This window comes from Eubacterium sp. BIOML-A2 (genome assembly GCF_009680135.1).
In the GTDB taxonomy this organism is placed as follows: domain Bacteria; phylum Bacillota; class Clostridia; order Lachnospirales; family Lachnospiraceae; genus Faecalicatena; species Faecalicatena contortus_B.
The window spans coordinates 1-41,763 of the sequence record NZ_WKZK01000045.1 but is presented as its reverse complement, the minus strand read 5'-3'; the positions used below and the strand labels follow the sequence as shown (position 1 = coordinate 41,763).

Genomic DNA, 41,763 nt, shown 5'->3' with positions numbered 1-41,763 from the left:
GTCGATTCAAATATGAAAAATCAAGCGGAAATGACACCCGCTCTATTTGTCATGCCCTAATCGACTGTGAATAGTAACAGTAAAAAACATAGCACCGGAGGAAACAGTTGACGAAGAATTCATGCTGGAAGCCGTTCCTATGAAAAAACGCCGTTCTACCTACAGCCAGGTCATGGTATGGGTAGGGTTTGGCTATGTGGCAACAGGCCTGTTTGTCGGCGGTACGCTGGCAGGCTACGGCGGTGCTCCGGGACTGAACCCCGGGGAGGCAATTCTGGCGATAATCCTGGGGATGGGGGCATTATTCGTAATGACTTCCCTGCTGGGAGTAGCGGCACAGAGGACGGGACTCAATCTGGCGTTAATTTCCAGATACTCATATGGAAGCAAGGGATTTATCATACCAATGGCAATGATGGCACTTATGACATTCGGCTGGTTTTCCAGTATCGTAGGTATGGTAGCCGATATCTGGGGCGGCCTGATCGGCAATCCATCCGGCATTATTGTATTCAGCCCGGCGGCATGGGGATACCAAGCGGTACCGGATATTACGCTGGAAGTCCTGATTGCGGTTGTTGTATGGGGTGTTGTATTTACATACAGTGCGGTGAAAGGGATCAGTGCAATCGAAAAAGTTGCCAAATTTGCATGTCCGATTATTCTGGTAGTTGCCATTGTAGTAGGCGTGGGGATGATGAGAGAAGGCGGCGGCTTTGGAAGTTTTATGGATAAAGCAAACCATCTCGGAGGCCTGGGGCTTGGGACTGGTATCACGGCGGTTGTAGGAAGTTGGATTGCCGGCGCAGTTATGGGCGTGGATATGTTCCGTTTTAACAAGAGCGTTAAGGCGGTGTGGCTGTGTGCTGCATCCTGCTTTATTTTCACCAATCCGCTGCTTAACATTGTAGGTTATATCGGAAGTGTAAGCGTAGGACAGTATAACTATGTGGCATGGATGATGGGACTGAATGTGGTATTTGCATTTATCGGTGTATTCGCATGGACCACGTCTCTGTGGACAACTGATAACAGCGAGCTGTACTGTAACTCCCTTTATACAGGGCCGATCCTGGATGCTGTTGGCATTAAGGCAAACAGAAAAGTGCTGGTTGCGATCTGCGGTATCCTTGGAACCATATTAGGGGCAATCGGATTTTATCAGATATTCTTTGCGAACTTCATTAATACATTGGGAGCAATGACTCCGCCGCTGTGTGCACCGATCCTGGCTGACTACTATCTGATCGGGCATAAAAAGTATGACCACAAACTTCTCCATAAACAGCCGAAATGGCGCTGGGCAGGAATCGTTTCTTTTATCGTGGGCGCTGCACTGGGATATATCTTCCAGTACGTTACAACATTGCCGTACAACCTGCCGGCAGGTCTGTTTGCAATGATCGTATCGCTGTTTGTATACTATATCATCTATCGTTTTACACCGGATAAGAAGGAAGACGAGAAATTAATGGAGACTTTGTAGTATTGCTGCAAAAGCAAGGTATACCCAAAGGGCGCCCCGTAATGCATGCCCCGCGGGCGGTTTTTTAAGCAAGCTGAAAAAAATAAGGTATAATGGAATTAGCAGATCAAAAAAAGAAAGGGGTTTTACAATGAAAAAAGTATTTTTAAATGAATTCAGCGCTCTGGAGGTGCAGGAATTACTGAAAAATGCAGACCAGGTAACAGCGATCACCTGTTTCGGATCCTGCGAGAGCCACGGCTGGCACTGCTGTCTGGGACCGGATTATTTTGTCCCCACAGAGGTGGCAAAAAGAGTGGCGGAAAAGCTGGATAATGTCATTGTAGTTCCATGCGTTCCATTTGGAACATCCATCCATTACAACCAGTATCCAATGTCAGTCACCCTTCGTTATGATACAGAAATCGCAATCGCAGAGGACATATTTGAGAGTTTGATCAACAACGGAATCAAACATATCTATATCCTGAACGGGCATGACGGAAATATACCGGCGCTTGAGATTGCGGCGCATAACGTAAAGAACCGCCATAAAGACGCCAAATTCCTCTATCTGCCTGACTGGTGGACCAAGGTAGGCCCGATCATGGGAGACCGCTTCGAAGTATGGAACGGCCTGGGCCACGGCGGAGAGGGCGAGACATCCATCATGATGGCTGTACGTCCTGAACTGGTGAACCTGGAGCATGCCAAGAGCCAGGTACCGGAGAAGGTGATCGAGATCAACGAGACAACGGGCATCATCTGGGATATTAAAGAGATCACAGAGACCGGAGCTACGGGAGATCCGACCAAGGCAAGCATCGAAAAAGGGAATCAGATGCTGGATATCCTTGTTGGACTTGTGGCCGATGCGATTGAAGAAATGAATAAAAACGGGTGGACTTACTAGATCGAAGAAGCAGCATGAAAATAAGCACTGGAATGCAAGTCATTCCGGTGCTTATTTTATACTCCTAAGGCTTTCTGAAACTTACGAATTGAAAAATGATAGCAGGGACTGTTTACACTGCTACATGTTCCGGTATTCGTTCGGGGACAGACCGGTAGAATTTTTAAAGCTTCTGCTGAAATAATGCTGATCAGAGAACCCGAGCATTTCACTGATTTCCCGGATGGAGAGCTCGGGGTTCAACAAAAGTTCTTTTGCATCCTCGATTCTCAGCGAATTGATTAATTTCAAAGGGGACTGCCCCTTTTGCTTTTTAAATATTCTGGTCAGATAGGAGTGGTTAAAATGATATTTATCAGCCAGATCAGTTAGATTCAGATTTTCCCGGTAATGGAGGCGGATATATGCATCAAGTTCCTCTATCGTAACCTCTATATCAGTAGGAATCGCTGAGGTTAAGGCGATCCAGTGTGCAAGTTCTGAAGCGATCATTTCACCGGAAGCAAGCAGATCATTTTGTGTTTCCAATATATCAAAGACATGCAGGTACATCTTTTCATAGTCGTGATCCGAGATATATAAGTCCTGCTGCAGCATGTTTAATAACTGCATCAGTACCTTTTCCACCCAGGTCTGGGGATAGGGATGCTCCTTCCATTCTTCAAACAACTGCATCAGTGCGGTTTTGAAACCGGCAGTGTTATTGGATGAAATCATGGTATGCATGTAGCTGACAGAAACCTTTGAAAGAATTGCGGGGGGAAGGATAGGATCCTCTGCCGGCAAAGCTATTAAGGAAGACTTTCCAATTACAAGGGAAGAGAGCATACGGTTTCTCAATGACTGGAGAGACTGATTCAGCAGCGGGAATGTTACGTAATTCCTGTCATAGACAAGATTAACGGTGGACGTATGCAGGGATTGCTGTATATATTGGAAAATCAGCGGTGCAGTGCATTCCGGAGGCCCGGATTACTCCGCCGTAACCAGTAAGAATATATTCTTGTTTTCAAATGGAAATATCCAGTATCCCGAGCATGAAAATTCCGCATCATTGACCAGCGAATCCCAGGAAAAACGGGGCAGTGAATCCGGCATACCGGAACAGATGGCGGATTCAGAAAAGTGTTTGTGTTTCTGGCTGCGCAGATAGAGATTATCCAGGCAGACTAAAAATAAGGAAAAAGAAGTCTGACCGAGTGTCCTGCTTAACTTAACCAATTCGGGCGGGAATTCTTCGGCGTTCAGCTGGTGCCGCAAGGTGCGGTATATATCCGCCTTCTTTTTTCCCATAATAGCATCCCTGAGTGAAAACAAAATATTTTTCAGCTGCTCCGGCTGCAGCGGTTTTAAAAGATAATCCTTTACGCGATAGGTCAGCACTGTGCGGGCATACTCAAAATCATCGTAACCACTGACGATAACCGTTGAAATATCGGGATAATCTTCATACAGAATCCGGGCCAGTTCCAGGCCGTCCATAATGGGCATCCTGATGTCTGTAAAAACAATATCGGGGGGATTGTCCCGGATGATTTCCAGCGCTTCTTTTCCATTATAAGCCTCCCCAATAATCTGAAAATCGGGGGATACTGCGGATATTTTCTTCTGGATGTTTTTTAAAAGAAGGTTTTCATCCTCTACGACTAAAACCTTAATCGGATAATTTTTCATCATTCTTATCTCCTATGTTTTGTGTCAGGGGACCGCCGATGGTAACACACGCCCCGTTTCCGGGAAGGTTATCTAAACTGAAAATGAGGTCCTGCTTATATTTTAAAAAGAGCCTCATATAAAGGTTCAAAATCCCCATGCCATTTATGGAAAGCTCGGGAAGCGGCTTCTTCCAGTCGATTTCCAAAACCTTCTTATGAAAAGAATCCAGAAAATCGGGCGGAAAACCGGAACCGTTGTCCTTAACCTGTATGACCCAGCAGGAGTCCTTAATATATCCGGTTATATGTATCACCCAGGGAGGATCCACATTCAGTGCGTATTTGATACAATTTTCAACCAGCGGCTGAATGAGCAGCCGGGGAACCTTGATTGGTGAAAGGGAATCATCCATATTGATATGAAACTGGATTCTTTCACCATATTTTACCTTGATCAAATATATATAGGAACGAAGATGTTCCAGCTCCTGCCAGAGCGCCACGTCCATTGAAGAGTTGGATGACATATAGCGCAGAAGAACAGACAGTGAATCACACATTTTAACCGCCTGCTCATTTTCCCCATCTTCGGCCAGAATACTGATAGAAGCCAGAGTATTATATAGAAAATGCGGATTCATCTGTGACTGCAGTGCCAGCATCTTGGCGTCGGCAGCCATGGTATGGGCAGAAATGGCATCCTGCAGCGAGTCCTGCAGATTCTGCTGCATCTGTTCAAAGGAGCGGTACAGAGAATCCAGTTCCTTGAAGGTACTTTTATAATCCGGCAGTTCGTATGAGCTTAAGTTGTCAAAGGTAAGAGCATGCGCCGTTTGCTCCAGCTTCTTCAGCGGGATGGTCATCTTATTGGCAATCTGCCAGGTGATAAACAGGAGCAGGATTAATAATAGGAAGGATGCAGTAATCAAAAGCGTCCGGAATTGATAGAATGAAGCGAAAATCTTTGATTCTTCTGCAGTGACAAACACGGTCCAGTTCGTAAAGTCGGAAGCATGGCACGCGAACAGGGTGGAAGCGTTATCCCGGGTTTGGTAAATCGTGGACTGGGGGGCGGACTCCGGTGACCTTGCGAGCTCCAGCATACGTTTTTTCAGGTTCTGAGGGGGTCTGGCCTCATAAGGATATACCAGTGTCCCACCGCTGTCATAAACGTATATATGTTTGATTTCCTTTTGGTTGTGAAGCGCGTTCTTTATCTTTTTATCTAAATAAGAATACTCCAGCTGCAATTCCAGAACTGCAGTCTGATTCATGGTATCATCCGGGGAAAAAGCGCGGCAGAGAGATACGACCGGGGTCTCGGAGCTGTTAAGCTCGGGAATATGAGGCGGTAGGATCTTTTTCTTGCCATAAGCTAAAAGGGTTGGGTTAAACCAGGAGATCTCGTGAAAACTTTCCGGATCCCGGATGGAAAAAATACTGTTATTGCCTACATAGATATAATGTCCTTCGATGTCTGCAATGTTGAGGCTCATATGGTTGAAAGAAAGCTTAATAATATCAAAAAGCGTGGTGGAAAATGCCAGCTTATTATTATAGGAATCGATATCATGGGAATATAGATCCCGGACAAGATAGGAGTGGAGTGGATCAGAGCTGACAATACGTTTGGAAAGCTCATCAATCTGCTCCATCTGTGCATCCAGGAGTGTGGAGATATTATCACAGTCGGCCTGGAGCTCGCTGGTTGCATTCTTTTGGAGTGTGTTGCCCAAAATAATATAAAGAATAACCATAAAAATCACAATAATTGGGAAAATCAATGCAGCGTATCTAAAAAAAAGTTTAGAGTGTAGAGATTTCATTTATTGCACCTCGTTTCACAATTAGAGTACTCAAATATTACTTATAAAAATTATAGAGGAACTAATGAGAAAAATCAATAGAGCCGGAAAGCTGGTACAAAATGTGCACAACATCAGGTAGATTTTTTCTAAAGCTTTATTTGAGAAAGACGATATAATAGCATTATAAGGTTTACAGGAAAAAGGAGGAAGGATATGAGAAACAAAAAGTTAGTAAAAATGACAGCTATGGCGGCCACCGCGGCAATGATGATGACGCTTGCGGCAGGATGTGGGAATTCGGGTTCTGATACATCGGACAAGAAAGAAGACGCCACGGCATCAAAAGGCGGATCAACAATCACAATCGCGGCGTCCGCAGGATGGGTAAAGGACATTGATAAAGAACTGGCGGCAAAGTATGAGGAGGAATCAGGCAATACGATTGAGTGGCAGGTCAGCCCGGACGATCAGTATGAGAATGTACTGAACTCCAAATTATCGGTAGGGGAAGGCGCGGATATCTTTTACATACGTTCCGGAGTAACGATCAACAAATACCAGCCGGAGAAATACATGATGGATATGTCGGATCAGGAATGGGCGTCCCGTTACACCGACTGGGCAAAGGAAGGCGTATCGAACGACGGAAAAATAGTACAGTTCCAGACATGGAGCGTAGACGGCTGGGGAATCCTGTATAACAAGGACATTTTTAAAGAAGCCGGCATTACAGAAGTTCCAAAAGACTATGAGAGCTTTAAAGCGGCATGCGACAAAGTCCTGGCAGCAGGCAAAACTCCAATTTATGAGCCGGGCGCAGCACAGTGGCATCTGGGAACCTGGCTGGGCGGAATGACAACCCAGGAAGAGGCAGAGAACGAAGGATTTTATGCAGGCCTGAATGATAACAGTGAAGTCTTTGCAGGAAAAGAAGGACTGGCAAAATCACTGGATCAGATGGTTGAACTGGAAAAAGCCGGATACTTCGGCAAAGACTTTATGGCAAACACCTGGGAAGACATGGTAGCCAAGATGGCATCCGGCGACTATGCAATGGGCGTTGTATACACCACATTCCCGGCAGAGGTCGAGGCAGTGAATCCGGAAATGACACAGGATACCTGGGGCATGTTCCCGATTCCGTTGAATGACAACAAAGAATTCGGCGTATCCGCAGGCGGAATTGGACGTTGTGTAAATAAGGATACAAAAGTAGCGGACGCTGTTATGGACTATTTCGAATTCTTATCACAGCCGGAGAACCTGACCGCATATTATGATGCACGAAAAGACCTTGGACCATGTTCCTTCACCGATATCCCGGGTAATGTGCCGGCGGCATACGAAGACGTTATAAACAATGCATCAGGCACAGGATTTACGGCGGAAGACGGTGTTTTATACTGGGACAACGCACAGGTTGGAAACTTAATGCAGGGCATGTTCCTGGGCAACTCCAGTGCAGAGGATGTACTCAAAGGGATTGATGACCTCAGACAGCCGAGTTTTGGCAAATAGGGAATAAGTTATACCCAAAGGGCACCCCGTAACGCATGCCCTTCGGGCGGTTCTGCAGCAAAGCTGCAGAACAATGTATGGCTGGGAGAATGGCTTTTGTCGGCCATTCTCCTTTTTTATGACATAGGAATTCCTCCGGGAGGATGCACACGCCGCGATAAGATATATAGCCGCAAAGCGGCATCGCGGCGGCACCAAAGTGTGCAAGCCCCTCATGAGTGAGAGGGTGGGGCGTTGAGGTGGGCTTGCCCACTTTGTTATACAAAAAATACTTAAAAAGTTAGAGGCGAAATATGTATAAGAAAAAATTATATGGGATGAGGTTCATACTGCCTGCATTTATTTTATATACAGTTTTGTATATTATCCCAACCATTGCAGGAATGGTAATCTCAATGACAGACTGGAATGTAACACGTCCGGATATACAGTTTATCGGTCTGCAGAATTTTGTGGACATCTTTACATCAAAGGGCGGGAATTATCTGGCAAGCATAGGACACACGTTTGAGTTTACGGTAGTTACCGTCATTTTAAAAACACTTTTGGGCTTAGGCCTGGCGCTTTTGCTGAACAAGGGCCTGAAGAGCCGGAATCTGTTTCGGACGATATTCTTTCTGCCCTATGCGCTGGCTCCGCTGATTATAGGTATTACATTTGTATCAGTTCTCAAGCCCAACGGACCGCTGAACATTATTCTGGAATCCCTGGGGATGTCTGGGCTGACGCATTCCTGGCTGACGGAGAGCGCCACTGCCATGGGCTCCACGATGATGGTAGAGGTGTGGCGGATGGCAGGCTGGAATATGATGATTCTCCTGGCGGGCCTGCAGATGATACCGGAAGAGTATTACGAGGCAGCATCCATAGACGGCGCCGGGGCATGGAAAAAGTTTACAAAGATCACGCTGCCGTTTCTGCGTCCGTCATTGATGACAGTGACCGTATTAAATACAATCCACGGCCTGCGGGTATTTGACATCATCTACTCATTGACAGGCGGAGGACCGGGCGGCCTGACGGAGGTCATTAACACGCAGGTATTCAAAGAATTCGGCATGGGCCGTTATGGAATGGCGAATGCGCTGAATGTCGTCATATTCCTGATGACAGTCATCATAGCGGTAGGGCTCCAGAGAGCGCTGAGCGGAAAGGGGAAAAATGAATAAAAACAAAACATATAAAAACCTGAGAAAATTACTGAAGTTTCTGTTTATTGCCGCCAGCAGCTGCATCATACTTGTGCCGATCTATTTTATTGTGGTGAATTCCCTGAAAACAGTGGAAGAGTCCAGGATGCTGAGTTTCAGTCTGCCAGAAGTTTTCCAGTGGGGGAACTACCTCGAGGTAATCAAAGCAGGATCCCTGGTGCGGGCTTTTGGCAACAGCATGCTGATGGCAGGTGTGTCTACGGTGATCGCTGTTCTGGTCTCTTCTATGGCGGCCTATGCCTTGAGCCGACGGCGTTCAAAGGCGCATAACAGGGTTTATCTGTACTTCTTTATGGGGCTGATCGCACCCGTGAATTATGTTACCACACTGTTCACCTTAAAGTTTCTGCATCTGCAGAATACATATCTGGGGATTATCCTGGAATTTGCGACCCTGGGAATTCCATTCCTGGTGTTCCTGTACTATGGATTTTTCGATAATATCCCCCGGGAACTGGATGAAGCGGCTGTCATAGATGGATGTACCCCGTTTCAGTTATTTTTCAAGGTCATCTTTCCGCTGCTGAAGCCGGCAACCATAACGGGGATCGTTCTGAATTTTCTGGGTGCATGGAATGACTTTGTCACACCGCTGTATCTCCTCAGTGATAATAAAAAACTGGGAATGACAAACTCAATCTATAATTTCTTTGGCGAGCATTTCAATGACTGGAATATGGTATTTGCGGACATTATCCTGACAATCGCGCCGATCTTAATCATCTATATCTGCGGACAGAAGTACATTGTCAGCGGAACGGCCGGCGCGGTTAAGGGGTAAGCAAGCCCCAAAATAAAAATGCGGGGAGAAGACTATGAAACAGTGGGATTATATATTAGGCGGTATAACCTTGCGTTATATCCGGGAGGATTTGACAGGCCATATTTCCATGGTGCTGCTGCCAGAGGGGATGGATTCCTGCTTTGAAAAGAGAAGAACCGAAATGAGAATGCGGAATAACATCTGCAATGCATGGGATATAGGGGCGCTCTGCCATCTGTCTCTGCGCCATCATGCCCAGGGAAACGGTGCGGGCTGTACACTGAAATATGGAGAGAGTACAGAGAAGCTGCGGTATAAGAGCCAGGAAAAAACGAAAGAAGGAAATGTGGTCCGCATTATTACCTTATTAGAGGCCGAAGAGGGGTACTGCGTCAGGCATACGGTGACATATACCGAGGGGGAAAGCGGCATTGAAGTGGAAAATGAGTTTCAAAACCATTCGGAAAGACCCTTTACGTTAGATATGATGACCAGCTTTTCTTTGGATAATCTGAGTCCTTTTCAACCAGATGATGCGCCGTATCAGCTGAGGCTGCACCGATTCAGAGGCGGCTGGAGCCTGGAGGGAAAGCACCAGGCGGATACAGTGGAAGAACTGAACCTGGAAGGCACCTGGTTCCGGGCATTTCCAGAGAGTGAACGTTATGGCTGCCTGGGGGCCCATACGGTAAAGCGCTGGTTCCCGTTCGGATGCGTGGAAGACCGGGATGCGGGGGTATTCTGGGCGGTTCAGATGGAAGCGGCCTCCTCCTGGCAGATGGAATTTTCAAGGGACGGAGACTGCTATTCCTTATCCGGAGGCGTGGCGGACTGTGAGTTCGGCGGCTGGTGGAAAAAAATATCTCCAGGCGGGAGCTTTCTGGCCCCAAAGGCATATATAAGCGTAAGCTCCTGCGGACTGTGGGACGTGTGCCAGAATATCACGGACATGTTTCATAAATATGCGGATCTGCAGCCGGATTGTGAAAAGGAACTTCCGATTCTTTTTAATGAATGGTGTACAACCTGGGGGAAACCTACCGAAGAGGAAATACTCATTTTGGCAGAAAAATTAAAAGAAACGCCGGCAAAGTATCTGGTGATTGATGCCGGGTGGAGCAAAAAAGAGTGCGAAGACGGGGACCCTCAGGGCGGAAACGGGGAATGGGAACCTGATCAGGATAAATTTCCGCATGGCCTTAAGTATCTTTCACGGTGCCTTAAGGACGCAGGACTTCGAACAGGGATCTGGATGGAGTTCGAGGTGACGACAAAGGGGGCAAATGTGCACAGCGGCACATATGATTCTATGCATTTATACCGGAATGGGGAGGTGATACAGACAGGGGGAATCAGGCGCTTCTGGGACTTCAGGCAGACGGAAGTTACGCAGTATCTGAAAGAAAGGGTGCTGGATTTTCTGAGGGAGAACGGGATCCAATATCTAAAGGTGGACTACAACGGCTCCATCGGATACGGGTGCGACGGTGCGGAAAGCCCGGGTGAAGGGCTGCGGCAGCAGATGCAGGCGGTTCACCGATTCTTCGGTATGCTCCGCAGGGAATATCCGGAGCTGGTTATTGAAAACTGTGCGTCGGGAGGACACCGGCTGGAACCCTCCTTAGTAAAACTTACCGCCATGAGTTCCTTTTCCGATGCGCATGAGTGCCGGGAGATTCCGTATATAGCGGCAAACCTTCATCAGCTGGTGCTGCCCAGGCAGTGCCAGGTCTGGGCGGTGATCTCTCCTGAACTTGAGCTGCAGGAAATCCAGTACCGCCTGATTTCCGGAATGCTGGGGCGCTTCTGCCTGTCGGGGCCCGTGCAGGATTTAAACGCGGAACAATGGCAGGAAGTGAAGGACGCCATGCGTTTCTACGGGAAGGCTCGGGAAATCATCAAGAAGGGAAGAAGCAGGCTTGTGCGGACCGGCAGGAACAATCAGCACCATTTGGAAGGCGCACAGATTTTATTTCGGGAAATGGAAGGAAAAGTATTAGTGATATATCATGCTTTTTCGAATCCTCCGACCAGCATCGGGGGGATTCTGCCGGAAGGAAAGTGGAAAATAACAGACGCTTTTGGCAGAAAATGCAGATTAGAACTTGGAAAGGAGGAATTAAAGATCTGGCCGCAGGACTCCTGGGAGGCCGGGGCGGTCTATTTGGAAAGAGGTTAAGGAAAATGGCTGCTGTTAGACAATTGCACTAATTATGAGACGATCTACCAGAATTATGAGGAAGGAAAAGGAGATTAAGGTGAAATCAAAGAAAATAAAACGCACGCTGCCCGTGCTGCTTTCGGCTGCACTGCTGTTCTCGTCGTTTAATACGGCGGCTGCCCCGCTGGGGACAGAAGAAGCGGTGGAACCGGCGGCGCTGGTAAACGATGGATTACTGATTGATTTTGATATGGATTCACTGGAAGGAAATTCGATACTGAATAAGGCAGATGGCAAGGCTTATGCGGTTTTGGGAGATAATCCTGCACTGACAGACGGAAAAGACGGACATGGCAAAGCGCTGCTGATGGACGGCAGAACAAATTATGTAAACCTGGGGAAGGATTACCAGGTTACAGAGAATGCTCTTACTATAGCCGCCTGGGTAAAACCGGACTCTGCACATAGCGGTATGATGCGGATCTTCGGAAGAGGGAGAACCGCGGTTACCGGAGAAAAGGAACTTTCACTTTATATGCGGCAGAACGGGGCTTTGGAAGCACAGTGCCCGGAATGGTCCGCATCAGATCCCGGAACAGTAACTATGGATGAGTGGCAGCACGTAGCAGTCACGAATGACGGCACAACACAGAGACTCTATCTGAATGGAGCCGTTGTAAAAGAGGAAACATGTGCGGGGCCGACAGAGAAATGGGATTTGGATCTCTTATTAGGTTCCTGCTGGAATACGGATGCATCGGCAGTATTTTCTGACCATTTGTTCCAGGGGGGAATGGATGATGTAAAACTCTATTCCCGTGCTTTGTCGGAGGAGGAGATTCAAACGCTGGCCGATATTGATAATGGCGGTGGCGGCGGAGAAGGCGGCGGAGAGGACATTGAACTGCCGGACGCGCTTTATGAATTTACCATGGATGAAGTCAAAGACGGAACCGGAGAGCTGGAAGGCCAGAAGGTGATCGTCAATCATGCGGATCAGAAAGAATATCCCATCTACGGAAATTACCGGGTGGACGATTTTGGTATTTACGATAAGTCCATTGAGTTTGACGGAGCCACCACCTATGTTGATATCGGAAGGCCGCCAATACATACGCAGTATACGTTCGAGGCCTGGACGAATATTGATAATTCATCCGCCAATTCCCTGAATAAAATATTCGGCAGGGATAAAACAACGGTGCCGAGAGATGCATTTTATTTTTGTGTAAGGAATAACGGAAATATTGAGGCAGAAATCAGGGATGATGTAAACAACGGCTGGATGGAAGCGGGGGCGGGATCCTATGAGTTTAACAACTGGAATCATCTTGCCCTGACCTGTGACGGAAAAGTTTACAGCCTGTATTATAACGGAGAATTGATTGCACAGGAAACCTTTGCGGAAATGGACCTGGACACCAATCCTCTTTCCATGCTGATTGGCTGCGGATACAATAAAGACGGTACAGGTCTGTTTAATGGACATGCCTTTAAAGGAAGAATGGATGATGTACGCATTTATGACAAAGCGCTGACCGCAGAGCAGATTAAAAAGAGTACGGAAGGAATCAAAGACAGTATTCCGCCGGAAGTAGTCAGTATCTCTCCGGCAGAAGGCAGTCTGCTGAGTGTAGAAGGAAAACTCAGCATCGAATATAATATGAGTATTGCACTGGGCAGTGAAAAGCCGCAGATTCTGGACAAGGATCAAAAGCCGGTTCCTGCAGAAGCAGTGGCGGAAGACCGCAATGAATCCGTGGAAGGCACAGAAACGCTGGTAGTCTATCCGACTGAAAAGCTGAAAAGCGGTATGAATTATACCTATCATATACCGGCAGGCGCAGCGGTGAATGCGCAGGGAACCGTGAATCAGGAAAAAGAGTGGACCTTTTCTGTCTCAACTGACCTGGCTGGTGATTCGGAAAATAGTGATTTAAACTACTGGGCTTCCGGTGATGTCGATGTTCCTTCTTCCATAGAGAAAAAAGAAGGGAAATTGATTCTTTCTAACGGGCTGGTGGAAAGAGTATTTGACATCGGGAAAAATTTCCAGACAATTAGCTATAAGAATCTGTACACTGGACTGGAACTGCTGAATACGGAGGATCTGCAGGCAGATGCGAGCATTACATTAAATAAAGAATATGCGGATAATTCGACGCAGGGCGATCAGTTATTCTACATTGGCGGTGAGAATCAGGATGTTTCTTCCTTCCAGTTTGTTGATTATGAGATTGAAGAGAAAACAGAAGAGCCATTCCACTGGGAATGGGACGAAAGAATTTCTCCGGAATCCATGAAGGATACACAGTGGCCGGCGGCAGGCAAAGCGCTGGTTGTAAACTACAAAGCTCCAAAAGGAATTGACAAGGATTTTGCAGATGTGAAAGTCCAGGTGAGATATGAGATCTACGACGGCATTCCTTCCATCTCCAAGTCCATACATGTAACCAATGAAGGAAAGAACGACGTAATCGTTGATAAAATGGAAGTGGAAATACTTCCCGTACCTGTCACTCTGAAAGATGCTCTGTATGTAGAGGGAACCATGAACTCCGGCAATGAAAACCATGACCGGAATAATGGGAAAGAGCGCTACAAGCAATGGGAAGATGTAGATGGTACGAATGGAAAAATCATCAGCCGTTATGCGGCTCCCGCGGGTGATAATACGATCGCCGCAGGCATGGGATATGATACCGGGAATATCGGGCCGAATTACCGCCTTGCCAAAGATGAGACTTTCGATTCCTATAAAGTGTACCAGATGTTCTACTCGAACAGTTATTATGAGTGGCAGATGATGGAAGTAAAGAAAATGTACCGGGTGCTGTTTCCACAGACGGCGGATGCCCCATTAATTTACCATATTATCAGCTCCGACGATGCAACGGTCAAGAAGGGAATTGACCAGGCGCACAATGCAGGATTCAATATGGTACTGCTTTCCTTTGGCTCAGGGGTCAATGTGGAAGATACCTCTGCATCCAATATTGCAAAATATAAAGCGCTCTGCGATTATGCCCATGAGAAAGGAATGCTGCTTGGTGCGTATGTGATGCAGGCGGCGCGCGGCGGCAGTGAAAGCTTCAGCGGATGCTGGGGAACCATGCGCTGCATGTGCGGAACGGATGCCCATGAAACGCTGGAGAGCACGCTGGAATTCATCGACCAGACAGGGCTGGACTGCCTGGAGGTTGACGGAATCTATCCGGGGGCAATCTGTACGGCCACAAACCACAGCGGACATGAGGGCGTGGAAGATTCCCAGACAAAGCAGTGGGAATACGCAGTACATGATTTTTACAGAGAATTAAGGGCTAGAAATGTATATATCAATTCTCCTGACTGGAACTTTACGGTCGGAGCCAGCATGGCGGTTATGGGCTATCAGGAGCCAGGGTTTAACGTAACGCCATGGAGGCAGCTGATTTACGGCAGGGAAATGGCTTATTACGGTACATTTGAGAAAATTCCGGCGATGGGCTGGACTCTGGTGCCTCTGTCACCATATCAGGGCGGTTCGGATTCTTCCTTCTGGCCGTATGATGAGAAAATTATGGCCTATGATTTTATGATCGGCATGAATATGATGTATGGTATTACAGGTTCCTACCGTGGAGGGAACGGACTGTATCAGGGAGAAGTTTCACAGAATGTAATCGAGACCTGGGGAGAATTATATAATAAGTATAAGGACATCCTTGGGGAAAGCGTTGTTCACATCGCACCTCCGCTTGCTACTAGCGATACCAGCCTGACTACAGATGCAATAGACGGCATCATCCATGTGGACAGTGACGGAGTGCAGAAAGGGCTGGCGGCCTTCTTCAACCAGACAACGGAGACCGTGACCCAGACCGTAAAAATTCCGCTGTATTATACCGGACTGACAGGCCTTGCATCCCCTCCGGCGCCGGTGGAAGGTTCCCATTACCGTGCAAGCGGTGTTTTTGCGGAATTGGTCAAGATGCCTGAAGTACCGGAGATTCCGGAAGTGAATGCTGTTCCTACAGAGAACGAGGCTTATGTATGCATAGGGGATATGAATGGAAAGAAGTATACCATCGACAGCAACGGAAATATCGAAGTCGAGCTGACATTAGAGCCGAATACTTATACATGGCTCACGGTATATGATCCTGAAAATATCCCGGAAGACGCGGCTAAGACCGTTGAAATTCCGGCACCGGATCATGCATCGGTAAAGGAAGCTGCATCGGATCATGCGTCACTAACCTGGGATCCGGTACAGATGGAAGGACGAAATGTAAAGGAATATCATATCTACCGAAACGGGGAATATCTGGATAAGACCTTTACGAATGAGTATGTGGATACCACACTCGCGGCAGAGCAGGAATATGAATATAGTATCATGGCAGTCCATAATTCTGTGGCAGGTAAGGGCGCGGCAGTCAGGGTAAGCACAATGGCTGATGAGACCGCACCGCAGGCTGTATCAGCAAAAGCAGTTTCTAAGAACCAGATTCAAGTTACATTTAACGAATTTACAGAAAAAGAAACCACAGAAAATATCCAGAACTACACAGTAGAAAACGGATCCGTTATTAAGGCGGAGCAGGGAACAGACGGCAAATCCGTCGTTCTGACGATAGAAGGAACGCTGGAAGCGTTTAAAGAGATCAATATATCCGTAAACCACGTGAAAGACCTGGTTGGAAATGAAATGACCGAAGAGAATGTTCTGAAGGTTGTATTCGGATACCTTGGAGAGTATAAATTCGAAGAGGAAGAAGGCAATACGGCCCAAAACAGTAAAGGCGGCATAGAAGGAACGATCCAGGGGGCAGTTGCACGGACAGAAGGTATTGAGGGACAGGGACTTTTACTGGACGGAGCGACTTCTTATCTGGACTTGGGCGATATTCTGAAAGGGAACGGAGAATATACGCTTAACGGCTGGATCAATGTTGAAAATACGGATGGTTCACAGGTCATAGTGGGCCGAGAGCGGGATTCCTATGACAGTTGGAAATGGAAACTGTATATTGAAGATGGTCAGTTGAAATTCAGCATGAATAACGGAAAAGGCGCTTACCCGGGACACGAAGCAGACGGAGAGATCGTGATGCTGCTGGAGAGCGGGCAGAGTGTAGTAGAAGCCGGAAAATGGCAGCAGTTTGCTCTGTCACAAAATGGCGATACTGTTACACTTTATTTAAACGGTGAAGCCGTTGCCGAACAGACCCAGGAAGGCATTTCAAATGCCCTGACACCTTATACCACATGGTTTGGTGCAATGCGGAATAATGCAGGAGGAGAACCGGTTCTGAATCTGAAAGGAATACTGGATGAAGTCAACGTATATAACACTGTATTAAATGGGGATCAGGTAAAAGAGCTGTATAATCTGCATGCCCAGCCCGTAGATCCGGACCCGGACAAACCAAACCCAGACGATCCGGACCCGGACAAACCGGATCCAGACCAGCCAGACCCGGACAAACCAGATCCGGACCAGCCAGATCCGGATAAACCAAATCCTGATCAGCCCGGATTTGATACATCCATATTATCAGACCTGATTGAGAAAGCAAAGGCAATCAAGAGTGACGGTTATACGCAGGAAAGTTACAATGCACTGCAGGATGCAATTAAAGCGGCAGAGGATGCACTTGGAAAAGTGAAGACAGACGATGAGCTGAACCAGGCTGTTGCTGAGCTGCAGAAAGCGGTCGATGGATTAGTGAAGGAGGGCACAGATCCGGGAAAAGAGCCTGGAGACAAGCCGAACCAGGGCGGTTCCAATTCGAATAAGCCTTCCGGAGGAAACGGAAATTCCGGCGGAACATCCGCGAAGACAGTAAAGACTGGGGATGAGAGCGGGAATATGATCGCATTGTGGGGAATTTTACTTGCATGCGCAGGAGCCGGAATAGTGATCGTAGTAAGAAAAAAATATAAAAGGCAGTAACTTGAAGGCAGGAAGATTGTAAAAAACAGGGCTGTGCACTTGATTAGTGTACAGCCCTTTATCAGTGTGTACGGCAGCGGTAAAGTCGCAGACAAAGAAAAGTATCCTAAATAAAGTTGATATCTGCAGATTTAAGGTGAAAAATATCATCGTATCTGTTTTCCAGATCCGGGTTCATATGGTGAGTGATGGTGATAACCGTAAGTTCCTTCTGTTCAAGCAGCCGGCTCTCAATTTCATAAGCGGTCTGCTGGTCCACCGCGGAGGTCCCCTCATCAATGATAAGGATCGGGGTATGGCGGATGAGCGCCCGGGCCACTGCCACACGCTGACGCTGGCCGCCGGACAGGAGGCTGCCGTTTTCTCCAACAGGAGAGTAGATGCCCTGGCTGAGTCCCGGCAGAAACTGGCTGACACCGCTGTTCTCCAGGGCAGCTTCCAGTTCCTCCTTCAGAAAACACTCTCCCAGGCAGATATTGGTGTAGATATCCGCATCAAACAGGAACACATTCTGATGAATTACAGAGACCAGACGGTTCAGCTCAGACTGCGTGAAATCCGTCACGGACCGCCCGCCATAGCAGATTTCTCCCTGGAAACCTCCGGAATATCCTGTCAAAAGCTTGATTAATGTTGATTTGCCGCAGCCGCTCTCACCCAGAAGGGCATACTTCTTTCCGGCTTCGATGCAAAGATTTAAGTTCTTTAAGACGTCCGGGCCGTCCTGATAATGAAAAGTAACATCATGGCAGACGAGGGAGTCCCGGAAAACAGCAGGTCTTTGGACTGCTGTCTTCTCTGCGTTTCGAGAGGGCTCCGGTCTGGAGGCGGGTGCGCTTGGGATGACAGAGTCCGGCAGCTGCCTGCCCGCCTCTGCATATTGGGCAAGGTGCTCCAGAACGGGTTTCATACTGGAGACCTTGGGAATATTCTGCATCAGCATGACGACCGGGGTTACAAACATGCTGCTCAGCTGGATGAGGGCCAGCAGAGTACCCATGGTTATCTGTCCTTTCAGCAGCAGATATGCAGCGGCGAATACGATAACAATCACGCTTAGAGAAGAGAGGATGTCGGAAATACATTCGTTGACGGCCAGAAGTGTATCCGCAGCAAACTTCTTTTTCGCGGTTTCCTTATTGACGGTGCGATATTTTTTAAATATATAAGAATGCATGCTGTATCCGCGGATGACCTCATATCCGTTCAGGTAATCTTTGGCTTTCGCCGTGAATTCAGCCAATTTTTCCGAGTAGGCATCCTGTCGTTTCTGCATCTGCTTTCCGAGCAGTGCAGGAATCAAAAACATAAGGACCAGGAAAACCAGCAGGATTCCTGTGATAACCGGACTTAGATAGAACAAGATTCCAAGCGTAGACAGGAACAGGACGACCATCTGGGAACAAAGCATGAGGGGAGTCAGATAATTTTCCTCCACCAGCTTTACGTCATTCACCAGTGCCGAAAGATAATCCGCCGTGTTGCGGGAGGTATATGCGACGGGCTCCTTTGTGATAACTCCTCGGAAAATGTCATCCCGCAGATGACGGGACACATTGCGAAGCAGCAGTTTTCCAAGGAATGCTTCCAGAAATCCCATAATACCAAGGGCTGCCAGATAAATCAGCATGATGATAAACAAATCGGAAAAACCGCTCAGATCTTTCTGTGTAGCCACATCTATGATTTGCTGCAGCAATATGGAAATGAAAGCCGCGAGTGCGGCATTGATTCCTCCGCTTAAGACAGCGCCTGCCAAAAGGACGCGGTCTTTTTTCTTAAATAAACTCATAAACAGACTCCTTTATAATATGTAAATTTGACTATACTGAAATATATTTCATGAATATAGAATACAATAGAATTTCAAGAATGTCAAATAGATATTATATAAATCGAATTTACAAAATAAGGTTGACTGATAATTAAAAGCGTAATATAATATATTTACAAACGCAATATAAATATATTTCGTTCGAAAGAAAAGAGGAATCCATATGGGGAAAGTTGAGGAAAGACAGGCAAAGATACTCGAAATATTAAGTGAAAAAGGAAGATGCGAGGTTACGGCAATAGCTGAACATTGCCAGGTTTCTCTTGTGACGGTTCGAAAAGACTTGACAGAGCTGGAAGAGCGTGGACTGCTTCGAAGAGAACAGGGTCATGCCATTCTGAATGATGACAGCGATATGAGACGGCGGCTTGCGGTAAACCATTCTACCAAGCTTCAGCTTGCAAAAGCAGCTGCATCGCTCGTGGCAGACGGAGATACGGTGATGATCGAATCTGGTTCCTGCTGCATTCTTCTGGCAGATGAACTCAGCCGGACAAAGCAGAATGTCACCATCATTACGAACTCCACCTTCATGGCAGAGTACATAGGAAAACGCCCAAACGTGCATCTTGTGCTGCTGGGAGGCGATTATCAGGCGGATTCCCAGTCTGTAGTAGGGCCTGTCACTAAGCTGACGGCTCAGGCTTTCCATGTGAAGCGTTTCTTTGCAGGCACGGACGGATACCGGCCGGGAAGCGGTTTTACCGGGGATAACCATCTGCGTGTGGAGACATTAAAAAATATGGCTGATAATGCAGAAGAGATTGTAATTATTACGGAATCCGCCAAATTTGCCAGACAGGGTATCGTATCTCTGTGCTCTCTTGATGAGGTGCAGTATCTGATCACAGATTCCGGGCTTCCGGATGATGTACTGGATGATCTTGTCGATCATGGCATTCATATCATAAAGGCAACTATATAAACCAACTTTATATACCCTAAGGGCATCTTGGGTACCAGTTCAGGTTCGCCTGAACCGGTGCTATCCCATAGCACATGCCCCGCGGGTGGAGCCGCGGTAAATTGCGGAATTTATTAAAAAGGAGATCAATATTATGGAAATCATACTGGACACAGCAAATCTGGAAGACATTCGCAGGTACAACGACATTTATGACATCACGGGAATTACATCCAATCCTACTATACTGGCAAAGGAGAAAGCGGAATTTTTCCCGCTCCTTCTGGAAATCCGCAGCATCATCGGAGAGAAGCAGCTCCATGTGCAGGTGACAGGAAGTACATGTGAGGAGATGCTGAAAGAGGCCGAAGCATTGACAGACAGGCTTGGAAAAGATACCTACATTAAGGTGCCCACTAATGAGGAAGGAATCAAGACGATGAAGGTGCTGAAATCCCGTGGAAACCGTGTGACAGCGACTGCAATCTATATGCCGCAGCAGGCCATGCTGGCAGCATCCGTAGGTGCAGACTATGTGGCGCCATATTTTAACCGTATGAACAATATGAATGTGGACAGTAAAAAAGCAATCGGTGATATGGCATGGCTGTTTGAACACAACCAGATTCAGACGAAGATCGTAGCCGCCAGCTTCAAAAACACACAACAGGTTATGGATGCGCTTATGGCAGGAGCCCAGGCGGTGACGGTATCTCCGGAGCTTTACACACAGATGGTGGAAAATCCGATGATTGATTCTGCAATTGCAGGCTTTGCAGCCGACTGGGAAGCAACCTATGGGGATAAAAGAATTTACGAATTATAAGAAGACAAAGGAGGCATCTACATGGCTCAATATATCATTGCCCATGACCTGGGAACATCGGGGAATAAAGCGACTTTATTCCATATCGACGGCCGCTTCGTAAAAAGCTGTACCATTCCCTATGAAGTGCATTTTTTCGGGAAGAACTGCGCGGAGCAGGATCCTGAGGACTGGTGGGCCGCGGTCTGCCGGGCGACCCAAAATGTAATAGAGGGTATCGAAAAAACGGATGTAATCGCAATTTCCTTTTCCGCGCAGATGCAGGGCTGCCTGTTGGTAGACGGAGAGGGAAAGCCCCTGCGTCCGTCTATTATCTGGGCTGACCAGCGCGCAGTAAAAGAAACGGAACATCTGAACCGCGAGATCGGGTTTGACAGAATGTACGAACTGACAGGCCATCGCCTGAATCCCAGTTATACGCTGGAGAAGATCATGTGGCTGAAGGAACACGAACCCGAGGTATATCAGAAAGCCAGCAGATCACTTCAGGCGAAAGATTATATTCTATTCCGCCTGACAGGCGAGTTTGCCACGGATTATTCGGATGCCTCAGGAACCAATGCCCTGGACCTGGAAAATCTCTGCTGGTCGGAGGAGATTCTGGAAGCCTCCGGTATCCGGCGCAGTCTGCTCCCGGAACTGCACAATTCCACGGACGTGATAGGAAAAGTGACCAAAGAGGCGGCCAAGGCATCGGGATTATGCGAGGGTACTCCCGTTATCTGCGGCGGCGGGGACGGTCCCTGCGCCGCGGTTGGCGCCGGCTGTATTCACGACAACGAACTTTTTGCAACATTTGGGACATCGGCCTGGATCGGCGGAACAACAAAAGAAAAATTCCTGGATGAAGAGAAAATTTTCTTCTGCTTTGCGAATATTATCCCAGGAAAATATATGCCCTGCGGAGCCATGCAGGCGGCCGGAAGTTCGTATTCTTACATACGCGGGCTTTTAGAACCGGGGAGACCATATAGCGAGCTGAACGCCATGATCGAAAAGTCCCCTGCCGGGGCAAAAGAACTGCTTTTCCTTCCGTATATGCTGGGCGAGCGCTGTCCCCGCTGGAATGAAGAGACGAGCGGGGCGTTTCTCGGCATCAAGATGCACCATACAAAAGAGGACTATATCCGTGCGGTAATTGAGGGTGTGGCATATAACCTGGAACTGATCCTGGCTGCCTACAGGAAATACCTGTCTGTCGACTCGCTGATCCTGACGGGCGGAGGAGCCAAAGGGGATGTCGTGTGTCAGATACTTTCGGATGTATTTGAGGCAAAGCTTCGGACCCCGGACCACGTGGAGGAGGCAACCTCCATAGCCGCAGCCGTAACGGCAGGCGTGGGGGCAGGTGTTTACCACAGCTTTGAAGAGATCACCCGCTTCCTTAAAATTCAGAAAGAATATACCCCGAATACGGACAATGAAGCAGTCTACCACAAGATGAAAAAAATATTTGATGCCAGCTATTATGCCCTGGAATCTGTATACAAAATGTTCTGAGCGGGGAATTGGCGGCATGGGAGCGCAAATCCGCCCGCAGGGCATGGATTACGTGCCTTTCGGATAACTATAAAAGCTCTGGATAAACCAGAGCTTTTATAGTTATTCCGTCTGCATTTTTGAGTATTCTTGCGCTTTTTTACTTAACTGCCTGACTCCTAAACCATCATTAAGGTTCGCTTCTCTCCATTTCGTATAATCAAACGGCTCCTTATTCATTAATACAATAAACCGTTCTGCATCAACATATCCCAGATTAGAAATCAAAGCATCCATTCCTTCCTGTTTTACAATTGCATCTGTACGCATAATTATTCCTCCATTTCATTTACAAATATAACCGGGTTCAGAATTTTTATTTCAGGTATTGGGGTATTTATCAATTTTTTATCAGTAGTCAGGTAATAGTCACAATTTGCTGAAACTGCACAAGCAAGGTGGAGAGCATCATATGTTTTAATTCCCTTTTCACTAAGTGATTCTGCAAAAATCAGGATTTCTTCAGATTCCTCGGAGATACACTCTGAAGCTATCTTCCTCCAGGGGCTGATAGCTCGTCGTTTTTCTTCATAAGGATTACGTCCATTTTCGTAGTCTAAAATGTAAGACCATACTAAACCATATAAACCATCCTTTATTTTTGCCTGAATATATAGTTTTGCTTGTGTTTCTAAATGTATTTTAATCTGTGTTTGGTCATCAAAAGGGCGATTGAAGCAACAATTATCTAAATAAATCTTAACCAATATTATCACACTCCATCTAAATAATTTACCTGATGTCATAAGAACTAATCTATATCAATTATTAATTTGTGTAATGCATTTATAGATTTTAATTGTATCTACAGTATAAGGTAAAAATCATCTATATTCAAGCATTTAAAACGCCAAGTTTCTTTTAATAACGTATTTGGCAGTTATTCTTCTGAGCTTGCACTTTGCGTTCCTTGTATGCTATTCTATATTCATGAAATTAAGAACGGGGGAATTTTATGAGTATCGAGATTTATAACGAACTAGATCCGGTATTTGAAATACTGGGGCTTCTTACCATTGCACATGGCGGAGACTGGAAGACAGATGTCATAAAAGCGATGGATGATTATGGGATAGACGGCGAAACATTTTATAATAAACATTTAAAGACAGTGGAAAAATATATAGAAACTTTTCAAAAGTATAAGGTAGAGACGCCTTCCGAGGATTTTTTTTTCCAGAACGCATCGCAGGAATTATTTATGATGGTTCTCACCATGGCAGTAGAGAACCGGAAGTACCTGGAGGGAGAGGAGCAGTTAGATCCCATGAAGCTCAGAAGTTTTATCGCATTTTACATCACCGATACGGTAGAGCATGCCCAGCTGCCTGAGATAAAAGATATGCCCCAGCTGCCCGATGAAAAGTCTATGCTGGAATTTTTGGACAGTGCGGATCTGAAGAGCGAAGAAAAATGGTATGTGCTGGATCTTCTGCGAAGACCCGACTACTGGTTTTCACAGCTGTTTGAGACCATACGCCTCAATATGCCCGCATTCGAGAAAGCCCGTGCAAGCGTTGCAAAGCCACTGGAAAAGCAGCTAAAACGTCTTGCTAAATATGAGAATAACGGATTCCTGAAGCTTGTCAACACATGCGGTGACAATCCCATCGTTTACCCAACCCTTGTATTTCCAATGATTCAGATCGTGCTGTATTCTCACTGCTACGAGGGCATACTGAATGAAGAATTAGAGAAAAACGAGTCGGCATCGATCAGCATAAAAGAGGAAGTTATCCGTCAGTCAAAATCCCTCGCTGACAAGAGTAAGCTGGACATCCTGTGTTCCCTGAAAGAATCCAGCAAATACAATTTAGAACTGGCCGAAGCACTGGATCTTTCCCCGTCCACCACCTCACACCATATGAGCATCCTAATGAGCAGCGGCCTCGTAACCGTTCAGAAAAAAGATGGAAAAGTATACTACTGCCTGCAGGAAGAAAACATAGAAAAATACATCCAGTCCCTAAAAAAACTGCTACTATAGGGGGGGACGCCTGCGTGGATCGGGAGTGAGGGCTTCTCAGGGGACACATCCGGTGATTTCAGGGGCGCCATTTGCGAAGAAACCGTAACATCAAATCGGAAGCCCCGCATGGAACCGACGACATTCACCGTGAAATTCTGATGAATTTCACGGCTCAGGTCGTCTCGGAATTTGCTTTGGAGAGCAAATTCCGCCCATGCGGGGCTTCCGATTTGATGCAACGGTTTCTAACGCGCATTCTAAGCCCCTGAAATTACCGGATGTGTCCCCTGAGAAGCCCTCACTCCCGATCCACACAGGCTGGTGCATCCCGGCGGGAGACGAGGTCAGAACGGGGAGGGGCAAGGCGTAGCTGTCTTGGCCCCAGAAGCCATTATAAAAACTAACTACAAAAATTAGCCACTAAAACTGGCTGGGGATATTGTGATGCACCAGTTCAGCTCAATCCGCTGCCCCCGTCCGGAATTCCCACCCTGGCAGCGTGCAGTTCTGCCTTGATGCACCCAGCCGCGGGGGATTCGGAGATGGGGGGCGGCGGGGCGTCAAGAAGAATGGGATAAGCGCCTTCAATAAAATCTCCGGTGAAACAGGGACCGATTCCCGAACCACAAGTTCGGGAATCGAGCGAACCCGCAGGAAAAAGCCATCAAGGCTTTTTCTGAGTGTTCGCGCGTCCCCTGTTTCACCGGAGATTTTATTTAGGCGCTTACCCATTCTTCGCCCGCCCCGCCGCCCCCCATCTCCGAATCCCCCGCGGCGTCCCATCAAGTCGAATTCCCCCGCCGCCCCCCAAAATTCCGTCTGGTAATATGTGGTGGGGGGTGCTATACTTTACCATGTATTATTTTGTTGAAAAGGATGAGAATGATGAGGAATCAGAAGTTTAAGAATAATGTGATGCTTGTGCTGACTGCTCTGATCTGGGGGAGCGCTTTTGTGGCTCAGAGTGTGGGGATGGATTATATTGGGCCGTTTACGTTTAACTCTCTGCGGTGTTTTTTGGGCGGGATTGTGCTGCTTCCTGTTATCTGGGTTATGGGCAGGAAGAAAAAGACGGAGCAGGCAGGGGGACAGGGGAACGCCGTGAATAAGAGCGGTAAGACGCTCTGGATCGGGGGCCTGTTCTGTGGGCTTGCGCTTGCGGTGGCGAGTTCGCTGCAGCAGATTGGGCTTGTGTATACGAGCGCCGGGAAGGCAGGGTTTATTACGGCCCTGTATATTTTGATTGTACCTGTTCTTGGGCTTTTTCTGGGCCGGCGGGCCGGGGGGAAGACCTGGGCAGGGGTTGGACTGGCTGTTGTGGGGATGTATTTCTTGTGTATGAAAGAGGGATTCTCCATAGCTTATGGAGATGTTCTGATGATCATCTGCGCTTTTGTTTTTTCGTTACATATTTTGATTATTGATTATTTTTCTCCGAAAGTGGATGGCGTGAAGCTCTCCTGCATACAGTTTTTTATCTGCGGGATTCTCTGCGCGGTGCCGATGTTTGCCAGCGAGAAGCCGGCTCTGGGGAGTATTCTGGATGCATATCTGCCGCTTCTCTATGCGGGGGTTCTCTCCTGCGGTGTTGCTTATACGCTGCAGATCATTGCACAAAAAAATACGGACCCCACGGTGGCTTCGCTTATACTAAGTCTGGAATCCGTATTTGCCGCGCTTACCGGCTGGCTGATTATACAGGAAACACTTTCTGCGAAAGAGCTGTTTGGGTGTGCCCTGGTGTTTGCCGCAATTATTCTGGCACAGCTTCCGGAGAAGAACCCTGTGTGGAAAGAGAATCATGATAACGGGTAAAACAATTTTTCCCTCTGCGTTTTGATGTCTCCAGGGCCTGCCTGGTATGCCGGAAGAGTTCTTCGTATGTAGTCCCATCCTGAGGATACATGGCGGCTCCCATGCTGACCGTGTATTCGGAGTCTTTATACTTCTGCGTCAGAGCCTTCGTAAGAGAGGCGCAGTATGGCTGGACAAATTCTTCTGAAAAGAGTTCGCTGAAATACATCAGGAACCTGTCTCCGCCGATCCGTGAGCAGATATCCATTTTACGGATATTGTTTTCGGAAAGACGGGCGATATGCTTTAAGATCTGATCCCCGAATAAGTGCCCGTTTTTCTCGTTCAGTCTTTTGAAGTTATCCAGGTCAAACATGATCATGAGGCCGGTTGTATGCGGATTATTGGTTATGTTCTGTGTTATAATTTTCTGCGCAGTTGTCTGTGTGTACAGATTTGTCAGAGCGTCCCGGTGGGGGAGCTCCTGCACCTGCCGTTCTTTTCCGTTCCGGGACAGCGCTATCCTTCCGACACAGCTGTACAGCTCTTCATTCCCTTCATTATCAGCCCAAAGCGTCCGGCCCATGAATTCATACCATTCCTGCGTCCCGCTAATGGTGGTCAGCAGCATTCTTTTCTGAAATACAGGAGAGGAGGGGGTGGTAGACTCTATACGTTCCATCAGTTCCTGAAAATCATTTTCCGCAAGGACCCCATATAACCGGCTCTTTTTGACAAAATCTGTTATGATAGACGGAAAATTAAATTCTTCCTGACACTTCTCTGAGAACAAGACCGTGTCCGTACTGAAATCATATTCGAATAAAACATCTTCTGATAAGGATGCGATAAACTGATATTTGGTCCGCTCCTGTTCCAGGAGAAACAGCGTGCGGTCGGACAGCTTGACACCCTTTTTCTGAAATAGTTCCTTTGAGAGCTGGTTGATATTGAACACGTGTACGGGATCCTGGCTTCGAAGGCTGACTGCATGCTCCAGATAGGTATCGACCGCTTTGAGGCAGTCAATCAGCTTGCTGTTAAACATGCCGCATTCTCCGTTCAGGATCATCTGCATGGCCTGTTTATGAGTATAGGGAGGTTTGTATACACGTTCGCTCACCAGTGCATCATAGACATCCGCGAGGGAAACAATCTGTGCAGCGATCGGAATCGCATCCCCTTTCAGGTGGTCAGGGTATCCATTACCGTCCCAGCGTTCGTGATGCCAGCGGCAGATCTGCCTTGCATATTTTACCAGTTCCTCATTGCTGCCAAAACGCAGTTCATTGAGCATCTGCTCTCCGCGTGCGGAGTGGGTTTTCATGACTTCGAACTCTTCAGCAGTGAGTTTGCCGGGTTTATTCAGGATCTCTTCCGGAATCTCGATTTTACCGATATCGTGCAGTGCGGCTGCGTTGGAGATCAGCGCAATATGGGATTCATCCATCGCATACTCTGGATAACGTTTCCGCAGCGCTTCCAGAAGTATCTCGGTTATAATGCGTATGCGGATGACGTGGAGCCCGGATTCCCCGTTACGGAATTCGACGATTGTACTGAGGATATTGATCATAAGGGCGTTGTTGCTCTCTTTCTCAATCACCTGCTCCTTTACGAGACCTTCCAGCTCCTTTTGTTTCGAGTAAAGGATGATGGTATTTTTTACACGCTGAAGGACGATATTCGAGTCAAAGGGGCGGCTGATATAATCCACAACACCGTATTCGTAACCCTTTTCAATATATTCCCTGGAACTTTCCGATGAAATAATGACTACAGGGATCGTCTCGTGCCAGTGGTTCTTCTGCATGATGGTCAGGACATCAAATCCTGACATTTTTGGCATTAAAATATCGAGCAGAATCAGGGAAATGGAAGCGTCATTCTTTTTCAGAATCTCAATCGCCTCTGTCCCATCTGCTGCCTCAATGATATTGTAATCCTCCTGCAGTATATCAGACAGGACGGCCCGGTTCAGTTCCGCATCATCTACGATTAAAATGGTTTTCTTTTGTTCTGTGCTTGTCATTCACTTGCTCCTTAGGCTTATCAGAACCTGGCCAGCAGATCCCGGACAGTTTCATATTCCTTCACGATATCCGCATATTTCTCTTTTACCACTGAGCTGTCCGCCTCCCCGGGGGACAAGGTCCTCAGGTACTCTGTCAAAGAAGAGGATGCGGCCGTAAGAGGGGGCAGTTCCAGGTTAAGCGCCATTCCTTTGATGGTATGAGCAGCTCGGAATATCTCTTCATGATCGTTGGATTCCACTGCATGCTGCAGAGTTTCAAAAACCGGATCTTTCAGAAGAAGATGCAGGTATTTATCGATCAGAGATTCTCTGCGCAGTCTCTGTAAAACGACTTGATAATCGGCGCCAATATTTTCATAAAATGTTTGTAATTCCATTTGATCGGCCTCATTTTTCTTTCATAAATTTTTCTATTACATGAAGGATCCCGTCATCATCGTTGGAGCGGGTAATAAAGTCGGCGGTATCCTTTACGACACTCTGGGCATTTTCCATGGCTACGCCAAGACCGGCATATTCAATCATGGATACATCGTTATAACCGTCCCCGCAGCAGATCATCTGGTCTGCAGTCAATCCGATGCTGTTCAGCAGCTTCTGCAGGGAATAGGCCTTGTCGATCTTCTTGGGCATAATCTCCAGAAAGAAGGGCTCGGAACGGTATATGTTAAGGAACGTGTGAAAACGCTTTTTCAGAACTTCCATCATCTTTTCCATGATGTCAGGGTCCCCGGCAGCCAACAGCTTATTAACCGGGAAATTCAGGTGTTCGACAAAATCAGGGATCTCTGCCACGGGCATTTTGTTAAGAAAGGATTCCTGCTTTGTGTACTTGTTGACTGCGATTCCGGACAGTATATGGCTGTCGTTATACGACAAAAGGTCCACACCTGGAAATGAAGCCGCAATATCATAGACAACAGGTATAATTTCCGGAGGGAGCGTTTTGTTGTAAATATCAGTTCCGTCGGAGCATCGGGTGATGCGTGCCCCATTAAAGGAAAGTATATAACTGCCGAACCGATCCAGATACAGTTTCTTTGCCAGCGGAAGGACTCCGAATATGGGACGTCCACTGGCCAGAACCACCTTTTTTCCCTCTCTTTGGATTTCGATCAGGGCGTTTCTTGTGGAGTCCGTAATTTCTTTTCTGGAATTAGTCAATGTGCCGTCCAGATCCAGCACGAGCATTTGATATTCCATCTTTACCTCTTTTTTAATACGTCGACAATCTCCGGAAACTCCATTGCATGGGAGGCTTTTACCAGAATTGTATCGTTTGTGTTTATCAGGGGATCTATATTTTCCAGAAATTCGGCCTTTGTTTCATAATAATGCACGTGCATTTCCGGATTTACTCCTATTGCTCCGCGGGCGATGTCCTCTGCAAGGGAGCCAATGCAGATCAGCTCGTCTATGCCGGCATCTGCGGCGAATGCTCCCGTCTCACGGTGCATCTCATGTTCTTTAGGGCCAAGCTCAAACATATCGCCAAGGATCGCGACGGTGCGTCCGCCAGCTTTACTCAGGACATCCAGGGAAGCCTTCATGGAGGCCGGGTTGGCATTGTAACAGTCATCGATGATTGTTAGATTCTCTGTCTCAATCAGATGGTTCCGCCCGGCCAAAGGCGCCAGGGATTCGATTCCCTGCCGGATTTCCTCATCATTCATGCCCATAACCCGTCCGACGGCAATGGCGGCCAGTGCATTATATACCATATGCGCCCCGGGGATAGAAATATGTGCGCGGAATTCGGAATCAGGCGTGTGGAAGCGTGCAGCCGTACCCTTTAATCCCAGGTTCTCTATCTCGTCTGCATAGTATGCCAAATCCGGGTCCAGGCCAAAGAAAACAGGCTCAATATGGTTGGCAGGCTTAACGGATGCCAGCATATCATCGTCCCCATTGAGTATAATATCCCCTTCCGGATTCATATAGAAAAACATTTCCGTTTTGGCTTTTAATATGCCTTCCCGGGACTTCAGCTGCTCCAGGTGGGCACAGCCGATATTGGTCAGGACGCAGACATCCGGGCGCGCGATTTTTGCAAGACGTTCCATCTCGCCAAAATCGCTGATGCCCATTTCCAGAACGGCCGTCTCATGTTCTTCCCGGATGTTAAAGATTGTGAGAGGCAGTCCGATCTCATTGTTGAAATTGCCCTCGGTTTTCAGGACGCTGTATTTTTGTGCCAGTACGGAGGCAATCATCTCTTTTGTACTTGTCTTGCCCACACTGCCGGAGATACCCACCACTTTCAGGCGGAGGGAGCGGCGGTAGTGCTCTGCAATATCCTTCAGGGCCTGCGCGCAGGAATTTACCATGATATAGGGGTAGGATGCGCTCTCGATTCTTTTTTCTGAAACGGCGCACAGCGCTCCGTCCTGAATGGACTGGGGGATGAACATATGGCCGTCCACACGGGCGCCGCGAAGCGCAATGAACAGACAGTCTTTTTGGATCCTGCGGCTGTCAATGGTAACGGATGTGACCTGTTTGTAATAGCTTTCCTCGTCTCCGTAATAGATTCCGCCGCATGCAACGGCAATTTCCTTCAATGTCATATTTTTCATCGTTCGTACCGTCCTTTACTGGTATCTGGCTTCCAGGGATTTTTGGATAATCAGTTCGCACAAATCTCCGTACTCTATGCCTGCCGCTGCTGCCTCCTTTGGCAGAAGACTGGCAGCTGTCATGCCGGGCAGGGTGTTTACCTCAAGGCAGTAGAGATTTCCACTGCTGTCCAGAAGAAAGTCTGCGCGGCTGTATACATTCAGCTTCAGGGAACGGTAGGCTTTAACAGTGAGTTCCATCATCCGGTTTGCAGTAGCTTTGTCAATATCGGCGGGGCAGACTTCCTCTGTGGCGCCATCCTGGTACTTGTTGGCATAATCGAAGAACCCGGTCTTTGGAATGATTTCAATGGGCGGGAGAGCCTTGCCGTCTATGATACCGCAGGCAAACTCCCTTCCTTTGATATATTTTTCGACAACCACCTCGTCTTCGTAGCGGAAAGAACTGCTGAGCGCCTCTTCGTACTCGCTCTCTGTGTTTACGATGTATACCCCGATGCTGGATCCGCCGGAGCACGGTTTTACAACTACGGGGAGTGTGAGTCCAAGAGCATCGAGCGATTTTTCTGACGCTTTTTTATGAATGCAGGCTCCGGCCGGCGTGTCAATGCCCGTCTGCAGGAAGACCTGTTTGGTAAATCCTTTGTCCATTGCTACAGCGCAGCCGAGAGAGTCCGGACCGGTGTATCTGATTCCAAGCAGGTCAAAGGTAGCCTGCAGCTTTCCGTTCTCCCCCTCTCCGCCGTGCAGCCCAAGGAACGTGATGTCTGCCATGCGGCATAGTTCGATGACGTTGGGACCGAGAAAACAGTCCGGCTGATCCGGGCGGGAGGCTTTGACCGCCTCGATGTCCGGTTCGGTGGTATCGATGTTTTTGACGATCCCAAGGCCGTGGTCAGGAAGGGTAAATACCTCTTCCAGGTGTTCGGGATCGTAGGGGAAACCGAGGAAAACATCCAGCAGAAAAGCATCGTGTCCCTTTTCAAGCAGGGTTCTGCAGATGCCTGCACTGGAGGAAAGGGATACGTCGCGTTCTGTGCTGAGTCCTCCGGCTAATACGATAATCTTCATTTCTTAAATCTCCTATCTTCATTGAGTTTATACTAGCGAGCAAAGCGTTGCGTTATCTGCTCAGGTCGTTCAGCAGGCGTGATTTCGTGTCGTAGAGCTTCTGGGATAAATCCACATATACGCGGTGGGGATAGAAAAGCCGCTTTGTCTCGTCCCAGAGCGTGTCTTTTTCCTGACGGCAGTACTGGGCGATCTCCATAACCGATGGTGAATTGTATACGCACTCACCGTGGATGAATACAGGCTTTAAGATCTCTCTCATGGTGTAGCTGCCTCCGGGAAGCCTTGTTTTCTTCCAGGTTGCATTGGGGTCAAATAATAAAAGTTCTTCCGATGTGTCGTATGTCTCATCGGCAAAACAGATCAGATCGGCACGGATTTTGCCCGTCTCTTTATCATATACACGGAAGATTGTTTTGTTGCCTGGATTAGTGATTTTCTCCGTATTCTCTGAAATCTTGATCTTGGGTACGAACTCGCCTTCTGCATTCTGAATTGCGGCAAGCTTATATACTCCGCCGAAAGAAGGGCAGTCCTTGGAGGTGATCAGGTTCGTACCCACTCCCCAGGAGGTGATGGCCGCACCCTGCATCTTCAGGTCGTGGATCAGCAGCTCGTCCAGGTCATTGGATGCCGCGATTACTGCATCGGTGAAACCGGCGGCATCCAGCATCTTGCGGGCCTCCTTGGATAAGTAGGCAAGGTCCCCGCTGTCCAGGCGGATGCCGTAGGATCTGGGGCGGATTCCCTCCTCGCGCAGCTCCCGGAATACCCGGATGGCATTGGGAACACCGGATTTGAGCGTATCGTATGTGTCCACCAGAAGCGTGCATGCGTTGGGGTATAGCTTTGCGTATTCTTTAAATGCTGTGTATTCGTCTTTGAAGCTCATGATCCAGCTGTGGGCGTGGGTACCCATGATAGGCACGTCAAATAGTTTGCCGGCCAGTACGTTGGATGTGCCCACGCAGCCGCCGATCATGGCCGCTCTTGCACCGTAGAGTCCCGCATCGGGGCCCTGGGCGCGTCTCAGCCCAAATTCCATAATTCCGTCGCCCTGTGCTGCAAATACGACGCGGGAGGTCTTTGTTGCGATCAGGCTCTGATGGTTGATTATATTTAATATGGCAGTTTCAACAAGCTGGGCCTCCATAATGGGCGCGATTACTTTAACCAGTGGTTCTTTTGGAAAAATAACCGAACCCTCCGGAATTGCGTAAATACTTCCGCTGAAATGGAACCCGCTCAGATAATTCAGAAAGTTCTCGGTGAATATTCCGAGACCTCTCAGGTAATCCACGTCTTCGTAAGAAAAATGCAGATTCTTGATATAGTCTATAACCTGTTCGAGTCCTGCCATAATGGAATATCCGCCTTTATTGGGATTGTCCCGGAAGAACACATCGAACACAACGGTTTCATTTTCCTGAGTTTCAAAATATCCCTGCATCATGGTTAGTTCGTACAGGTCTGTCAGCAATGTAAGATTCTGAGCACTCATATTAATCTCCTTAATAATAAATACCTTAAATAAATATTTAGCAGGCCTTATGGGGCATGCTACCAGCATTTAGTATACCACATGTGAAAAAAAAGTAAAAGAAAAGTAAGCTTTTTTCATTGAAGCGGGCTGTGGAATGTAGTAAAGTGAATTCTAAAGAGGGTTTTTACATATTTAAAAGGAAAGAGAGTTGTGCTGCTATGGAGTATTTCTGGATAGTCCTTCCCAAGATGGGCGGCTTTCTGCTCCTGGTTCTGATCGGGTTTCTGGCATCCAGGCTGGGGGTTGTGAAAAAGGAAGCGCTGACTTCTATTTCGGGTTTTTTAATTAAGATCGTGCTGCCGGCGCTGGTGATCTCATTGATCTGGGAGAATCACACTACAGTATTTACTTTGTTTCACTATGGCCGGATCGTGCTGTGGCAGATGGGGGCATATTTACTGCTGGCCTTAACGGGATTTCTGGTGAGCCGGATTTTTAAGCTGCCGGAATCCGTCAGAAATGTTTTCTGCGGCTGTATGGTGGGCGGTAATTTTGGGTTTTTGGTGATTCCGCTGATTATGGCGTTGTTTGCGGAGACGGGAGGGGACAAGTATATTCCGATCTGTTCGGTCGTAGATACGACAGTAGTATGGACACTGGGCCTGCTTTTGTTTCTTGGCCGCAGCGGGAAACAGGAAAATCTCTGGAAGAGGGTTGTCAGCACTCCTATTTTTATTTCTATATTGATAGGGATGGCGCTGACCACATTTGCTGTCCCGGTGCCGGCGCTGGTTATGGATGTCGTGACTGCTGTGGGAGAGACGAGTTACAGCTGGGGGCTGATATATCTGGGATGCAGTATTGGGTTTATGGAATTTGGCGGTATCCTGCGCTATAAGTCGGTGCTGCTTCTGGCTGCATGCAAGCTTGTGGCGGTACCGGCGGCCGTGTATGCCATTGCATCCCATTTTCTGCCGCAGACGGAGAGTCTTATGCTGATGCTGATCACCGGCGCGCCGACGATGACGTCTTCCAGTATGCTTGCGAGGCAGTACCATTTGAATGAAGATTACGCTTCCGAGGCTGTGGTGGTTACCACGCTGCTCTGTATGGCAACACTGCCGCTGCTGTTTTTAATCACTGCACTGTAGACAAGTACTCTCAGAAATTTAGGGCGGCTTATGCTGCAGTTAATGATGATACGATGTACTGGAATGTGAAGTGAGGCGGCGTATTGCTGCAACGTATTTTTAAATACGCCCTATGGCTGGGAAACGGACTGGTGTATGGGAGCTTATAAAAGGAGTCAAGATGAAGATCAGAGTGCGTGATATAGAAGAATTATGGAAGGACAGATTTGCTGCACTTGTCGCAGGCAGAGGTGGGCTGGACAGGATTGTGGAGTTTTACGATATGATGGAACAGCCGGATATTAAACCCTGGCTCAGGGAGAATCTCCTGGTGATTACGACGGGGTATGCGATCCGCAACGACAAAAAGGCGCTGCTGAATCTGATCCGGGATCTGCGGGAGGTGAACGCGTCGGCGCTGGCGATCAAGACGCGGTTTTTCGATGAATTTCCCAAAGAAGCGCTGGCTCTGGCTGATGAGTGTGAGATCCCGCTTTTTTTTCTGAATAATGACGTCGGGTTTATTGAGGTTGTGTATCCGGTTATGACGGCGATCGTGGAGGCGAGAAATCAGCTCGAGATGTCCAGCAGGTACCGGATTGGCACTTACAGCCAGATGGAGATGAACGGGAAGTTATTTCTGGATCTGCAGACCGGTAAGATCACACAGGCGGAGGAAGCGGAGCAGAGGGTGAATTCTCTGAGCTGGCCGTTCCCGCCGCTGCGTATGATCTTGATTCAGGCAGAGCAGAATCCACGTATGGCGGAGGCTCAGGAAAAAGATATGGAGAGCATTTACCAGATGATGAAAGGGGCTATGGAGCAGGCGGGGATCTGGGGGGCCGGTATTGTGCGCCAGTACCAGTACATCTGTATTATGAAGGATGTGGAGGAGGAAAAGGCGGACAGCCTCTGTTCGACGATGGTTGAAAAGATCTGCAGCATGTTGAAGTACCGTGTGGCAGCCGGGATATCGCAGCAGTTCTACGATTATCTGGAACTGGGGGCGGTTTATAAGGATGTAAAAGATGTTTTCCGTATCCGGGAAAAAAAGGGGCTGTCCGGAAATGTCCTCTGGATGGAAAAGCTGAGATATGAGCAGATTGTGATGCATATGGCACAACAGCGTGAAGTGCGGGCATTCGTGCAGGAAAAGCTGGCGGCCCTGGAGATCTATGACCGGGAACATGAGAGTCATCTGGCGGAGACGCTGGAGATGCTTTCTGCGTGCCGCGGCTCCCGCAAAACAGCTGCGGAAAGGCTGTATCTTCACCGGAATACGATGTCTTACCGTCTGAACCAGATCGAAGAAGTTCTGGGGTGTGACCTGAGTGATGCCGGGCAGCTGGAGGAACTGGGGTTTGCCTGCAGGGTGAAAGAATACATGTGATTGTGCACTGTGCACAAAAGATCGGCGCAGATTCGGTACTGGTGAATAAGGACTTTAGCGGTTTGACGTGCTATACTGATAGAAAGAGCCAATGTAGGAGATGTATGCATTGGCTTATATCTTATGAAGGAGCAGCGGGAATGGATAAAAAAGGAATTCGTTTGACAAAAGAACTTTTGGACGCAGCGCTTGCCGGCGGGACGATTTTAGGCGGCGGGGGCGGCGGAGACGCGAAAAAGGGGAGGAAGTTCGCAGAGATTGCGGTGGATTACGATGATCTGCGCCTGCTTCCCATTGAGGCTGTGGATGAGGATGCTGTACTGCTGACGGCTTCTCTTGTGGGAGCGCCCAATGCTGCGGAGCAGTATATGGCCGCAAAGGATCTGGTCCGCACGGTGGAGATTTTAAAGAAGAATTGTGACTTTACGATCGGCGGCATTATCACAAATGAACAGGGAGGAGAGGCGACTGTGAATGGCTGGCTTCAGGCCGCGGTACTGGGGATCCCTGTGATCGATGCCCCCTGCAATGGACGTGCCCATCCTACTGGCGTGATGGGAAGTATGAATCTGCACAAGCAGGCGGACTATCGGACCGTACAGGCATGTGCGGGCGGCAATCCGGAGGCGGGCAGCCGCGTGGAATGTTATTTTGAAGGGACGATTGAGCATACGTCCCGGCTGGTGCGTATGGCGTCCATTGAGGCCGGCGGACTGGTGGCCGTGGCGAGGAATCCGGTGAAGGCGTCCTATGCCAGGGAAAACTGTGCGCTGGGCGGCGTCAGCCATGCGATTGAGACAGGAAAAGCATTTTTGAAGGGCCTGGAGCATTCGGTGGAGGCAGCTGTGGAAAGTGTGTGCGGATTTTTGGGCGGAAGGATTCTGGCAAAGGGAAAGGTAGATGCATTTTCAATAGAAACCACGGGAGGATTTGACGTGGGGTATGCCTCGGTGGATGGATGTGAACTGACTTTCTGGAATGAATACGCGACGGCGGAGAAAGACGGGGAACGTCTGGCGACCTTCCCGGATCTTATTATGACGATCAATGCCGTAAGCGGCGAGCCGGTGACAACGGCCATGATGGAAACCGGTCTGGACGTTTATGTGATTGCGGCTAACCGGGAGAATCTGAAGCTCGCGCCTACGATGTTTGAGCCGGAACTTCTGCGGGAAACGGAAAAAGTGATTGGGAAAAACCTGGTATCATATCTGGAGTAGCATAGCGGCAGAGAAGTAAAAATTCATATTATAAGGAGGACGAATTTATGTTAATGAAACAGATTATCGATGCGTACGAGGTACTGGACAGTGCTTATGTGACGGGGAAGAAGGTTGAGGAGTATCTGCGCACAATACAGCCTGATGCGGACATCACCGTATATGAGCTGAAGGGACCCAAGGGGACTACGGATATGCTGAAGGTCAGAATCCCGGGAAGCAATGGCAAGATAAAGGGCGGCAGTGCGCCGACCATTGGTCTTCTTGGCCGGCTGGGCGGGATTGGAGCGCGTCCGGAGCGTATCGGTTTTGTATCGGATGGAGACGGCGCCCTTGCAGCAGTTGCCCTTGCGGCAAAACTTCTGGATATGCAGAATAAAGGGGATGTGCTGGACGGGGATGTATTTATTTCCACACATATCTGTCCGAACGCGCCGACTGCGCCGCACGATCCCGTGCCCTTTATGGGTTCACCGGTTGAGATGTCCCAGGTAAACAGAGAAGAAGTATCCGATGAACTGGATGCCATCCTGTCAGTAGACACAACAAAAGGCAACCGCGTGATCAATACTAGGGGATTTGCAATCTCACCGACCGTAAAAGAAGGGTATATCCTCCGCACATCCGAGGATCTGCTGGATCTGATGCAGATCACAACCGGCAGGCTCCCATATGTATTTCCGCTGGCAACCCAGGACATCACGCCTTACGGCAATGACCTGCACCACCTGAACAGCGTACTCCAGCCATGTACTGCAACCAATGCTCCTGTAGTAGGAGTGGCAATCACCGCGGAGACCATGGTGCCGGGATGCGCAACCGGGGCAAGCCATGCGTCAGACGTAGAAGAAGCGGCGAGATTCATGCTGGAGGCGGCAAAGGCATTTGGCCGCGGACAGTGTAAGTTCTATGACGAGGAAGAGTATGCACGGATCCAAAAGCTATATGGTCCGATGAAACATCTGCAGACACTGGGAGAAGAGTAAAAAGGGGTCTGACCCCTTTGCAGTCGGTTTTCAGAATATTCTTAAAATTTAGATACGAAGTAATTATATAACGCAGGAGGTGCACTGGATGAAGATAGGTGCGGTTACGATAGGACAGGCTCCCAGGGTGGATGTGACTGTCGATATCATGGATATATTTGGCGGAAAAACTGAGCTGATACAGGCTGGCGGACTGGATGGCCTTACAAAGGAAGATATTGCTGAGTTTGCTCCCGGGGAGGGAGACTATGTACTGGTGTCCCGGCTGAAAGACGGGAGCTCCGTGACGTTTGCAGAACGCCATATTCTCCCGAGGCTTCAGGAGGCGATGAATAGGATGGAGGAAGAGGGCTGCCGCCTGATTATGATGTTCTGCACCGGCAGTTTCCCGGAGACTCTTACAACAAAGAGTATACCTGTGATTTATCCGTGCGAGGTTCTGGACAGGCTTGTTCCTCTGATGAGCAAAAAATCCAGTATCATCTGTATGACGCCGTCTCCGCTCCAGATTGAGCAGACGGAGGAAAAGTGGAGACACTATGTGAAAGAAGTGAAAGCCGTAGCGGCTTCGCCGTACGGCGATTGGGAGACTTTGGAAAAGGCTGCCGATGAAGTAAAAGATATGGATGCTGATCTCATAGTTCTGGACTGTATCGGGTATACTCAGGAAATGAAAGAGATGTTTGCCAGGAAGACAAAAAAGATGGTGGTTCTGCCCAGGACACTCCTGGCACGCGTGGTATCTGAACTGACCGATGCTGCAGAATAAATCAGATGACAGGGAGAAGGGGAAAAGATGAGTGAATTAGTAAAAATAGCGGAGGGCGTCCTGATATCTTGTCTGGATGCAAAAGCCGGGGAGGCTGTTTTAATCGTGACGGATGACAGCCGGAGAGAAATCGGGGAAGCGCTTTACGAGGCATCCAAGAATCTGGGATGCGAGGGCATGATGCTGGTCATGAAGGAGAGGGAACTAAGCGGGGAGGAGCCGCCCAAAGCAGTAGCGGAAGCAATGAAAGGCGCCGATATCGTAATTGCACCGACGGCGAAATCACTGACGCACACCAACGCCCGGATTCAGGCGGCAGCAGCGGGTACGAGAATCGCCACGATGCCTGGTATCACAAAGGAGATGTTCAGCCAGGGCGCGATGACTGCAGATTATGCGAAGGTTGAAAAACTGACGGATAAGATCACTGCAATGCTGACCAGTGCTGACACGGCCCGGATAGAAAAAGACGGGAAGGTACTGACAATTTCATTGAAAGGGCGTAATGGAGTACCAAGCCCCGGCGTCTACAAAGCGCCTGGAAAATGCGGGAATCTACCATCAGGTGAGGCGTATATTGCACCGCTGGAGGACGGTTCTGACGGAGAAATGATAATTGACGGTTCCATGGTTGGCATTGGCAGGCTGGATGCCCCGCTTCATATGGTAATCACGGCCGGAAAACTGCGGTCTGTTACAGGGGAGAAAAGTGAGAATCTGGAGGTACTGCTCAAAAATGAAACCAACGGAACTCTCTGCGAACTGGGGATCGGAACCAACGAGGCAGCCATATTGAATGGCATCATTCTGGAAGACGAAAAGGTATACGGAACGGTTCATATCGCATTTGGAACAAACACCTCATTCGGGGGAATAAATAAGGCAGAGTGCCATATGGATGGGATTATATTAAAGCCCACCCTTTATCTGGATGATGTTCTGGTGATAAAAGAGGGCGTATTTACAGACACGCTTTAAGAAAAGCTGCGGGAAAGATAAGTCTGGCGGGCGCGCGGAAGGCGGAAAGAACCGGTCTGATGCACGCCCGCTTTTTGAGGAGGAAGAAGCATGGGAACGTTTAAGGTAGGATTAATACGCGTATTGACGACAGAAGACCAGGACGTGCTGCAGGCACACGGTAAAGTAATCATGGAAAATTTCCCCGGTATTGAAGTGGAAACAAAATGCATTCCCGATCAATATGAAGGAATACATAGCGACGAATTATGTGAACTGGCCATTCCCAAAATCGTAGAGACAGCGAAAACATTTACGGACGTGGATATGTTTATCGTCAGCTGTGCAGACGATCCGGGCGTTGAAGAGATCAGAGAGGCGCTCCCGGGAATCCCGGTTACCGGCGGAGGTGAGACTACGGTGGCCCTGGCGTTAAAATATGGAGATAAAGTAGGCGTGCTGGGCATCACCGACTATGCACCGCAGGCTTATGAGAGGATGCTGGCCGGAAAGATGATACTCGGTAAGCCGGACGGAGTCGACAGCACGCTGGATCTGATGACGTCGGAAGGACGGGAGAATACCATCAAAAAAGGAATAGAACTGAAAGAGCAGGGCGCTCAGGTTATAGCGCTGGCGTGCACAGGTCTTGGCACAATAGGCGTAGCAAAAGAGCTGGAAGAAGCAACGGGACTGCCGGTGATAGACCCGGTCATAGCAGAAGGAATGTTTGCCTATTTCGAAAAAATCCGCAGAGGGGTCTGACCCCTTTGCAAAAGGGTCAGACCCCTCTGCAAAAGGGTCAGACCCCTCTGAAGTCCCCTGAAAATAAAGAGGTGCTGTTGACGACAGCACCTCTAATTTCATACAATCGATTATGACACGATCTCAGCATTTTTAATAATCGTTTTCTGTATAATATTCTGTACGTAATTCCCAATATGTTTTTTATCTTCCTTTTCCAACTGATCGGGATAAATTGGCTTTCCGTATTCGATCACGACATGGACTTTGCGAATCCTGGGAAATTGTTTTTCGAAGATGGCACATGTATTATTCATGGAAACTGGTACAATAGCACAGTTTGTTTTCGTAGCGATCTTAAAAGCACCGTCTTTAAACGGGAGCATACTTAGTTCTTCCCCATTATTGCGCGTTCCCTCCGGGAAGATACAGATCGAAATCCCCTTTTTTATGTAGTCGATCGCCTGTAGAATGGTCTTTAACCCCTCTTTTGGATTTTCGCGGTCCAGAAAGAGGCAATACAGATAGCGCATCCATGTAGAAAGCAGCGGGATGTGCTCCATCTCTTTCTTGGCAACGTATCCGGTCAGCCTTTTACAGCGGGAGTAGGTCAGCAGAATGTCAAAAAAACTACGGTGGTTTCCGATGAAAAGCACAGGTTCATCGGGAACATTCTCCTCGCCGATGACGGTGGTGCGGACGCTCGTCATTTTTAAGATAACTTTAAATGCCCACTGCACGAGCCGCAGAGAGCTATAGTCCCTTTTTTCACGGTTGAATTTGCCGATCACCCATTCCACGAAGAAGATCGGAATGGAAAGAATCAAAAATGTAACCAGGAAGATCACAATACAGATAAATCTAAACATCAGGAAATACCCTCTTTTCTGTTCTTGTCTATGCATTTCTCAAACCAGTGTTAACAAGTACCGGCTCCAGAATACCATGCCCTCCAATTATACAAAACCCTGCCCTAAAAAACAAGTAATGTACAGAATATAATTCTGTAAAAAGTTAGTTTGGTGTTACTATTCACAGTCGATTTAGCGTTCATTCTTTAGGAAGCTCGTAACAGAGCTTCTTTTTCTTTGCCATAATGCA

General features: G+C 48.1%; 32 protein-coding genes. 19 read left to right on the top strand and 13 right to left on the bottom strand.

Features of this window, described 5'->3' with window-relative positions; all coding sequences use genetic code 11:
* Positions 1 to 139 precede the first annotated feature (139 nt).
* Positions 140 to 1,486 (top strand): cytosine permease, encoded by a 1,347-nt coding sequence (locus GKG43_RS15440; RefSeq protein WP_243125862.1) that lies wholly within the window; start codon positions 140 to 142, stop codon positions 1,484 to 1,486.
* 130 nt (positions 1,487 to 1,616) lie between these two features.
* Positions 1,617 to 2,378, top strand: coding sequence for a creatininase family protein (locus GKG43_RS15435; RefSeq protein ID WP_050640692.1), 762 nt, complete (start codon positions 1,617 to 1,619; stop codon positions 2,376 to 2,378).
* 120 nt (positions 2,379 to 2,498) lie between these two features.
* On the opposite strand, the gene GKG43_RS15430 is transcribed toward GKG43_RS15435, so the two are convergent.
* From GKG43_RS15430 to GKG43_RS15420, 3 genes are all read right to left on the bottom strand, one after another.
* The gene (locus tag GKG43_RS15430) at positions 2,499 to 3,206 is read right to left on the bottom strand and encodes an AraC family transcriptional regulator (RefSeq protein ID WP_129879316.1); all 708 of its coding nucleotides are present in this window, start codon (positions 3,204 to 3,206) and stop codon (positions 2,499 to 2,501) included.
* 144 nt (positions 3,207 to 3,350) lie between these two features.
* Positions 3,351 to 4,055: a response regulator gene (locus GKG43_RS15425; protein WP_202976924.1), complete on the bottom strand. Its 705-nt coding sequence runs from the start codon at positions 4,053 to 4,055 to the stop codon at positions 3,351 to 3,353.
* Entirely contained in the window at positions 4,033 to 5,859 is a 1,827-nt protein-coding gene (locus GKG43_RS15420) for a sensor histidine kinase (RefSeq protein ID WP_055151380.1), read from the bottom strand. The genes GKG43_RS15425 and GKG43_RS15420 overlap by 23 nt, the downstream gene beginning before the upstream one ends.
* Positions 5,860 to 6,054: 195 nt before the next feature.
* On the opposite strand from GKG43_RS15420, the gene GKG43_RS15415 reads away from it, so the two are divergent.
* From GKG43_RS15415 to GKG43_RS15395, 5 genes are all read left to right on the top strand, one after another.
* On the top strand, positions 6,055 to 7,359 hold the full coding sequence (locus GKG43_RS15415; protein WP_055151377.1) for an ABC transporter substrate-binding protein: 1,305 nt from the start codon (positions 6,055 to 6,057) through the stop codon (positions 7,357 to 7,359).
* 293 nt (positions 7,360 to 7,652) lie between these two features.
* Positions 7,653 to 8,528 (top strand): sugar ABC transporter permease, encoded by an 876-nt coding sequence (locus GKG43_RS15410; RefSeq protein ID WP_055151374.1) that lies wholly within the window; start codon positions 7,653 to 7,655, stop codon positions 8,526 to 8,528.
* Positions 8,521 to 9,351, top strand: a complete 831-nt coding sequence (locus GKG43_RS15405) for a carbohydrate ABC transporter permease (protein WP_025655876.1) — start codon at positions 8,521 to 8,523, stop codon at positions 9,349 to 9,351. The genes GKG43_RS15410 and GKG43_RS15405 overlap by 8 nt, the downstream gene beginning before the upstream one ends.
* Positions 9,352 to 9,385: 34 nt before the next feature.
* Positions 9,386 to 11,512: an alpha-galactosidase gene (locus GKG43_RS15400; RefSeq protein ID WP_055151371.1), complete on the top strand. Its 2,127-nt coding sequence runs from the start codon at positions 9,386 to 9,388 to the stop codon at positions 11,510 to 11,512.
* Positions 11,513 to 11,591: 79 nt separating this feature from the next.
* Positions 11,592 to 17,435, top strand: coding sequence for a LamG-like jellyroll fold domain-containing protein (locus GKG43_RS15395; RefSeq protein ID WP_167702482.1), 5,844 nt, complete (start codon positions 11,592 to 11,594; stop codon positions 17,433 to 17,435).
* A gap of 106 nt (positions 17,436 to 17,541) precedes the next feature.
* Here GKG43_RS15395 and GKG43_RS15390 read toward each other — a convergent pair whose 3' ends face one another.
* Positions 17,542 to 19,227: an ABC transporter ATP-binding protein gene (locus tag GKG43_RS15390; protein ID WP_055151365.1), complete on the bottom strand. Its 1,686-nt coding sequence runs from the start codon at positions 19,225 to 19,227 to the stop codon at positions 17,542 to 17,544.
* Between the two features lie 205 nt (positions 19,228 to 19,432).
* Between GKG43_RS15390 and GKG43_RS15385 the strand changes: the two genes are divergently transcribed.
* From GKG43_RS15385 to xylB, 3 genes are all read left to right on the top strand, one after another.
* Positions 19,433 to 20,194, top strand: coding sequence for a DeoR/GlpR family DNA-binding transcription regulator (locus tag GKG43_RS15385; RefSeq protein WP_025655880.1), 762 nt, complete (start codon positions 19,433 to 19,435; stop codon positions 20,192 to 20,194).
* Between the two features lie 133 nt (positions 20,195 to 20,327).
* Positions 20,328 to 20,999 carry a fructose-6-phosphate aldolase gene (locus tag GKG43_RS15380; RefSeq protein WP_050640684.1) on the top strand — a complete coding sequence of 224 codons (672 nt, stop codon included), beginning with the start codon at positions 20,328 to 20,330 and terminating at the stop codon, positions 20,997 to 20,999.
* A gap of 21 nt (positions 21,000 to 21,020) precedes the next feature.
* Positions 21,021 to 22,499 (top strand): xylulokinase, encoded by a 1,479-nt coding sequence (xylB, locus tag GKG43_RS15375; RefSeq protein ID WP_050640683.1) that lies wholly within the window; start codon positions 21,021 to 21,023, stop codon positions 22,497 to 22,499.
* A 102-nt stretch (positions 22,500 to 22,601) separates the two neighbouring features.
* On the opposite strand, the gene GKG43_RS15370 is transcribed toward xylB, so the two are convergent.
* On the bottom strand, positions 22,602 to 22,808 hold the full coding sequence (locus GKG43_RS15370) for a hypothetical protein (protein ID WP_050640682.1): 207 nt from the start codon (positions 22,806 to 22,808) through the stop codon (positions 22,602 to 22,604).
* 2 nt (positions 22,809 to 22,810) lie between these two features.
* Complete coding sequence (locus GKG43_RS15365) at positions 22,811 to 23,245, bottom strand: hypothetical protein (protein WP_197278214.1); 435 nt, start codon at positions 23,243 to 23,245, stop codon at positions 22,811 to 22,813.
* Positions 23,246 to 23,493: 248 nt separating this feature from the next.
* Between GKG43_RS15365 and GKG43_RS15360 the strand changes: the two genes are divergently transcribed.
* Complete coding sequence (locus tag GKG43_RS15360; RefSeq protein WP_050640680.1) at positions 23,494 to 24,525, top strand: winged helix-turn-helix domain-containing protein; 1,032 nt, start codon at positions 23,494 to 23,496, stop codon at positions 24,523 to 24,525.
* An 858-nt stretch (positions 24,526 to 25,383) separates the two neighbouring features.
* Positions 25,384 to 26,322: a DMT family transporter gene (locus tag GKG43_RS15355; protein ID WP_082202965.1), complete on the top strand. Its 939-nt coding sequence runs from the start codon at positions 25,384 to 25,386 to the stop codon at positions 26,320 to 26,322.
* On the opposite strand, the gene GKG43_RS15350 is transcribed toward GKG43_RS15355, so the two are convergent.
* Genes GKG43_RS15350 through GKG43_RS15325 form a run of 6 tightly spaced genes read right to left on the bottom strand, consistent with a single transcriptional unit; the run spans position 26,261 to position 33,484 of the window.
* The gene (locus GKG43_RS15350) at positions 26,261 to 28,333 is read right to left on the bottom strand and encodes a diguanylate cyclase (RefSeq protein ID WP_055151362.1); all 2,073 of its coding nucleotides are present in this window, start codon (positions 28,331 to 28,333) and stop codon (positions 26,261 to 26,263) included. The two genes, GKG43_RS15355 and GKG43_RS15350, sit on opposite strands and share 62 nt — an antisense overlap.
* Before the next feature lie 20 nt (positions 28,334 to 28,353).
* Positions 28,354 to 28,713 (bottom strand): Hpt domain-containing protein, encoded by a 360-nt coding sequence (locus GKG43_RS15345; protein ID WP_050640676.1) that lies wholly within the window; start codon positions 28,711 to 28,713, stop codon positions 28,354 to 28,356.
* Between the two features lie 10 nt (positions 28,714 to 28,723).
* Positions 28,724 to 29,539: a Cof-type HAD-IIB family hydrolase gene (locus GKG43_RS15340; RefSeq protein WP_055151359.1), complete on the bottom strand. Its 816-nt coding sequence runs from the start codon at positions 29,537 to 29,539 to the stop codon at positions 28,724 to 28,726.
* Between the two features lie 2 nt (positions 29,540 to 29,541).
* Positions 29,542 to 30,912 carry a UDP-N-acetylmuramoyl-tripeptide--D-alanyl-D-alanine ligase gene (gene murF, locus GKG43_RS15335; RefSeq protein ID WP_055151357.1) on the bottom strand — a complete coding sequence of 457 codons (1,371 nt, stop codon included), beginning with the start codon at positions 30,910 to 30,912 and terminating at the stop codon, positions 29,542 to 29,544.
* Positions 30,913 to 30,927: 15 nt separating this feature from the next.
* Entirely contained in the window at positions 30,928 to 31,983 is a 1,056-nt protein-coding gene (locus GKG43_RS15330) for a D-alanine--D-alanine ligase (protein ID WP_055151354.1), read from the bottom strand.
* Between the two features lie 52 nt (positions 31,984 to 32,035).
* A complete protein-coding gene (locus tag GKG43_RS15325) occupies positions 32,036 to 33,484 on the bottom strand; it encodes a nicotinate phosphoribosyltransferase (protein WP_050640672.1) in 1,449 nt (482 codons plus the stop codon).
* A gap of 200 nt (positions 33,485 to 33,684) precedes the next feature.
* Between GKG43_RS15325 and GKG43_RS15320 the strand changes: the two genes are divergently transcribed.
* The 7 genes from GKG43_RS15320 (at position 33,685) to GKG43_RS15290 (ending at position 40,683) form a co-directional block, all read left to right on the top strand.
* On the top strand, positions 33,685 to 34,617 hold the full coding sequence (locus GKG43_RS15320; RefSeq protein WP_055151351.1) for an AEC family transporter: 933 nt from the start codon (positions 33,685 to 33,687) through the stop codon (positions 34,615 to 34,617).
* A gap of 160 nt (positions 34,618 to 34,777) precedes the next feature.
* Positions 34,778 to 35,986, top strand: coding sequence for a PucR family transcriptional regulator (locus tag GKG43_RS15315; RefSeq protein WP_070102333.1), 1,209 nt, complete (start codon positions 34,778 to 34,780; stop codon positions 35,984 to 35,986).
* Positions 35,987 to 36,126: 140 nt separating this feature from the next.
* Complete coding sequence (locus tag GKG43_RS15310; protein WP_055151490.1) at positions 36,127 to 37,206, top strand: DUF917 family protein; 1,080 nt, start codon at positions 36,127 to 36,129, stop codon at positions 37,204 to 37,206.
* Between the two features lie 47 nt (positions 37,207 to 37,253).
* Positions 37,254 to 38,192, top strand: coding sequence for a DUF1177 domain-containing protein (locus GKG43_RS15305; protein WP_050640669.1), 939 nt, complete (start codon positions 37,254 to 37,256; stop codon positions 38,190 to 38,192).
* A gap of 88 nt (positions 38,193 to 38,280) precedes the next feature.
* Positions 38,281 to 38,961, top strand: a complete 681-nt coding sequence (locus GKG43_RS15300; RefSeq protein WP_050640668.1) for an AroM family protein — start codon at positions 38,281 to 38,283, stop codon at positions 38,959 to 38,961.
* A 27-nt stretch (positions 38,962 to 38,988) separates the two neighbouring features.
* On the top strand, positions 38,989 to 39,939 hold the full coding sequence (locus tag GKG43_RS15295; protein ID WP_050640667.1) for an aminopeptidase: 951 nt from the start codon (positions 38,989 to 38,991) through the stop codon (positions 39,937 to 39,939).
* A 90-nt stretch (positions 39,940 to 40,029) separates the two neighbouring features.
* The gene (locus GKG43_RS15290) at positions 40,030 to 40,683 is read left to right on the top strand and encodes an aspartate/glutamate racemase family protein (protein ID WP_050640666.1); all 654 of its coding nucleotides are present in this window, start codon (positions 40,030 to 40,032) and stop codon (positions 40,681 to 40,683) included.
* Positions 40,684 to 40,793: 110 nt separating this feature from the next.
* Here GKG43_RS15290 and GKG43_RS15285 read toward each other — a convergent pair whose 3' ends face one another.
* Entirely contained in the window at positions 40,794 to 41,531 is a 738-nt protein-coding gene (locus GKG43_RS15285) for a lysophospholipid acyltransferase family protein (RefSeq protein WP_050640665.1), read from the bottom strand.
* Between the last annotated feature and the right edge of the window lie 232 nt (positions 41,532 to 41,763).

Excerpts from the sequence above, each read along its gene's own strand:
- GKG43_RS15300 (WP_050640668.1), top strand. The coding sequence starts at position 38,281 with ATGAAGATAGGTGCGGTTACGATAGGACAGGCTCCCAGGGTGGATGTG.
- GKG43_RS15345 (WP_050640676.1), bottom strand. The coding sequence starts at position 28,713 with ATGGAATTACAAACATTTTATGAAAATATTGGCGCCGATTATCAAGTC.
- GKG43_RS15430 (WP_129879316.1), bottom strand. The coding sequence starts at position 3,206 with ATGCTCTCTTCCCTTGTAATTGGAAAGTCTTCCTTAATAGCTTTGCCG.
- GKG43_RS15415 (WP_055151377.1), top strand. The coding sequence starts at position 6,055 with ATGAGAAACAAAAAGTTAGTAAAAATGACAGCTATGGCGGCCACCGCG.
- GKG43_RS15315 (WP_070102333.1), top strand. The coding sequence starts at position 34,778 with ATGAAGATCAGAGTGCGTGATATAGAAGAATTATGGAAGGACAGATTT.
- GKG43_RS15310 (WP_055151490.1), top strand. The coding sequence starts at position 36,127 with ATGGATAAAAAAGGAATTCGTTTGACAAAAGAACTTTTGGACGCAGCG.
- GKG43_RS15380 (WP_050640684.1), top strand. The coding sequence starts at position 20,328 with ATGGAAATCATACTGGACACAGCAAATCTGGAAGACATTCGCAGGTAC.
- GKG43_RS15410 (WP_055151374.1), top strand. The coding sequence starts at position 7,653 with ATGTATAAGAAAAAATTATATGGGATGAGGTTCATACTGCCTGCATTT.
- GKG43_RS15285 (WP_050640665.1), bottom strand. The coding sequence starts at position 41,531 with ATGTTTAGATTTATCTGTATTGTGATCTTCCTGGTTACATTTTTGATT.
- GKG43_RS15320 (WP_055151351.1), top strand. The coding sequence starts at position 33,685 with ATGGAGTATTTCTGGATAGTCCTTCCCAAGATGGGCGGCTTTCTGCTC.
- GKG43_RS15340 (WP_055151359.1), bottom strand. The coding sequence starts at position 29,539 with ATGGAATATCAAATGCTCGTGCTGGATCTGGACGGCACATTGACTAAT.
- GKG43_RS15420 (WP_055151380.1), bottom strand. The coding sequence starts at position 5,859 with ATGAAATCTCTACACTCTAAACTTTTTTTTAGATACGCTGCATTGATT.
- GKG43_RS15330 (WP_055151354.1), bottom strand. The coding sequence starts at position 31,983 with ATGAAGATTATCGTATTAGCCGGAGGACTCAGCACAGAACGCGACGTA.
- xylB (WP_050640683.1), top strand. The coding sequence starts at position 21,021 with ATGGCTCAATATATCATTGCCCATGACCTGGGAACATCGGGGAATAAA.
- GKG43_RS15405 (WP_025655876.1), top strand. The coding sequence starts at position 8,521 with ATGAATAAAAACAAAACATATAAAAACCTGAGAAAATTACTGAAGTTT.
- GKG43_RS15350 (WP_055151362.1), bottom strand. The coding sequence starts at position 28,333 with ATGACAAGCACAGAACAAAAGAAAACCATTTTAATCGTAGATGATGCG.
- GKG43_RS15440 (WP_243125862.1), top strand. The coding sequence starts at position 140 with ATGAAAAAACGCCGTTCTACCTACAGCCAGGTCATGGTATGGGTAGGG.
- GKG43_RS15305 (WP_050640669.1), top strand. The coding sequence starts at position 37,254 with ATGTTAATGAAACAGATTATCGATGCGTACGAGGTACTGGACAGTGCT.
- GKG43_RS15360 (WP_050640680.1), top strand. The coding sequence starts at position 23,494 with ATGAGTATCGAGATTTATAACGAACTAGATCCGGTATTTGAAATACTG.
- GKG43_RS15355 (WP_082202965.1), top strand. The coding sequence starts at position 25,384 with ATGAGAATGATGAGGAATCAGAAGTTTAAGAATAATGTGATGCTTGTG.
- GKG43_RS15400 (WP_055151371.1), top strand. The coding sequence starts at position 9,386 with ATGAAACAGTGGGATTATATATTAGGCGGTATAACCTTGCGTTATATC.
- GKG43_RS15295 (WP_050640667.1), top strand. The coding sequence starts at position 38,989 with ATGAGTGAATTAGTAAAAATAGCGGAGGGCGTCCTGATATCTTGTCTG.
- GKG43_RS15435 (WP_050640692.1), top strand. The coding sequence starts at position 1,617 with ATGAAAAAAGTATTTTTAAATGAATTCAGCGCTCTGGAGGTGCAGGAA.
- GKG43_RS15425 (WP_202976924.1), bottom strand. The coding sequence starts at position 4,055 with ATGATGAAAAATTATCCGATTAAGGTTTTAGTCGTAGAGGATGAAAAC.
- GKG43_RS15370 (WP_050640682.1), bottom strand. The coding sequence starts at position 22,808 with ATGCGTACAGATGCAATTGTAAAACAGGAAGGAATGGATGCTTTGATT.
- GKG43_RS15325 (WP_050640672.1), bottom strand. The coding sequence starts at position 33,484 with ATGAGTGCTCAGAATCTTACATTGCTGACAGACCTGTACGAACTAACC.
- GKG43_RS15385 (WP_025655880.1), top strand. The coding sequence starts at position 19,433 with ATGGGGAAAGTTGAGGAAAGACAGGCAAAGATACTCGAAATATTAAGT.
- murF (WP_055151357.1), bottom strand. The coding sequence starts at position 30,912 with ATGAAAAATATGACATTGAAGGAAATTGCCGTTGCATGCGGCGGAATC.
- GKG43_RS15290 (WP_050640666.1), top strand. The coding sequence starts at position 40,030 with ATGGGAACGTTTAAGGTAGGATTAATACGCGTATTGACGACAGAAGAC.
- GKG43_RS15390 (WP_055151365.1), bottom strand. The coding sequence starts at position 19,227 with ATGAGTTTATTTAAGAAAAAAGACCGCGTCCTTTTGGCAGGCGCTGTC.